Consider the following 57,671-nt stretch of genomic DNA (forward strand, 5'->3'; position numbering starts at 1 on the left):
GTCAAGCTTTAAATTAAGAAGGCCCTGATAGCTAACGCTGTCAGGGCTTTTTTTCGTCTGGAGAAAACTCGAATACGAAGAGATTGAACCACCTGATCCCATCCCGCTTTTTACTCGCCACAGGCGTTCAGAAGTGACGCTTTATTCGCCGAGGGTGCTCGCCATCGCCGATGGTCGTCCCACAAGGGGATAAGTATCATCAAGCTTTATATTAAAAGGCCCTGATAGCTAACGCTGTCAGGGCTTTTTTTCGTCTGGATAAGGCGACTCAAGAAAAGTTATCTTAACTCTAATAAGCTTAAGCAATAGCATCATTCCAGCTCACCAATTTTTTATTCAGTTCAATTAGTCTGTACCAATATCGCAGGTTACAAGGCTTACTAATGTCCAAATAAAGTTCAAACAATTTTAAACCTTTCCTTGTCAGCTTTAATTTTTAAGATTCGTGTCTACAATCAATGTACTGTTTAATTAAACAAGGAGTTTGAGATGACAAAAGTGTTAGTTCTTTATTACTCAAGTTATGGTCATATCGAAGCGATGGCGAATGAAATAGCGGAAGGTGCTCGCAGTGCTGGAGCTCAGGTAGATATTAAACGAGTTCCTGAATTGATGCCTGAAGACGTAGCCAAAAACTCAGGCGTTAAGCTTGATCAAGATGCACCAGTAGCTAAGCCAGATGACTTGGTGAATTATGATGCAGTGATTTTTGGTTCGCCAACACGCTTTGGTAATATGGCATCTCAAATGAGAAACTTCTTGGACATGACTGGCGGTTTATGGGCTGAAGGTAAGCTTGTTGGTAAAGTTGGTAGTGTATTTACTTCTACCGGTACCGGCGGTGGCAACGAAACCACTGTGCAATCTTTCCATACGACGTTATTCCACCATGGCTTTGTGGTTGTTGGTCTACCTTATTCTTGTCCAGAGTTAGCCGATGTCAGTGAAGTGAAAGGTGGTTCTCCTCTAGGGGCAGGAACCATTGCAGGTGCTGATGGTAGCCGTCAGCCTTCACAAAAAGAAATAGCGATGGCACGATTCCAAGGCAAGCATGTGGCTGAAATTGCGGCTAAGCTTAGCGCATAGAACTCTACACAAGATCTCGAAGGGCAATCGGAAACGCTTGCCCCTTTTTATGCCTGTATTTTGTTCTTGTGTTGGATGGCGGGCTAGGTGATTGAAGAACGACGATGTAAATAAAAAAAGACGCCAAAAGGCGTCTTTTTTTATAGCAACGAACCTATCCACATAGAGAGGGAAGCCAGCTATTATTATTTGTTAATAAGTTAGACACTTATCCACTTCGTTTGCAGCACCTAGAATCACAGCGACACGTTGGTGAATAGCTTCTGGCTGAATATCCAGAATGCGTTGGGTGTGGGTATGAGCTTTGCCACCAGCTTGTTCTAGTAGCATAGCCATTGGGTTCGCTTCATACATTAGGCGAAGTTTGCCTGCCTTAGAGGGATCTTTATTATCCCATGGATAGATGAAAATACCACCGCGACAAAGAATACGATGCACGTCACCTACCATGGCAGCGACCCAGCGCATATTGAAGTTCTTATCACGAGTACCTTCTTTACCTTTTACTAAGTCACTCACATAGTTCTGCATATTGGCTGACCAAAAACGCTGGTTCGACATGTTGATAGCGAATTCTTGAGTATCTTTTGCTACTTGAACTTTTTCACGAGTTAGTGTGAAAACATGGTTAACTGGATCATAAGTAAACATGTTGACGCCATTACCTGTTGTAAGAACCAACATGGTTGATGGGCCATATAAAACATAACCTGCAGCCACTTGTTCTTTACCAGGAATCAAAAAATCAGCTTCGGTTGCGGGCTTGTCACCTTTTTGGCGGTAGATAGAGAAAATAGTACCAACCATTGCATTGATATCAATGTTAGAAGAGCCGTCTAATGGATCAAAGGCGATGAAGTATTCACCATCTGTATTAGCAGGAACTATGTAGTCTTCTTCTTCTGAAGCAATGGCTCTCACTGCTGGGCAAGCAAGCAGGGCATCTTTCAGCATGTCGTTAGAAATAACATCCAGTTTCTTTTGTTCTTCACCCTGAACATTTTCATTACCAGCCATACCTAAAATACCTGCAAGCGAGCCTTGTTTTAGTGCATCTGATATCGCGATGCAGGTATCAGTTGTTACTGTTAACACTGCTTGTAATGACGTTGGTGTTGCACTAGATGCTAAAACATCAGGTAAGTTTTGCATGATCAGGCATTTCCTTGTTATTTGAAGTTACTCAAATTATGCCACTCTAGACATTGAGTGTCAGCCAAGGTAGGAATATGTAGGTAAAATAAATAGGGAAAACCGACGTTTTCGGATAATCTACGCAAAATACTGAAAAGGAATATTTATGGCTGATTTTATCGTCCATCACTTAGAGTTAAATGGTCAAGGCGGCGCAACGTCCCTAACAGCTTCGGATTTACCTAAGGTCTTACCCAAGCAGGGCTGTCGCTGGGTGCATTTGGATGCACTCCAAGAAGATGGTTATGATTGGCTATCAAGCTTAGAGGGGATTCCGGAAACAGCGGTAGAAGCTTTGTTTGCTGAAGAAACCCGCCCACGTGCGGTAAAGATGGGAGATGGTTTATTACTGACGTTACGAGGCGTTAATTTAAACCCAGAATCTAACCCGTCTGACATGGTGTCTCTGCGACTTTGGGTAACGCCACATTTTATCGTGTCTAGCCGTCGTCGTAAGCTTTTGTCTGTACAAGATACAGTGAAGAATCTTGTTAACAATGAAGGCCCAACGAATACTGGTGATATCGTAGCTACTTTAACCGAGACATTGACTGGCCGCATGGCGAAAATCATCCATGGCTTAGAGGATGAATTAGCGGACTTAGAAGAAAGCATTGGAGAGGGGATTGAAGCTGATCAGCGTGATTCTCTTGTACAGCGTCGCCTTGAAACGATTCGCTTAAGACGCTTTCTTGTACCTCAGAAAGAAGCGATCAATAAATTAGCTCAAGAGTCGCTTGCTTGGATGACACCTGATCAAACATCACAAGTGCATGAAGCCGCCAACGATATCACTCGTTATGTCGAAGGGTTAGAGTCGTTGCGTGAACGCTGTTTATTGATGCAGGAAGAGTTTGCCAATTTACAGGCTGAAAAGATGAATGCTCGAATGTACGTGCTATCGATTCTGTCTGGCATTTTTATGCCTCTAGGCTTTTTAACCGGTTTGTTTGGTATCAACATTGGCGGTATGCCGGGTACAGATAATGGTTCAGCGTTTTGGCTATTCTGTATCGTTTTAGTGATACTAGGCGGTGGCCAATTTGTGTTAATGAGAAAAAGCCGCTGGTTTTGAGACACTGCTTGATTCTATGAATCGTAGGTCTGTTAAGCGAATTTCACAGGGTTAGGGTTGGTCGACGCATCTCCAATTTTATTTATTGTTTCTATTAGCTCATTCGGTAATTGGCGATACGCTAGTGCTATAGAGCGTTTAATAGGCGTTTTTAAAATAATAGAAAGGTATCTTAAGTCATTATCTTGTTGGATGTATGATTCAGGTATCAGTGCTACCCCTAAACCCAATTTTACTAATCCTTGAATTTGTAGATCATGTATCGCTTTACCTTTGTAGGTGATAGAAACTTTTATTTCATGCGTAAGGCGTTCAAAAGCAGCCTGATTGGTGCAATAGGGGCGGGCAATAAATGTGAGCCTCTCAAAGTCGTTTAAGGTGACTGCTTTTTTCTTTGTTAAAGGGTGGTCTTGCCTGACGACCAATTTATAGCCCTCTTTAGCGAGTGATTTGAATTGGAATTGCGCTGGTATCCTTTCTTCATCAATAATTGCTAGCTGCGCTTGCTCAATTTCATTAACAATGATTAGGTCAATGATTGATGACGTGTTTCTTAAAGATTTTATAATGTCTTGATACCGTTCAATATTAATGTCCGGTTGAATGTAAATTGATACTTCAATTCTATTGCTTGGTGTGAAGGCTGCTTCTATTTGTTGGTTTTGTAAGAGAAAATCAATTGCTAGCTTATAGAGTTTTTTGCCATCCGGTGTAGGTTTTATTCCTTGTTTGCTTCGTTCAAATAGTTGTGTGCCTAGGCTAGTTTCTAGTGATTTAATCGCATGAGTAATTGATGGCTGGGAGATGAAGCAGCGTGAGGCAGCCGCAGTGACAGATCCTTCTTCATAAGCCGCAACAAAGTAATAAAGAGGTTTTGTTTCTATCATATAAACTGTCTATAGATGAATAATAAAAGCTATATTATATCTATGGGTTTAAAGTCGATACCCTAGTTGCATGTAAACGACAAATTATCGTATTAAAGTCAGCACTAGGGGAAACAATATGTTCGAGCGCTACAGTGATATTGCTATTCATCGAGTTCTAAATTTATTTGAAGCGGGAGATATGACGTTATTAAAATTTCTTGCTAATGATATTGATCTACGTATTGATCATTATAAAGATAATGCAGACACTAGTTGGCAGAGTTGTGGGAACAAAGATGAGTTTATAACAGTTCTCATTCGTCTGGGTAAGGAAGTTTTTCCAAAAGGTACTCATGTTACTAGTCTTACATCAGAAGCATTGGGTGATGGCTGGTTTATTACAACATTTGATCAATCATTTTGGTATGGGATAGAAGGACGAGATGTAGACAGCAGAACTTATATTGTGTCTCATGAGTTGAATGGTCAGGTAGACTATTTTAGAGAAAATGTAACAACTATGGTTTATCGATAGCCAATCAAAAGCGGATGCTTGCCTTTATCTATCACGGCAATGACGACTAAGTAGAATCAAAATGATTCAAAGCCTCGACAGTTTTCGAGGCTTTGAATGCAGCAACACTATTTCTTCAGTGTTTTAACGCCATCTTTTGTGGCTAACAGCAAAATATCCGCAGAACGTTTTGCAAACAAGCCATTTGTTACCACACCAACAATGCCGTCGATGCTTTTTTCTAGCGCGATAGGATCAAGAATTTCTAGATTATAGACATCTAAAATATGGTTGCCATTGTCGGTAACAACGCCTTCACGATAAACCGGATCACCGCCTAATTTTACTAATTCACGGGCTACATGGCCGCGTGCCATTGGAATGATTTCTACAGGAAGAGGGAAATCACCAAGCACTTTTACTAGTTTAGATTCGTCTGCGATACAGACAAATTCATCACTGCATGCCGCCACGATTTTTTCGCGGGTTAATGCCGCACCGCCGCCTTTGATCAAATGCAGGTGGTCATTCGACTCATCCGCACCATCGACATACACACGAATGCTGTCAACACTGTTTAAATTATAAACAGGGATGCCATGCTTTTTCAGACGTTCAGCAGATGCTTCAGAGCTTGCTACAGTGCCGTCAAATAAGCCTTTGTGTTTAGCTAATTCATCAATAAAAAGGTTTGCTGTCGAGCCTGTGCCAACACCGACGATAGTGTCGGTTTCTAACATAGGAAGAATGTAAGCTACCGCAGCTTCTGCAACGGCTTGTTTTAATTCGTCTTGCGTCATGGTGATGTTCACCTTCTATTATAGTTTTACAAGGGGGCGGTATTATTCGGCTTACCTATAATGATAAGCCACCTCTGATGGTGGTCGTATTATAGGCGCTTCATGTCTCTATTGTTACCCTAACTTATTAGGCTATTGATGGGTTTTATGTCTTTTTGATGTGAATTTAGAAAGCATCGGTCTTTGCGCCAAGAGAGGTGAAAGAGTATATTTCCTACTCGGTTTTTTTTGACTAGCAGTCAGCGTAGATGTCGTTTAGAACATCATGTTGTCGATTTATATTCGTTTAGGAAGCACTATGCCTCATACCATGATTAAAAAGATTCTACAGGCGCGCGTTTATGACGTTGCCGTAGAAACACCACTGTCTCGTGCCAATCAATTGTCGAATCGATTGGGTAACGAGATTATTTTGAAGCGAGAAGATTTACAGCCTGTTTTCTCTTTCAAAATTCGTGGGGCATACAACAAGATTTGTCAGTTAACACCAGAAGAGCGTGCTCGAGGTGTTATTGCTGCGTCGGCAGGTAACCACGCACAAGGTTTGGCCTTGGCGGCGAAAAAACTGGGTATTCAAGCGACTATTGTAATGCCTGCAACGACGCCAGAAGTGAAAGTTAGCGCGGTGCGAAATCATGGCGCGGAAGTGGTTTTGTTCGGTGATGCTTTTGATGAAGCGTCGGCAAAATCTCGTGAAATTATGGAAAAAACCGGCCAAGTTTACGTTCATCCATTCGATGACCTAGACACGATCGCAGGTCAAGGCACGATCGGCATGGAAATCCTTCATCAACACGAAGGTAATATCGACGCGATTTTTATTCCTGTCGGCGGCGGTGGTCTAATCGCTGGAGTATCGGCTTATATCAAATACCTTCGTCCAGACATTAAAATTATTGGTGTCGAGCCACAAGATGCCGCTTGTCTAAAAATTGCCTTGGAAAAAGGCAAACCCACTCGCTTGCCGACAGTGGGGATTTTTGCCGAAGGTGTAGCGGTGGCAGAAATTGGTCAAAATACTTTTGCTATTGCCAAAGATACCGTCGACGAAGTCATCACAGTGACTACAGATGAAATGTGTGCGGCGATCAAAGACATCTATGATGATACCCGCGCGATTACTGAACCTGCTGGTGCGTGTGCTTTGGCGGGCTTGAAGAAGTACATCGAGCGCGAAGGTGCAAAAGGCCAAACCCTTATCGCCATCAATAGTGGTGCGAACGTCAATTTTGATCGCTTGCGTCATGTGTCAGAACGCGCAGAATTGGGTGAGAAACGCGAAGCCATTATTGCTGTGAAGATTCCAGAGCACCCAGGTAGCTTCAAAGATTTCTGCCAAGCCTTGGTGGGCCGTAACATCACCGAGTTTAACTACCGTTATGGTGATGACCAAGAAGCCGTGATTTTTGTAGGTGTCGCCTTGGGTGGCAGCCCCCATAGTCGTAAAGAGCTATTGGAGGACCTGAAAGATTACGAGATCACAGATTTAACCGACGATGAAACGACTAAAGTTCATGTCCGTCATATGATTGGTGGGCATTTACGCAGCGATAAAGGCGAGTTGTTGTACAGTTTTGAATTCCCTGAACGTCCAGGTGCTTTGTTAAAATTCTTAAACACGCTTGGTGGCCAATGGAATATTTCCATGTTCCATTATCGTAATCATGGCGATGCCTATGGGCGTGTTTTGGTTGGGTTGCAAGCGGTAGGCGAAGAAACCGATGTGACTAAATTCTTAGATGAGCTGGGCTATCCTTATCAAGACGAAAATAACAACGATGCTTGTAAGCTGTTCTTTCGCTAAAAGCGCGAAAATCGGTTATCATTAGCGCAACTATTTTTTTGAATTCAGCCCTCTCATTGGTGACAGTGAGAGGGCTGTGTGATTCTAATATGTCGCTATTCTTAGTGACATATTTACTGTTTAAAGGTCTCCCTTGTGAATATTCAAACTCTTCTAAATCAACGCATTCAAGCGGCTATGGTTGCGGCTGGCGCATCTGATACTGCGCAAGCGTTAGTGCGTCAATCGGCAAAAGTTCAATTTGGTGATTACCAGGCAAATGGCATTATGGGCGCGGCGAAAGCGCTCAAAATGAATCCTCGTGATTTTGCCCAAGCCACACTTGAGAAATTGGATATTTCAGATCTTGCCGACAAAGTCGAAATCGCCGGGCCTGGTTTTATCAATATCTTCTTGAAAAATATTTGGTTAAGTAAAGAGTTGGTGCAATTGCGTACCAGTGAACGTCTTGATGTAAATCCAGTTGAAGCGCCTGAAACGGTTGTGGTGGATTACTCTGCGCCAAACCTTGCCAAAGAAATGCACGTGGGCCATTTACGTTCGACGGTGATTGGTGATGCGGTTGTTCGTACGCTGGAGTTTTTTGGCCATCACGTGGTTCGTCAAAATCACGTAGGTGATTGGGGAACGCAATTCGGTATGTTGTTGGCGTACATGGAACGCCTACGCGCCGAAAATGCCAAGATCAGTATGGCCCTTGCTGATCTTGAAACTTTCTACCGTGCCGCTAAAACTTGCTTTGACGAGGACGAAGCTTTCGCTGCTCGTGCCCGTGAATTAGTTGTTTCCTTGCAGTCTGGTGATGAAGAATGCTTGGCGCTTTGGGATGAGTTTATCGAAATCTCTATGGCGCACTGTGAAGAAACCTACAAGATGCTTGGTGTGTCTTTAGAGCGCCAGCACGTAATGCCTGAAAGTGCCTATAACGATGATTTGGCGAACGTGGTTAGTGAGCTGAAAGAACAGGGTATGTTGCAAGAATCTAATGGCGCACAGTGTGTGTTCATGGAGGAGTTTGCTAATAAAGAGGGCGAGATTACGCCGGTTATCGTACAGAAAACCGGTGGCGGTTTCTTGTATGCGACAACAGATTTAGCAGCGGTACGTTTCCGTCAGCATACTTTGAATGCCAACCGAGTGTTGTATTTTGTGGATGCACGTCAGTCTTTGCATTTCCAACAAATTTTTACCTTGTCTCGTAAAGCAGGCTTTGTGAAACCAGAAACTCAACTGGAACACATGCCGTTTGGTACTGTGATGGGTAGCGATGGCAAACCATTCAAAACTCGTTCTGGCGGCGTGGCAAAATTGTCTTCTTTATTGGAAGAAGCGCAGGAGCGAGCTTATCAATTGGTGGCGTCGAAGAACCCAGAGATGAGCGAAGAAGAGCTACGAAACATCGGTCGTGTAGTTGGTATTGCGTCGGTCAAATACGCTGATCTATCGAAAAACCGTACCAGTGATTACGTGTTCAACTGGGACACCATGCTGAGCTTTGAAGGCAACACAGCGCCTTATTTGTTGTACGCTTATTCTCGCGTAGCAAGTATCGTTAAACGCTCTGAAATCGATCTAGCGAGCCTGACAGGTGATATTTCGGTGGAAGAACCACAAGAACGCGCCTTAGCGATGAAATTGTGTCAGTTTGAAGAGGCCATTCAACAGGTTGCTAATGATGGTATGCCACACTTCTTGTGTTCTTACCTGTACGATTTAGCGGGTACCTTTATGACTTTCTATGAAGCCTGTCCTATCTTGAACGCCGAAGATGACGTGAAACATAGCCGTCTGCAATTGGCGTTGAATACGGCTTCAACTCTGAAGCTTGGCTTGTCTTTGTTAGGTATTGAAACGCTAGAGCGTATGTAAACTCTCTACTGCTTTAACGAATAAATTAAAAGGCGCTTTTCTAATCGATTAGCGCCTTTTATGTTTTAAATCTTAGGTGACATAATCCGCACGTAAAATAGGATTAATAAAGAGGAAGAATCAGCATATGAAGATTTATATTGCCTATACTGGCGGCACGATTGGTATGGTGCCTTCAGAGCAAGGCTTAATCCCCGATGCGGCGTTTGCAGATCATCTAACTCAACATTTAAACGAAGCTGATGAACTTGCCCACGATTTTGTGATCGCTAGTTACCCAAGCTTGATTGATTCATCCAATGCTACGCCGAAAGACTGGCAAACCATCGCTCGTGATATAGAAAGCAAATGGCATGACTTCGATGCCTTTATTGTTCTGCATGGCACAGATACTATGGCTTATACCTCAGCGGCGTTGTCTTTCATGTTTGCCCATAGTGATAAACCTATTATTGTGACTGGTTCGCAAGTGCCTATGTATAAGGTGCGAACTGATGCCATGATTAATGTGATGGGTGCTATCTCTGCTTGTGAAGAGCTTACTTGTGAAAACTATAAAAAAGGTGTGTTTCTATTCTTCGCTGGTCGTTTGATCGAAGGCGACCGAGCTCATAAAGCGCACACCAGTGATTGGCAAGCCTTCAGTTCTCCAAACTGCCCAGAGAGAGGCGTGTTAGGCATCGATTGGCGCTGGCGCTCTGTCGATGTTGCTAAGCAACCAATGCAAATTCAGATTCCAGAAATGCAAGAAGGTTCTGTAACTATTTTGCCTGTCTTCCCTGGTGTTCAAGCTGCTCATTGGCAAGGGTTGTTGAGTGAAAACGTAAAAGGCGCGGTGTTATTAAGTTATGGCGCTGGTAATGCCCCTGATAAAAATCCTGATCTTTTAGCGCTATTACAAGCCGCTTCAGAGCGCGGCGTGGTGATTGTCAATGTGAGTCAATGTGGCGCGGGAAGCGTGGCGGCAGGCGCTTATGCTGCAGGTTCTGCATTGGTTAAAGCGGGTGTGGTTTCAGGAGAGGATATGACTTATGAAGCCGCATTTGTGAAATTGAGTTTTTTGATAGGTTTAGGTTCTTCTAGCGAAGACATTAAAAACTGCTTCTCATAACGAGAAGTTAAAAGGGATTTTGTATGGCATTTTTATATGTGCTCTTAGTATTGATTTGGTCAACAGGCTTTATCACTGGCAAACTTATTGTCGGTCTGATTGATCCTAATGTTTTTTTGAGTATTCGTTTTGTTTTAGCAGGATTGCTGTTTCTTGGCATCGCCTTGTGGCAGCGTCGACGCTTTCCTGCGTGGAATGACTTACCAAAGCATATTATTGCCGGTATGTTGATGAATGGTTTTTACTTGGGCTTTGCCTATGTTGCCATTGCAAAAGGCCTACCGGCTGGCGTTATGGCCTTAATTGGTGCATTACAGCCAGCCTTAGTGGCGCTACTTGCCTTCTTGTTGATCAAAGAAAAAACGTCTCTGAAAGGCGTCATCGGCATGCTTGTTGGCATCATTGGGTTAGTGTTGGTTATCAGTCCAGCACTAGAGTTAGATATGAGCCATGGTGGCGTCACTTTGCTGACATTTACCTTGGCTTGTGCGGCGATATTCACTCTTTCTCTTGGTGTGACCTATCAGAAAATGTCGATATCATCGTCTGATATTTTCAGCTCAATGGCGATTCAAAACCTCGCGGCGAGTGTTGTCTCGATTGGCTTTATGTTGCTACTCGGTGAGACCTTATTTGCAGTGCAGTTGGAATCGTTCTTACTCGTTATCTGGGGCGTACTGGTTTTATCTGGCGGCGGCGTTTTCTTGATGGTGTGGTTATTGAGAAAAGTCCGCGCATCACAGGTGTCTACAATGCTGTTATTGGCCCCGCCATTAGCCGCGGTCGAAAGTTACTTTTTGTTCAGCGAATCTATGACCATGGTTCAAATTATTGGTTTTGTGATTACGATTGTCGGTGTGTATTTCAGTCGGGCAAAACCCAGTGATAATTGAGAAGAAAAGCGAGCTTAGCCTTTCTTTTCTCAAGGACTCTTAGGCTTTCTTTTCTCAAGGACTCTTAGCTTTTCTTCTCTAGGATTCTTAACTTGGCTTCAGTACGATCAATCAAGGTGCCGAAGCGTTCCATCTCATCGACGAAGTGGTCGAATTCAATTTTGCTTGGCAGCAGTTGGCTGTCGGTTTGTAGATGATGAACCATCTGCATTCTGGCGTTGGTGGCGAATTCTTTGCTCCAAGACCATTGGGCGCGAAGTAGGCGAGCTAGAGCTGCTGCCGATAAATCGCCAATGTGATCAGCAAGCAATCCTTCCCAATCGAACTCGAAGTTTTCCATTACTTTATGCAATGTCATTAAGGCTTGAGCATTGCCTTGGATACGTAAATCGCCATCAAAGAAGCCGTCGCCTTCAAGCAATTTTCGGTACGCGGCGCTCGGTCCTTGTACAAGGGTATCCAGTCGCGGATCTAGTTCAATCTCGTCTAGGATTTCTGGGCGGTTTAGCATCACACCTTGCTCTAGGATATGAATCTGCAAAATGAAGGAAAAGTCTTCTACATAAAGAAAGACTTGTTGTCCTGCCAATTTGCTTAGGCGATCTTGGGAAGGTGTGTCTTGTTTAAGGGCGAGGTTGATCGCATTTTCAATGGCGCTGAGTGCCGATAAACTGAGTGATCCCATAAGAAATTTTCCAATGATTGCTAAAATGCGGTTAAAACTAAACTTGGTGAATTTGAATCATTGAAGTTTCACGTGTCTGGCCTTCTTTTTCAAGGCGATCTAGATACATTTTCCAGAGTTCATCATGGTTTTTGCCGATATTGTAAAGATATTCCCAAGTATAGAGACCAGTATCGTGGCCATCATCGAAGGAAATCTTCAGTGCATAATTGCCTGCGCCTTCGACGTTATTAATCGCAACGTCTTTTTTGCCGTATTGCAAAATGGGAATCTGCAAGCCATGACCGCGAACTTCGGCAGAAGGGGAGTGAATACGTAAGAACTCAGCGCTAAGGCGAAAGCTTTGACCATCGGCAAAAGTAATGGCCAACTCGCGAGATTGCTTGTGGTAGTTGATATTAGTTGGCGCAGGCGTTGTCATGATCTCAGTGTCCTATGGAAGCCCCTTCAATGAAGGGGCTGTTTCTAAAGAAACGCTTTTCTTGTAAAAGTATGAGTCAATTACAGAATGTATTGGCTCAAGTCTTCGTTTTCGGCGATTTCGCCAAGTTGTTCATCTACGTACGCAGCAGTAATGTCGACTGTCTGATCGTCAGGCATATCGCTTGCTGAATAAGACACCTCTTCAAGTAAGCGTTCAAGTACCGTGTGCAATCGACGAGCACCAATATTTTCAGTGCGTTCGTTCACTTGGAACGCGATCTCGGCAATGCGATGAATACCTTCTTCGGTAAAATTCAGATTAATGTGCTCTGTTTTCGCCAGCGCCACGTATTGCTTCGTTAAAGAGGCGCTTGGTTCAACCAATATACGTTTGAAGTCGTTTACTGTTAGTGCATCTAATTCAACACGAATTGGTAAACGGCCTTGTAGCTCAGGAATAAGGTCTGAAGGCTTAGATAAGTGGAAGGCACCAGACGCAATAAATAAGATATGATCGGTTTTGACCATGCCGTATTTTGTACTAACGGTACAGCCTTCAACTAATGGTAATAAGTCTCGTTGTACGCCTTCACGGGAAACTTCACCGCCAGAGCGTTCAGAGCTTTTTGCCACTTTATCGATTTCATCTAAGAACACGATACCGTTTTGCTCAACCGCTTCAACCGCACGGGCTTTTAGCTCTTCTTCGTTAACCAGTTTCGCCGCTTCTTCATCACGAACTTGGCGTAATGCTTCTTTGACTTTCATCTTACGCTTTTTGGTTTTCTGTGAACCAAAGCTAGAAAACATGTTTTGAAGCTGGCTGGTCATTTCTTCCATACCAGGAGGTGTCATGATTTCTACGCCCATTGGAGAATCTGCAAGGTCGATGTCGATTTCTTTGTCGTCCAATTGACCTTCGCGTAATTTCTTGCGGAAAGTCTGGCGCGTGCTGTTGTCTTCTAGTTCAGGATCGCCACCACGAGCGGGTGGTAATAGCACATCAAGAATACGGTCTTCTGCTGCGTCTTCAGCTTTATGGCGCAATTTTGCGGTTTCTTGCTCGCGCAGCATTTTGATCGCCATTTCAACTAGATCTCGGATGATGGATTCAACATCGCGACCAACATAGCCTACTTCGGTGAATTTAGTGGCTTCGATCTTGATGAATGGTGCGTTAGATAGCTTGGCTAAACGACGAGCTATTTCGGTTTTACCAACACCTGTTGGCCCAATCATCAAAATGTTTTTAGGCGTAACTTCCGCACGCATGTCTTCTGGAAGTTGCATACGACGCCAGCGGTTACGCAATGCGATGGCGACTGCGCGCTTTGCTTTTTGCTGACCAATAATGTGGTTGTCTAAGGCGTTAACCGTCTCTCTTGGGGTCATGCTGCTCATTATCAATTCTCTTCTATGTTCTTGAATGATGTGTTCTTGAATGATGGTCGCGTCGTTTTAAAGTCTGTCTATATACGTTGAAAGCATGTTACTTAGACTTGTCTTCAAGTTGCGCATCAATAGTAATTTCTTCGATAGTTAAGCTGTGATTGGTAAAGACACAGATGTCTGCTGCAATATTAAGGCTTTTTTCGACAATGTCTTTTGCTGTTAGATCTGTGTTGTCGATTAAAGCACGAGCTGCTGCTTCTGCGTAGTTACCACCAGAGCCAATGGCCAATGCGCCGTGTTGCGGCTCAACAACATCGCCCGTTCCTGTAATGATCAGTGTGCTGTCTTTGTTGGCGACTATCAGCATGGCTTCTAGCTTGCGTAATGCGCGGTCGGATCGCCAGTCTTTGGCAAGATCGACGGCGGCGCGAACAAGTTGGCCTTGGTGTTTTTCTAGCTGGCCTTCGAAGCGTTCGAACAGGGTGAAAGCATCCGCTGTACCGCCAGCGAAGCCAGCAATCACTTCGCCATGGTATAGGCGACGTACTTTACGAGCATTGCCTTTCATAACAGTGTTGCCTAAAGATACTTGTCCATCGCCGCCGACGACGACTTGGTTGCCTTTGCGTACAGTAAGAATTGTTGTCATGGTCTACTCCAGTTTCGATTCTAACGAAATGGGGGCAAGCCAGAAGATTTCAAGCAAGGATTGCATACAGAGTCCGCTTTCACTTTCTGTATGCAATCTATACGAGATGGTAAGGGAAGGTTATTGCTCTTTTTTGACTTTATAAGAGTAGGACGCAATATCCATAGAAACGAGCTTATCTTCTGCTCGGTTCATTTTAGAGCGTGATTCATAAGGACCGAGAACAACACGGTACCAAGGTTGCTCACCTTTGCCGATTGTTTTGCGAACGCTGGTTTCTACCATGCCAGATAAAATTAGTTTAGCGCGCATACGGTCAGCGTCTTCTGGACTGCGGAAAGACGCAGCCTGCAGCATGTAATAAAAATCTTGTTCGCCACGAGGCGTAGACTGATAGGCATCAACGTGACTGGTATCTACTTCGCTATCCTGCAGAATTTGATAAAACTCAAAAGTGTCTTTTTTCGGAGCCACAGGCACTGGCGCTTTTTCTTTTACTGGGGCCGGCTTGGGTTTAGGCGCTGCGGGCTTAGGCTTTTCAATCGTTATCTGTTTAGGTTTGGGCTTGGGCGATACTTGATTTAGTTGCGTCAATCCATAAATAAAAGCCACGAGGATTGCGGGAACAAGAAGCCATAACCACCATGCGGTTTTGCGTTTTGGCGGTGGTGGCGATCTACGTGTCGCCCCTTTCTTTGGGCGACTTCCTTTTGCTGCAATTTGAACAGGATTAAACATAATTTGGGCTTTTTGCTTTTAGCTTTAGCGTCAATAAAATAAACGGAGTGAAAGTTGCGCACATTATGCGTGCAAGATCAGTAAGTTTCCAGTGGATCGACATCAATTGCAAAACGAATTTTATGTTGTTTGGTGGATTTCTCTAACCAGTCAGTCATCATTTGCGTCGCTTGATGCAAAGGCGCACGCTGCGCGGCTTTGATCGAAATCAGAGCGCGGTGCTGTCCGGCTTTGCGAACAATGATGGCGGCATACGGGCCAACCAGATAAACGTCCTTGGCAAAGTAGGGCTCAAGGTCGTTTCTCATGGCGGATAATAACTGCATGGCTTCTTGTTCGTTGCCCGACTCAGCGCGGATGATGACTTGATGATAAAAGGGCGGCAGAGAGAGTGATTTACGTTCAGCCAAACCATCAATCGCAAAATGTTCGTAGCCGAGATTGCATAAACATTCGATAGCAGCATGATCTGGGTGGTAGGTTTGCAGTAATACATGTCCCGGTTTTTTGGCGCGGCCTGCACGACCAGCGACTTGGGTGATGAGCTGAGCGGTTCGTTCCATACCGCGAAAATCGGAAGAAAATAATCCCGCGTCAGCGTCCATGATGATAACGAGTGTGACATTCGGGAAGTGATGACCTTTTGCCAGCATTTGCGTGCCGATAAGAATGGCTTGGTCATGTTCATGGATTTTTTGGGTGAGCTTCGCCATAGCGGATTTTCGCTGAGTACTGTCGCGATCAATACGTAAAATCGGTACATCTTTAAAAAGCGTACTAAGCTGGGTTTCCACTTGCTCTGTCCCTTCACCGACGGTAAATAACTCTTCAGACCCACATTCTGGGCAAGTATGGATCAGTGCTTTTTGCGTATCGCAATGATGACAATGCAGCTTGTTGGCGCGTTTGTGCACTGTTAGGTTAACGTCGCAATGATCGCAGGCGGCAATCCAGCCACACTGGTGACACATTAAGGTTGGTGCATAACCACGACGGTTTAAAAATACCAAGACTTGTTCTTTGCGTTCCAAACACAGCTTCATGCTCGCAAGGGCATGTTCACTAAAACCATGAACGAGAGTCTTTCCTCGCAGGTCCACTCTTTCCATTTCTGGAATATGGGCATTGCCTGCTCGTTGACGAAGTTTGAGCCAAGCAAAGCGCTTTTGTAGGGCGTTGGTTAGGCTCTCATAAGACGGTGTAGCCGAGGCGAGTAGAACGGGAATGTTTAGTGCTTGGGCGCGTTTAACAGCAAGATCGCGAGCATGATAGCGAAAGCCTTCATGTTGTTTGTAAGAGGTGTCGTGTTCTTCGTCAATCACTATCATGCCAAGGTTTGGCGCAGGGATGAAAGCCGCGGATCTTGTGCCGATAATGATTTTAGCGTGGCCGCTGGCTGCCAATAACCAAGCGTCTAGGCGTTCTCTGTCACTCATATTGGAGTGCATTAAGACGATGTCGGTGTTGAAGCGGATTTCAAAGCGCTTTAGGGTTTGCGGTGTTAGGCCGATTTCCGGCACCATCACTAGAACCTGCTTGCCTTCTTCGATCAGGCGTTCCATAACTCGCAAAAAAACTTCGGTTTTACCACTGCCTGTCACCCCGTCTAATAACGCCACATTGAACTGATGGCGATAATCTAACAAATGCTCTGTAGCGTGCATTTGTTCTGGGTTTAACGTCGGAGGTACTTGAGTTTGGTGTGCGTGTTTTTCGCCGCCTTTGTTGAAGGAGCGAGGCTCTCGGCGCAATAAGCCTTTTTCTTCTAAGCTTTTTCCGGCCGCTGGAGCAAGGTCTAAAACAGAAGCGGAATGTTGACTTAAACCATTGGGATGTTGTTGTACCGCTTTTAGAAAGTCTTGTTGGCGCGGCGCTCTGCTAAGTTGTTCAAGCGGTAATGATTGCCCTTCAGGGGTAGTAAGCCACCAGTTTTCTGTGCGGAACTCTGCACTTTCACCTTTGCGAAGGAGAACAGGCAACGCGTGGAAAATAACGTCGCCGATCGGATGATGATAGTAACGAGCGGCCCATTCACATAATGCCATCAGCTCTTTGGTAATGACTGGGCTTTGATCGTGCATCGAAGTCAGTGGTTTAACGTGATCCGGATCCCAGTCACTGGTTTCGCTTAGTGAGACAATAACGCCAAGTCGGCTGCTTTTACCAAAAGGAACTTTGACCCGCATACCAGGCTTCAGTTCGTGCCTTAATGCAATCGCTTTGGGGACTTTGTAGTCAAACAGTGTGCGCATCGGCACAGGCAAAGCGACTTTGATAAAAGGATAAGGAGTAAGAAGCGCCTCTGACATGCGTTAGGTTAGACCTTGTTTAGTAAAGCAAAAATAGGAAGTCTTGATCATTTCGTAAGTGTACGTCAGAGTAGTGGGTCGGTGCGAGCCACAATTTTATGAGAAAAGCATGAAAAAAGGTTGCTGATTAGGCAATAGATCCTTAAAATACGCGACTCTTGGCTCCACTGTACAATGTCTGTACAACGAAACGTGCGGTGCTTGACGTGGCGAAAGCCCATTTATATCGATCAAGTGGCGGCACACCAAACTATAAGGTAAATACCATGCAAAAAGATATCCACCCAAATTACTCTGCAGTTACTGCTACTTGTACTTGTGGTAACACTCTAAACCTAAATTCTACTTTAGGTAGCGACCTTCACGTTGACGTATGCAGCAACTGTCACCCGTTCTACACAGGTCAACAGAAAATGGTTGATACTGGTGGTCGTGTTGATCGCTTCAACAAACGTTTCGGAGCGCGTCGTACTACTAAGTAATTGGTGGCATGATAGTGATCGCATTAAAAAAGCGCCAAGTTCTCTTGGCGCTTTTTTTGTTTTTGTCCTTAGCCGTTCAAGCGCAGGTTGCTACAACAGCCGCAACCTGTACGGCAATCGGCGAACTCGAAAAAGCGAAGATCAAGAGAGTGGTTGATGGCGACACCATACACCTTGTTGATGGCCGAAAAATTCGGCTGGTGGGCCTTGATACGCCAGAACTTGATCACAAAAAAGGCAACCATGAACCTTACGCGGTAGCCGCGACAGACTTCCTTCGCTCTCGTCTTGATCAATTTGTTTACATCCAAACAGCAAAGAACGAGCGCGATAGATACGGTCGGTATCTGTATTACCTGTTCGATAAAGATCGTATTTCATTGACGAGTCAGTTACTATCCGAAGGACTTGGTTATCGTATTGCTGTTCCTCCAAACTTAGCCTATCAAGACTGTTTTGAGGCGGCTGAAACCGCAGCTCGTAATGCGCATAAGGGATTATGGCAGCAAAATTTGCAATGGCAGCCAAAAGCTGGATTTGCAATCTCCCGTGTCAATATTACTTCAATTACTCGGAACCGAGGAGGTTGGTGGCTAGAAACCGATCAGGATCTAGTGATCAATTTACCACCATACGTGACTGATTATTGGGCTGCCCAAAAAGTGTTTTATCTTGAGGGTAAGGAAATTGAAGTACGTGGTTGGCAACATCAAAGGAAAAGTCGCTATTCTGACTTTAAATCTTGGGTGCTTTCTGTAAGACATCCTAATGATTTGCTTGAAATCAAGGCTTCTGTCAAACATTGAATGATAGAATATTCCTATGGTTTTGCGCTTTAAAGTATTGAGTAGATCGATTATTCTGACGAAACAAAATTATAAGGTGCCACTTTCGAAGCTTTTGTAGGCTTGGGAACAAGGCCCAGTTTGGCTATGATAAAACTAATTAATTACACCAAATAGACGGAAACATCATAATGGCAGAAGATATAAAGCAAGCTGCACTGGATTACCATGAGTATCCAGTTCCAGGAAAACTGAGCGTCACTATTACTAAACCAACAGCGACCGCTCGTGACCTTTCTCTAGCTTACAGCCCAGGTGTGGCTGAACCTTGTCGTGAAATTGCGAAAGATCCAGAAGCGGCTTACCGCTACACAGGTAAAGGCAACCTAGTCGCTGTTATTTCTGATGGTTCGGCAATTCTTGGATTGGGTAACCTAGGTCCATTGGCAAGCAAGCCAGTAATGGAAGGTAAAGGTTTATTGTTTAAGCGTTTTGCTGGCATTAACTCTGTTGATGTGGAAGTTGAATCTGAAAGCCCACAAGCTTTTATTGATACCGTTGCTCGTATTGCGAACACATACGGCGGTATTAATTTAGAAGACATCAAAGCACCTGAGTGTTTTGAAATCGAACGTCAGTTGATTGAGCGTTGCTCTATCCCTGTTTTCCATGACGATCAACACGGTACCGCGATTGTTACTGCCGCTGGTCTTTTGAATGCGTTAGAGCTTCAAGGTAAAGACATTGCAGACGCTAAAATCGTTTGTCTTGGTGCTGGTGCCGCTGCGACAGCGTGTATGAAGCTAATTATTGCTTGTGGTGCACAGCGCGAAAATATCTTCGTTCTTGACCGTAATGGCGTAATCCACTCTGGCCGTACTGATTTGAACCAGTTCAAAGCCATGTTTGCGACGGCGACTGATAAGCGTACTCTTGATGACGCAATTGATGGTGCTGACGTATTTATCGGCGTATCAGGTCCAGACCTATTGTCTGCTGACCAGCTTGCTAAAATGGCAGCTAACCCAATCGTTTTTGCTTGTTCCAACCCTGATCCAGAAATCAATCCAGAGCTTGCTCGCGCAACTCGTGATGATTTGATCATGGCAACAGGCCGCTCTGATTACCCTAACCAAGTAAACAATGTTCTTGGTTTCCCATTCATTTTCCGTGGTGCTTTAGACGTTCGTGCGACTAAGATCAACGAAGAAATGAAAGTGGCAGCGGTTCATGCACTTAAAGACCTTGCTAAAGAAGAAGCCCCAGCAGACGTTGTGGCGGCTTACGGTGGCGCGCCATTGAGCTTCGGCAAAGAGTACATCTTGCCAAAACCAATGGATTCTCGTTTGCTTAACGTAGTGTCTGCAGCGGTTGCTCGCGCAGCGGTTGATTCAGGTGTGGCAATGCTTCCATACCCAGATTTTTACCCGCTTGAGAGCCTAGATCATTTCGGTGCTTAATCGAATCTCGATCTGCTAAAAAGGCGACTCCCTAATAAGGAGTCGCCTTTTTTATTTGTATTGTTTGAGTATTTATTTTCTTAATGAATCAATGGGTGTTATCTGATTATAAGCAAGGAGCGTTAGTATGAAAGTAGCAATATATTGTGGTTCTGCTGAGGGAAACTCTCCTGAATATACTGATGGAGTGAAAGCCTTGGGTGTATATCTTGCGGAACAAGGAGTGGACATTGTCTATGGCGGAGGCAATGTAGGCTTAATGGGAGTCATTGCTAATTCAGCTTTACAAGCTGGTGGTAAGGTTATCGGTGTGATTCCGGCGCACCTTGAGTCCAAGGAAATTGCTCATACAGGTTTAACGGCACTACATGTGGTCGCTAATATGCATGAGCGAAAAGCTAAGATGAGTGAGTTGGCCGATGCTTTTGTCGCGCTTCCTGGAGGGGTAGGGACACTAGAGGAAATGTTTGAAGTTTGGACTTGGGGGCAACTCGGTCTACATGGCAAACCTTGTGCTTTTTATAATATAAATGGCTTTTACGATCCAATGTTTACTATGGTGGAAAGTATGCAACAGGCTGGTTTTGTGAAGCAGTCCTATATTGACATGATTATTAAAGCCAACACACCAGAGATGCTTTTATCGGCTTTTCAAGCTTTTCAAGCTTATCAAGCACCTCAGCCTAAGTGGAGTTAATGGGCTGTTAAATAAAAAATGCCAGCACTTAGGCTGGCATTTTTGGTGTAAATAACAAACTGCGATCAGAATAAATTCTCTAAGACGTTATTTTCTTGTTTCTCTTCCTGTGCTTCATCACCAACATTGTTGTTAAAGGTTGGTAGGTTTACGTCACGTTGTGGCGGCACATGATCCTTTCTGAATATCTCAAAAATCGCATTAGATTGCCCCGGTAATGCACGTTCTCCAGTATTTGGATCGATTCTTACGGTGACCAAAGAGGACGGTTTGGCTACGAAATCAGTAGGCGTACCTTTTAGTGCTTCACGCATGTAGTCAATCCAAGGTGGTAATGAAACTGAGCCACCCCATTCGCCGCGACCTAGAGGGGATGAGTTATCAAAACCACTCCAAACCGAAGTGACTAAATTACCGTTGAAGCCCGAAAACCATGCATCACGACCATCGTTTGTGGTACCTGTCTTGCCAGCGAGGTCATCACGCTGAAGTACTCTTGCGCGTCGTCCTGTGCCGTATTTAATAACATCTCGCATCATATCGTAGGTGATATAGTTTACTTCTGGGTCGAGTACTTGTGGTGCTATTGGCAAGCTACGAATGCCTTCAGGGGTGTTAAATAATCCCATTTGTTGCTCGCCATCGTTGCTTTTTTCCAGCGGAGTGCAAGTTGAGCAAACCGTCACAGGGTTGGCTTGGAATAGTGTTTCGTTGTTTCTGTCTATGACTTTATCTATTAAGTAAGGTTGTACTTGATAACCGCCATTAGAGAAAACCGCATACCCAGTGGCGATTTGCAGTGGGGATAAGTTGGCACTACCTAAAGATAAAGATAGGTTGTGCGGTAACTCATTTGGATCAAACCCAAAGCGACGTAAGAACTCGAGAGTTGGTCTTACTCCCATTTCGTCAAGCAAACGAACAGAGACGATGTTTTGCGAGCGATAGAGTCCTTGGCGTAAACGAGTTGGGCCATAGAACTTGCCACCGTCGTTGGTTGGTCGCCATGCTGACGCTAGGTTAGAGTCGTTAAAGACCACTGGCGCATCGTTGATAATACTGGCGGCGGTGTAGCCTCGGTTTAACGCGCTCGCATAAATAAAGGGTTTAAAATTCGATCCAGGTTGGCGTTTGGACTGAGTGACACGGTTGAATTTGTTTTCGTAGAAGTTAAAGCCGCCAACTAAAGCTTGAATAGCACCGTCTTTACTGTTCAACGAGATCAGCGCACTTTGTACTTCAGGTTTTTGTGCGAGTAACCATTCGAGTTTATTGCCTGGGCGCAAACGAACAATATCACCAGGCACTAAAACATCCGATACAACGGAAGGCGATTTACCCTGTGCATCTTCGTTAATATATGGTTTTGCCCATTTCATAGCATCCCACGGCAGGGTCGCGCGTTGGCCGTTCGCCAAACGAACGTCAGCAGTGGTTTCTGTTGTTGAAATAACCAATGCTGTTTGCCAGTTGTTAAATCGCTCTACGTCTTGTAGGGCTTTTTCTTGTTCTTCTAATGGTGCATCAATCAGGTCAATACGGGTCTCAATAGAGCCACGGTAACCGTGACGCATGTCATAATCTAGCACACCATTGAAAACAGCTTCATTGGCGGCTTTTTGACGGTTAGAATCAATTGTCGTATAGACTGTCATGCCAGTGCTATAAAGGTCATCCCCAAAAGTGCTGTAAAGTTCAGAGCGAACCATTTCAGCAATGTAGCCCGCTTCTATATCAGGCATAACGCCGTGGTTCTTTGCAGTAATTGGCGCTTCAACGGCGTTTTGGTAGGCGTCTTTATCAATCATACCGAGCGACAACATACGCTGCAAAATCCAGTTACGACGAATCAAGGCTCGAGAAGGATTTACCACTGGGTTAAAGCGAGAGGGCGCTTTTGGCAGGCCAGCGATCATTGCCAATTGTGCAAGATCCAGTTCGCTTAGGTTTTTACCATAGTAAACTTGCGCGGCGGCTTCGAAGCCATAAGCACGATTACCTAGGTAGATTTTGTTGACGTAAAGCTCAAGGATTTCATGTTTGCTAAGTTCCCGTTCCATCTTTAAGGCGATAAAGATTTCGGTAAACTTACGGGTATAGGTTTGCTCAAAAGACAGGAAGTAATTTCGTGCTACCTGCATAGTAATGGTACTGCCGCCGCCTTGTTTTTGCCCAGTGGTGATGAGCTGAAAAACCGCTCGGCCTAGGCCAAGAATATCAACGCCTGGGTGGTGATAAAAGTTGGTGTCTTCGGCTGCCAAAATGGCATGTTCTAAGTTTTGAGGAATTTCTGCATAATTGATCGGGCTACGACGTTGCTCACCAAATTCACCAATAAGTTGGTTGTCGGCGGTGTAAATACGCAGTGGTATCCTTAACTCGATGTCTTTTAATTCAGCAACGGTAGGGATACGGTCTTTTACGTTGTAATAAACCGCGTAGGTGATTCCTGCTGCACACAGTGCTCCAAAAAGACCTAGAAAGAATAGTATTTTGAGTGTCTTAGCCATATAAATTCAAGTAATACAGAATGAGAAAGTGGCATTATACCTAAGATGATCACAGAATAGGCGGTTAACTTTGCAGCAAATCGTGTTATCTTGATAAAAATTTTGGCATAGAAGCCTAACTAAAAACTTTACACGGTTGCTTATTATTTCAAGGACGAATGATGAAGCTTATGTCTGACTATTCTGTGGCTGTTTATTCAGCTCAGGAATGCAAATTTTATAGTTCTAGCAAAACGGCCAATTTAGCGGACCTTTCCGCTCCAAGAAATGCCCCACTGCCCGATTCGCAGCAATTAGATGCCATCCATAACAGCCTAAAAAACGATCAAGAGTTTGCTTGTTCTCGAGTCATTATTTTAGTGCCTGATGCTTGGTTATCTGTGTCACAGCATAGAGTTGATCACCTTATACCTTCTTCGTTACGTCCTTTGGCCGCATTGAGTTATGCCGTGGAGACGACATTTTCGCCACCTGATAGTTTACTGTTTAGTTATCAATATGAGGCGTTATCAGCGCAACAGTCCCAGTTGGCCGTTTATGCTTGTTCAAGCGGGTGGGCGGAGCAACTGAGTTTGCCCTTTCTATCGATTTCTAAGACGTGTTTGCTTATGCCAATAGGGCAATGGGAAGCAATATCACCGCGTAAGCGCTCTTGGTTATCTTGCTCTTTGCGCGCTTTGTCATTGTATCAGCCGGAAAAACAGAAGCGCTTAAAAACTCGACGGCTTTGTTGGTGTTTGGTGGTATTGAGTTTGCTGCTGCATAGTTCGGCCTCTGCTTATTTTTTCTTTTTAGATCAAGAATCGAAATACGCACAGGCCGAGCGTCAAGCGATACAAGCCACTCAATCTGCGTGGTCGTCTAGTCATGACAGCAATGAATTTTCTGCCTCAGTATTGGGCTTAATTCAAGCTTTACCTATGTCGGCTCGTCTCGGGTATTTTGAAAGTGAAGGTCAACGAGCTTTCCTAAAAATGACATTGCCTGCAAAAGATTTAGCGCTCTTGTTAGTCGTATGGCGTAAACATAATTCAGATTGGCGCTGGGAAGTTGAACAAAAGCCACATCACCTTGCTTCTCCATTGGCTCAAAAGGAGGTGGTGGATGTCTCTATCAAAGTATTTAAAAGCAAGTAAATCTTCTTTAAGCAATATCAATGGCTCCGCGGTATCGCTGCTGATTCTCTTGCAAGCTGCTATTTGGTATCCATTCTTGTCTCAAGCCCAAGATGAGCAAAATAGACAAGCTAAATTGAAAGCGCGAGCTGAGGCCAACTGGACAAAAACGCAGCAACAAGCGAATCAACTACGCAGCATGAGTTTGCTTGATGAACCATGGGTGCAACATAGAGTGGAAGACACTGAAGAAGGGATTCCAACACAATGGTCTATTAGTGGAGTGGCTTCCCTTACCGAATGGCAAGCGGTGCTTGAAAAAGTGGAAGAACGATATGCACTAGGGTTGCTTGCGGCATCTTGGCAGAGAGACAAAAACGGGGATTGGCGAGGCCACTTATTGTTTTCTCTTGAGACCCCTAAGGCGAACAGGGAATACCATAATTGGTTACCGACCAAATTACGTATGAGCCGCTTTGAGCTGAATGATTGGCAGTTACTGTCAACCATGCGAATGGGCGATAAAACGTCCGCTTTAGTCGCCTACAAAGATACTCGCCATTGGGTGAGCGAGGGGAGTTGGTTACCTGATGCAGGTGTAACTGTTAATGGTGTCTCTTTTGATCGCGTCACCTTGATTTCCAAAGATGGTTCGGAAAAAGCATTGGTTGTACGTGAAAAGGAAGAGAGCGATGAATAGACTGATAATCCAATACTTGCTTGTGTCTTCCCTCATGGTATCTCGAAGTGTATTGGCGATGGACGTATATTTTGAGTCGCGACCAATACAAGAAATGTTACCTTGGTTGGCATCGCAGATGAATGAAAGTGTGGTGATTAGCCCTGAAATCGATGACGTATTAACCCTTTCGATAAAGGATGCCAACTGGAAAGATGTGCTGGAGGCCGTTGCCCAACAACCCCATATTCAGCTTGAGTGGCAAGGGCCGGTGGCTGTTCTTATGCCAGCGAAAACCTTATTGGTGGAAGATGCTGGAAATGTGGCAGCTGAGTGCCAGAGGTCCTATTGGTTGTTGAAACATGCCAAAGCAAAAGACGTCGGTTTGCATTTAAAAACGTTATACCCTGATATTTCTTTAGTTGTCGATGAGCGAACCAATTCCATTATTACTTATTCTTGTGCTGCCTTCGAAGGCGTTCAGGAAACGCTTGCTTGGTTAGATTCACCGTTAAGACAAATTGAAATCAGCGCACAAATCGCTCAAGTGAGTCGAACTGCTCAATCGCAATTTGGAGTAAACTGGCAAGCTAAGTTGTCTGATGGGGTTCGATCATCGATAGGTGGCGCTATTGATTTAGGTGCCTTGACGCCAACGACGAGTTTAGACTTTTCCAGTCTTGGCGGTTCTAGCTTATTGGCGCTCACTTTGGACATGATGGAAAGCGAAGGTTTAGCTGATGTGGTGTCAAAACCTAAAATTGTAACATCGGAAGGTCAACCGGCTCGAATTGAGTCTGGAACGGAAGTACCTTATCAAACGGTTAGTGACGATAAAGTGAGTATTGAATTTCGCCAAGCAGCGCTCATGTTAGAAGTGACGCCGTTTGTAAAAGACGGCGAACATATTTTGTTATCGTTAAATATTCATCAAGATTCTGTTGGCGAATTAGTTAATGGTGTTCCTAGCTTAAAAACCAATCGTTTAAAAACACAGGTGGTGGTGAAAAACCAAGAAACACTTGTTTTAGGTGGGATTTTTCGCGAAGAACGCTTTGAATCAGAGAGTCGAGTACCTTTCTTTAGTGACATTCCTTGGTTGGGTGAGCTGTTTAAAAGACGTTCAGAGCAGCAAGAAAAGGTTGAATTACTTGTATTTATTACACCAAAGCTGCTACAAATGTCAGTTAACTAGGCCGCAGTCTAAATCTGCTTAACCCCGACGTAATTGAATACAATGATAAAAGCCCCCAATATTATTTTAGTAGGCCCGATGGGCGCAGGAAAAACGACGATAGGCCGTTTGATTTCTCAATCGCTGGATAAAGAATTTTATGACCTTGATAAAGTCATAGAAGATAATGCCGGCGCAGACATCCCTTGGATTTTTGAACGAGAAGGAGAAGATGGCTTTCGCAAACGCGAGACTCAAGCACTGGCCTCGATCGCAGAATCTGACAAAGGTGACTGCGTGTTAGCAACCGGTGGTGGAATCGTGATGCGCGAAGAAAACAGAGACATTCTTCGAGAGAATGCGCTGGTGGTGTATTTGTACGCTTCCGTGGCGCAGCAACTGTATCGCACCTCAAAAAGTACTCATCGACCACTTTTACAAACTGGTGATCCGAGAGCTACATTAAAAAAACTATTTGAAGTACGTGACCCTCTTTATAGAGAGGTGGCGACTTTAGTGATTGAAACAGACTCTCGTCATCCCCGTTCTGTTGCTAATAAGGTGCTTGATGCGATCAAGCGCCATCTTAAAATGGAGATAACTGTATCCTAATGCGCACGTTAACCGTTGATCTTGGCGATCGTAGCTACCCTATTTTTATTGGTAGTGGTATCCGTCAGCAGAAAGCACTTTTTGATGATGCCATTCATGGTAAACAAGTCATGATAGTCACCAATGACACTATTGCTCCTTTGTATCTAGAGTCTATGGTGTCCATGTTATCTTCGGACTACAAAGTCGACACCTGTATTTTGCCCGATGGTGAAGAGTATAAGACGTTAGAAACCTATGGCATGATTATGTCTGCTTTATTGGAAGCAAAGCACAATCGAACTACTACGGTCATTGCTTTAGGTGGGGGCGTAGTGGGTGATATGGCTGGATTCGCTGCGGCGACGTATCAGCGCGGTGTGCCTTTTATTCAAGTGCCAACAACTTTGTTATCTCAAGTAGATTCTTCTGTCGGTGGAAAAACAGGCGTGAATCATCCGCTTGGAAAAAACATGATAGGTGCGTTTTATCAGCCTCAAGCCGTTATTATCGATACAGAAACATTGTTGAGTTTGCCCCAGCGTGAATTATCTGCAGGGATGGCTGAGGTCATTAAATACGGTTTGATCTGCGATGTGCCGTTTTTTGATTGGTTAGAGCAAGAAATGCCCCAGCTAATGGCATTAGACAATGATAAAATTAGTGAAGCTATCTACCGATCTTGTTTAGCAAAGGCGAATGTCGTTGCTCAAGACGAGAGAGAGGGTGGCATTCGTGCTATTTTAAACCTAGGCCATACGTTTGGTCATGCGATTGAAACTGAAATGGGCTATGGCAAATGGTTGCACGGTGAAGCCGTTGCTGCTGGTAGTATGTTAGCGGTCGATCTTTCTTGGCGTATGGGTAATCTATCAGAACAAGATGTCAGCCGTTCTGTGGCACTTTTTCAAGCCGCAAACTTGCCAGTCTTACCACCTGTCGAAATGACGGTTGAGAGTTTTGTTGAACGTATGGCGCTGGATAAAAAAGTATTGGATGGTAGCTTGCGTTTGGTATTGCTTGGTGCATTGGGCGACGCGGTTGTTACGTCGGATTTTCCGATGGAAGACTTTAACTCTAGTCTTCTAGATGCACTTGAAGCGAGTAAGCAAGCTAGCCTTGTTTAATCTTGCTGACTTTTGTTAGTTATTTAACGTTAAAGGACGATTATGCCTAAGCCAGACTTTCAGTTTGATCTAGAGGATGCGCTTAATCAGCCGCCAAAAGCCACGCTGAGGGATCCTTTTGGCTCGAAAGACGCATCACTTTATTTTGCGTCCGAGGAAGGTAATCAACAGCTGGCGTTGCTTGAGCACTTGAGTCGCTACAGTAGCTTATTGTCTGTCGTCCAAGGCCCGCAAGGCAGCGGTAAAAGTCGTTTTTTAATGGAATTCGCTCGCCACCAAGATGACACGACGGTCGTTAGCCATGTTAAAGGCACTATGCTGATGACGGCTGGGCAGTTACTGCAGGCTATTTATGCTGGTTTTGCGAGTCATTTTACACAGCCGCCAAATGAAACCACCTTCGGCCCCTTGCTTAAGTTTTCTCATGATTTAGATGAGAAAGGTCAAGCGGCCTTAGTCTTAATTGATAATGCCCAAGAGCTAAATACCGATGCGGTGAGCATGTTGCTCGATATGATGTCGTTGGCAACAGAAAATCAAACGGTGCCTCATATTGTCCTGTTTAGTGAATATCCTCTTTCGCGCAACCTAGATGCGTACCAACGATCTCGTTATGAACAATTGAGCCATTCCTTTACCTTAGCGCCTTATTCACTAGAGCAAACTCGTGCTTATCTGTTGCATCGTGTTCGTGCGGTCGGTGGCGGGATTAATTTGCCATTTAATGACAAGCAAGTGAAACAGATTTATCAAGAATCTGGTGGTTACCCAGGTCGAATCAACCAACTTGCCCAAGCCATGATGGGCAATGGTGATAAGCCCGTAAAATCAGGTATGCGTTTCAACCTCGCTATTGGCTTTCCTTTAGCGCACATGGCGCTGCTTTCCGTGGTTATGTTGGGGATTTTGGTTGCAGTGTTATTTTCTGATAAGCAGTCTGATAAACCTTCGACGTCATCCTCTGCAGCGGATAGAACGAGTAATGTTATTCCTTTGAGTCCAAGGCAAGGACAGTCATCTCCTGACACGATTGCCCGTATAGATGCTATGCAGCGTAAGATAGGTCAGGAAGGTGAGATCATACTTCCACCAATCCCAGCAGGGACATCATTACCACCGATAAGTACTTCAAATGGCCAAATGGCACAGCAGTCGAACGCGCCTTCAATGGTGGCACCTGCTATCTCAACGGCTCCTATTCGTGCTGAAGCTCCTTTAGCGCAAGCAGCACCTACTATTGATGCTCCAGCAGAAGAAGTGTCACCTAAAAACGAGCAAGCTAATCTAAAAGTCTCACAAGATCGTTTTGATAAGACGGAGTGGTGGTTATCGCAGAACCCAAATCGTTATACCTTGCAGTTATTAGGGACACACAATAAAGGTACTGTTCAGGACTTTATTCGTGATCAGGGCGGAGTGGATGCTTTTGGCTACTTTAAATCAAAACACAATGGCAAAGATTGGTTCGTCGTTGTGTATGGCACTTATCGTAACCGTAGTGAAGCTATCGCAGCCGCAGAAACCCTACCTAAAGATATTCGAGATCTTAACCCTTGGGCACGAAGTGCTCGTGGCATACAGGACGATATTAAGAAGGCTCAGTGATTTTGCATCACCCGAAATAGTGCCAAGGCAGCTACAGTCTGGGTTGGCCTAGCCATTCGCCATGTATTTGAGTCGAAAATGTGTCGTTAAAAGACACTTTTGTGAGCTTTTTGTATGGCAAATTTATAAATTTAGTAAAATTAACTGTAATCCACTGAAAAACATGAATGAACAGTGGAATTTTCTGTTTGCAAAAACTCCAGCCATAGATAATTCTCTAAGTCCGCGTTATTTGCCGCTAAAACCCCTATAAAAAACGCCAAAATAACATAAAGCATGCCTATGCTCGTTTGAGTAGTGCTCTGCGTCAGGGTAGTATGATCGTCCATTTCGGTGGTATTTTGGGTAGATGATAGTCATTCTCGAAGCGAGTTCTTTCACGCTTTCGCTTTTTAGCCCAGCCGCCTGATAATCGAATTTATATCTAATCTTTATTTATTTTACGTTTCAACTGTGGGAGTTGGTGTATGAATGCAGGCCTTTATCGTCCTGGCGAGTTCAAAGACAACTGTGGCTTTGGCTTAATTGCTCATATGGAAGGCAATACTAGCCATGAATTACTTAAGACAGCCATTGAGTCTTTGACATGTATGACACACCGTGGCGGCATCGCTGCTGATGGCAAAACGGGTGACGGCTGTGGTCTTCTTATCCAAAAGCCGGATCTGTTTTTACGTGGTGAAGCACACGCTTTATTTAATCACACCTTGTCTGACCTTTACGGTATCGGCATGGTGTTCCTTGATCAAGATGACGCGCTGGCAAGTGAACAGCGTGAAACCTTAACAAAAAAGCTGACCGACGAAGGGTTGAATGTTGTTGGTTGGCGTGAAGTGCCAATCGATGCGTCTTGCCTTGGTGTTATCGCGATGGATTGCCTCCCTCGTATTGAGCAAGTATTTGTCGACAGCAATCGTATGGATGCTCGTACTTTTGCAACACGTTTGTTTGTCGCTCGTCGCCAAGCTGAAATCGCGTTGGCGCAATACGAAAACTTCTACATCTGTTCTTTGTCCGACAAAGTGTTGGCGTATAAAGGCCTTATGATGCCAGTGGATTTGCCTTTCTTTTATAAAGATTTGGGCAACGAAAAAATGCAAACTGCGATTTGTGTTTTCCACCAACGCTTTTCTACTAATACGCTTCCTAAGTGGCCGTTGGCGCAACCGTTCCGCATGTTGGCGCACAACGGTGAGATCAATACTATCGAAGGTAACCGTAACTGGGCACTGGCTCGTAGCAGCAAGCTGCGCACGCCGTTGATTCCAGAACTCCAAGACCTTCAGCCGATTGTTAACCTAACAGGTTCTGACTCTTCTTCTATGGATAACATGTTGGAAGTCTTGGTCACGGGTGGTGTGGATATTTTCCGTGCGGCACGTTTGATTATTCCACCAGCATGGCAAAACGTTGAAAACATGGATCCAGAGTTGCGTGCTTTCTATCAGTACAACTCTATGCACATGGATCCTTGGGATGGCCCAGCAGGCTTGGTAATGACCGATGGTCGTCATGCGGTTTGTATGCTTGACCGTAACGGTTTGCGTCCAGCTCGTTGGGTTATTACTAAGAATGGCTTTATTACGCTGGCTTCTGAAGTCGGCACTTATGGCTACAAATCAGAAGATGTTGTATCAAAAGGGCGTGTTGGTCCTGGTCAAATGCTAGTTATTGATACGCAAAACGGCAAGGTGCTGCACACGGATGACATTGATAATCGCCTTAAATCCATGCACCCATACAAAAAATGGTTGAAGCAGGAAGCGATTCGTATTGAATCTTTGTTGGAAGAATCGTCTCTTGAGTTTGAACCTTTCACTAAAGAAGAAATGTCCACTTATCAAAAGATGTTCCAAGTGTCTTTTGAAGAACGAGAGCAAATTTTCCGCCCTTTAGCTGAAAGCGGTCATGAAGCCGTTGGTTCTATGGGTGATGACACGCCGATGGCCGTTATGTCTAGCCAAACTCGCCCAGTGACAGATTATTTCCGTCAGAAGTTTGCACAGGTGACCAACCCACCAATTGATCCACTACGTGAATCTGTGGTGATGTCGTTGGAAACGTGCATCGGTGTAGAGCGAAATTTATTTGAAGAAACGCCAAAACACGCCAATCGAATTATCTTGTCTTCACCTGTATTGTCACCACGCAAATACAGCCGTTTGTTGGCATTAGATGATCACCGTTTCCGTTTGGTTCGTGTGAATACAAATTACAATCCTGAAAAAGTTTCCCTTGAGCAAGCGATTAAAGACTTGCAAGTAAAAGCGGAAGAGGTGGTACGTAATGGCGCAGTTATCTTGGTCTTGACGGATCGTGATATCGAAAAAGGCCACTTGCCTATCCCTGCACCAATGGCAGTGGGTGCTGTGCACCATCATTTGTCTAAGCAAGGTTTGCGTTGCGATTCAAATATCATTGCAGACACAGGTTTTGCTCGTGATCCTCATCAGTTTGCTGTGTTGTTAGGTTTTGGTGCGACAGCGGTTTATCCATACCTTTCTTATCGTTTGATTAACGACATGGTCGATAAAGGCGAAGTTTTGGGTGATCCAATTGCTTGCCACGTTAAATACCGCAAAGGTATTAACAAGGGCTTGATGAAGATCATCTCTAAAATGGGTATTTCAACGATCGCTTCCTATCGTGGTGCGCAGTTATTTGAAGCCGTAGGTTTGGATACGAAAGTGGTCGAGCTATGCTTTAAAGGCGTTCCAAGTCGAATTAAAGGTGCGCGTTTTGAAGATTTCCAAAAGGATCAAGAATCCATCGCGAATAATGCATGGAAATTGCGCAAACCAATTCAGCAAGGCGGTTATCTAAAATACGTACACGAAGCGGAATACCATGCCTTTAACCCAGATGTCGTGCGTAACTTGCAAGTCGCCGTAGGCAGCGGTCGCTTTGAAGATTTTACCAAATACACCGATCTAGTGAACAATCGTCCTGCGTCTATGTTGCGTGACTTGTTTACTTTATCTGATAAAGCGAAAGCCATTGCGTTGGACGACGTTGAATCTATTGAGGCTATTCTTCCTCGTTTCGATTCTGCCGGTATGTCCTTGGGGGCCTTGTCACCAGAAGCTCATGAAGCCTTGGCGCAAGCGATGAACGAATTAGGCTGTCGTTCAAACTCTGGTGAGGGTGGTGAAGATCCTGCTCGTCACGGAACTGAACGTCGTTCTAAGATCAAACAAATCGCTTCTGGCCGTTTTGGTGTCACACCAGAGTATTTGGTTAACGCAGAAGTGTTGCAGATTAAAGTAGCGCAAGGCGCCAAACCAGGTGAAGGTGGTCAGTTGCCTGGCGGTAAAGTAAACGGCTTAATCGCTCGTCTACGTTACGCAGTTCCGGGTGTTACCTTGATTTCACCTCCACCGCATCATGATATTTATTCTATTGAGGATTTGGCTCAGCTGATTTTCGATTTGAAACAAGTTAACCCAGATGCCTTGGTATCAGTAAAACTGGTTTCTGAACCAGGTGTTGGTACGATTGCGGCAGGTGTTGCAAAAGCCTACGCGGATTTGATTACCATCTCTGGTTATGATGGTGGTACAGCGGCGTCGCCAATGACCTCGATCCGCCATGCGGGTTCGCCATGGGAGTTGGGTCTAGCAGAAGCGCAACAAGCCCTTCGTTCTAACGATCTTCGCGGCAACATTCGTCTACAAACAGACGGTGGTCTAAAAACCGGTTTGGATGTTGTGAAAGCGGCGATTCTGGGTGCGGAAAGCTTTGGCTTTGGTACGACGCCAATGGTTGCCATGGGTTGTAAATTCTTGCGTATTTGTCACTTGAATAACTGTGCGACAGGTGTGGCGACTCAAGATCAAATGCTGCGCGATGAGCATTTCATCGGCACCGTTGAAATGATTAAAAATTTCTTCCGCTTTATGGCTGAAGATACTCGTCAATGGTTAGCGAAGTTGGGTGTTGCCAGCTTACAAGATTTGATTGGTCGTACAGATCTATTATCTATCTTGCCGGGTGAAACGGACAAACAACGCAACTTGGATCTATCACCAATATTGCAAAACGATCTGATTTCAGCAGACAAAGCACAGTACTGTCAGACGCCATTTAACCCACCACACGATAAAGGCTTATTAGCTTTGAAAATGTGGGATACGGTAAAAGAAGTGGTTGAAGAGAAAGAAGGCGGTGAGTTTGCTTTTGACGTGACCAACTGTGACCGTTCTATCGGTGCGCGTTTGTCGGGTGAGATTGCGAAACGCTACGGTAACCAAGGTATGTCTGATGTGCCACTAACATTGAAACTGACCGGTACAGCGGGTCAGAGTTTCGGTGTATGGAATGCTGGCGGCTTACATATGTACCTAGAAGGTGATGCGAACGATTACGTTGGTAAAGGCATGACCGGTGGCAAGTTGATTATTCGTCCTCCAAAAGGATCTGTCTTCAAATCACAAGATTCTGCCATTATCGGTAACACCTGTTTGTACGGTGCGACGGGCGGTAAATTGTTTGCAGCGGGTACGGCTGGTGAGCGCTTTGCGGTACGTAACTCAGGTACTCATACCGTTATTGAAGGTGCAGGCGACCACTGCTGTGAATACATGACCGGCGGTATGGTGACAGTACTTGGTAACACCGGTTACAACTTTGGTGCGGGTATGACAGGCGGTTTCGCTTACGTACTCGATTTAGACCGTACCTTCGTGGATAAGTACAACCATGAATTGGTGGAAATTCACCGTATCGGTACGGAATTAACGGAAGAGTATCGTTCACACCTTCGCTCTGTGATCGAAGAATACGTCCGAGAAACTGACAGCGAATGGGGCCAAGAGATCTTAGAAAACTTCTATGACTACATTGGCAAGTTCTGGCTAGTGAAGCCAAAAGCCGCCAGTTTAGGCGCGCTATTGGCAAGTACTCGTCAACGTCCGGAATAAAACACGCTGTTATAGCGCTTGGTTTGTAATGAAACGAACCAAGCGTTGTGAACGAATCAGTCTGACCCATTTGAGAGAAGCGCCGCTTGTTTACAGGCGGCCGAGGAGATAGCAGCTTATGTCTGAGCGCTTGAACAACGCATTTCAATTCGTCGAAGTGGATCGTAAGGATCCGAAAAAGAAGCCCTTAATTACGCGTAAAGGGCAATTCGTCGAAATTTATAAACCATTCGAAGAAGCGGGAGCGAAAGATCAAGCGCACCGCTGTCTAGAGTGTGGTAACCCATATTGTGAGTGGAAATGCCCAGTGCATAACTACATTCCTAACTGGTTAAGGCTAGTAAGCGAAGGTAGCATTTTAGAAGCCGCGGAGCTGAGTCATCAAACTAACTCTTTGCCAGAAGTGTGTGGTCGAGTTTGTCCACAAGATCGTCTTTGTGAAGGCGCTTGTACACTTGGCGAAGGTGGTTTTGGTGCCGTGACAATCGGTTCTGTTGAGAAATACATTACAGACACCGCGTTTGCTTTGGGCTGGCGTCCTGATATGTCCAACGTTGTACCGGTTAACAAAACCGTTGCGATCGTTGGTGCAGGCCCTGCTGGTCTTGCCTGTGCGGACATCTTGGTGCGTAACGGCATCAAGCCTGTGGTTTTTGACAAGTACCCAGAAATCGGTGGTTTGCTGACCTTTGGTATTCCAGAATTCAAACTGGAAAAAAGCGTCATGACACGTCGTCGTGAAATTTTTGAAGAAATGGGTGTGGAGTTCGTTCTTGGAACGTCTGTTGGTGACGATGTGCCGTTTGAACATGTATTGGAAGAGTACGATGCCGTGTTCCTTGGCATGGGTACTTACAAATACATGAAAGGCGGTTTCCCAGGTGAAGACTTACCAGGTGTTCATGACGCCTTGGATTACCTGATTTCCAACGTTAATCATTGCCTAGACTTCGAAGAAGACGAAGCTGATTACGTGAACTTAAAAGGCAAGCAAGTCGTTGTCTTGGGTGGTGGTGATACGGCGATGGACTGTAACCGTACTGCGATTCGTCAAGGCGCGAAAAGCGTGACGTGTGCGTATCGTCGTGACCAAGAAAACATGCCCGGTTCCCGTAAAGAAGTACAAAACGCAAAAGAAGAAGGTGTTCAGTTCCTTTTCAACCGCCAACCAGTAGAAATCATTGGTGATGGTAAAGTGGAAGGTATCAAGGTTGTCGAAACACAAATGGGTGCGCCTGACGAAAACGGTCGCCGTACGGCTGAGATTGTAGAAGGCAGTGAGCAGATCATTCCTGCAGACACCGTATTGATCGCTTTTGGTTTCCAAGCGAGTCCAGCGCCTTGGTTCGAAAAATTCGGTATCGAGACTGATGCTCGTGGCCGTGTTGTCGCACCTAAGAAAGGCAAATTCATGTTCCAGACTACCAACGAAAAAATCTTTGCTGGTGGCGACATGGTACGTGGTTCTGACTTAGTGGTAACCGCTATCGATGAAGGCCGCAAGGCTGCTGAAGGGATTATGGATTTCCTAGACGTCTAAGTGCGATAGCTTCGCTCGTGACCTTGTCGAGTTTTGAGTCAAAGCGCCAATCAGAGCAATCTGATTGGCGCTTTTGTTTTGGTGATTTGTTATAGCAAGTAATCTAAATCACAATCCACTTCGTATGAACTTTATTAACTCATAACCATAGGCTAATTATGTTTTCTTTTCTTAAATCCGACCCGATTAAAAAGCTCGATAAAGAATATGGAGAGCTATTGGAAAAAGCCATGCAAGCACAGCGCGGTGGTGACATCAGACTCTATTCAGAATTGACGCAAAAAGCCGAAGTAGTGAAAGCCAAAATAGACGAAGCTAAGTCTGCATAGGTCGAGTGATAAAAAACGCGGTGCCATGCTAATGGCACCGCGTTTGTAGTTTTAGTGCATAAATTGTGAGCGCTTGGCTCTTTTTAATGACTAAGACGGTGTGGCGTTGTCCATTGGCCGAATCAGTGCCAAGCTTTCTTCTGCGAAACCTGTACCGGCTTCGGTGTAGAAGTTGAAGACGTTGTCTATGCCGCTGTTGATGAGGATTTCTCTTTCATCTTGGTAACGGGCAATCGCGGCGATTTGTCCCGTGTAATTGGCTTTACGCAACTGGATGGCGACATTGGTTGTATCTTCTGCGGCAGGCAGAGCCAGCAAGACCAAATCAATTCGAGAGGTGTCTAAACGCTCCCATAAGTCAGCGTCTTCACCGTCGCCATAAAAGACGTTTTCTTGGTCGGCTTGCATTTGGTTTATACGGTTACGATCGGCATCCATACCGGCAACAGTATCGCCCACAAAACCTTTCAACGACTCGAATGCCCCGCGTCCAACTCGACCTAAACCTACCACCAAAATATCGCTGTTTACCGGTTGCACGAAGCGGTCTTCAGGTAAGCAGTCTGCACTTTCAAACCGGCGAATGACGTCTTTGTTTTTACGGTACATACGGTGAACGTTGCGATAAAGCACGCTGGTGATGACGAAAGAGAACGAAACGGCGAGAGCCAAAACAACTAGCCATTCCTTTTCTAACCAGCCGTTCGCCACACTCAGAGCAACGACAATGAGGCCAAATTCGCTGTAGTTTGACAGAATCATTGACGACAGGAAGGATGTTCGACCGCGTAGTTTCATCTTGGTTAGTAGCAAGAAGAAGAGTGCGAACTTTGCCAAAATGACTAAGGTAATGATCAGGCTGATGCCGATCATGCTTAATGTTGGTAGGGCGGTAAAACCAATGGATAAAAAGAAGCCTATCAAGAATAGGTCCTTGAAGTTCATTAGGGACTTATTCATTTCAGCGGCTTTAGAATGAGAGGCCAACAGAATACCGAAAATCAGCGCCCCTAAATCGCCCTTAACGCCCACCAAGTAGAATAGCTCGTAGCCACCTAGTGCAAGAAAAAGCCCAGTTAACGGAAGCATTTCTCCGTGACCAGCTTTGTCGACGATCTTGTTAATAACAGGGCGAATCAGCAGTAGGCCAAATAATCCAAGCGCCCAGATAGACGGAACCTTACCTGTGGCTGCGACAAGGAAAATAACCGCCACTATGTCCTGCATAACCAAAATGCCAAGAGACAATTGTCCGTGACGGGTTTTTAATTCGCTACTTTCCTCTAATAGTTTCATAACGCAAACGGTACTGGAGAAGCTGAGCGCAAAACCAATAAGCGCCGCGGTTTTGAAATCCAGCACGCCAAAGTAAGGCAGACTTAATGTGCCAAGTAGTAAGGCAATACCTGCAAACACTATGGTGCTTATGCCCATATGACTAAGTGTTGATGCCCAGACTTCCCGTTTTAAAAGGTCCTTAACATGCAATTTTAAGCCGATGCTAAACAGCATCAGCGTAATGCCAATGTTGGCAAGAGAATCCAGAGTATTGCTTGGCTCTAATCCTGCGTAATTAAGTAGAAAGCCAGCCAACAAAAAACCTATTAGTGGCGGTAAATTGATCAACTTGACGGCCAGTCCGCAGGCGAATGCGAATAAGATCCAAATGAATTCCATAGATTCCTTCTAATGTTAGAGAGTCGGTAAATAGAGCTTTTATCATACGAAATTTGACTGAGGCGTGCAGCACGTAATATGGCTATTTGGAGGCGTCCTTACAATTCGATACACATAACAAAAATGATATGAAGACAAACATTTATTCTATTTGATTGGTATGTACATTTTGCCTACTCTGGATGATAGGTTTTTCAAGACCTGATTGGCTCGAAAAAATAATCATAAAAAATCTACGGTCACTGAAGCTTGTTCCTTCATGGTACTTGCCTTGGCTGTAACAGGAGAAGCTAATGAACTATCTAAAAAACGCCATTGCTGGTTTAGTACTAGGTGCCACTGCGCTGAGTTCCGCTAGTGTCTTGGCTGCAGAGGGTTATGTGGGTATTGCTATGCCAACTAAGTCTTCCGCTCGTTGGATCACCGATGGTGATTCCATGGTGCAACTCTTCAAAGATGCGGGTTACAAAGTCGATCTGCAATATGCAGAAGATGAAATCCCTAACCAACTTTCCCAAATTGAAAATATGATCGTAAAAGGCGTTGACGTTCTTGTCATTGCTGCGATTGATGGCACGACTTTATCTAACGCATTGGAAAATGCTGATGCGGCTGGGATTAAAGTTATCTCCTATGACCGTTTAATTAAGAACAGCCCATATGTTAGCTACTACGCGACATTTGATAACTTCAAAGTGGGTGTGTTGCAGGCTAAGTCTTTGGTGAGCGGCATGGAAAAACGCGGTAAAGGCCCTTACAACGTTGAATTGTTCGGGGGCTCTCCTGATGATAACAATGCTTACTTCTTCTATAACGGTGCCATGTCTGTACTTCAGCCAATGATTGACTCTGGCAAAGTAAATGTTGTTTCTGGTCAAATGGGCATGGACACAGTTGGTACCCTACGTTGGGACGGTGCAACCGCTCAAGCGCGTATGGATAACTTACTGTCTGCCCATTACACAACCAAACGTGTAGATGGCGTATTGTCACCATATGACGGTATTTCTATTGGTATTTTGTCATCCCTTAAAGGTGTCGGTTACGGTTCTGGCAATCTAAAAATGCCAATTGTTACTGGTCAGGATGCGGAAGTACAATCAGTGAAATCTATCATTTCCGGTGAGCAGTATTCTACTGTTTTCAAAGACACTCGTGAGTTAGCCAATGTGACTGTTGGTATGGTGCAAGCGGTGTTGAATGATGCGAAGCCTCAAATCAATGACACGACAACTTACGACAATGGTATCAAGGTAATTCCTAGCTATTTGCTTGAGCCAGTAACAGTAGACAAATCCAATTGGCAAGATGTGCTATTGGGTAGTGGCTACTATACGAAGTCTCAGGTCGAATAAGCGCACGATTAGTATCCTAATTCAACAATAATAAATCAGCGAGTGCGTTATTGATCGTGAATCAATACGGTCAGGACGCGCTCGCTAATGGGATGTTTTATGGAAAATATTATTTTGGAAATGCGCAGCATTACCAAGACGTTTCCTGGAGTAAAAGCCCTCGACGCTGTGAACCTGAAAGTTCGTGCTGGCGAGATCCACGCCTTAGTGGGTGAAAATGGCGCGGGTAAATCGACTCTCATGAAAGTGCTGAGTGGCGTTTATCCACATGGAAGTTATGAAGGCGATATTCTGTTTAATGATGAAACCGTTGCATTTACTGGCATAACGGACAGCGAAGAGAAAGGCATCATCATTATTCACCAAGAGCTAGCGCTCGTGCCGCTTTTATCGATCGCTGAGAATCTATTTTTAGGTAATGAGAATGTTGAAGGTGGCGTCATCAATTGGCCAAAAACCTATTCTCGTACACAAGAGTTATTAGCAAAAGTTGGTTTAAGAGAGTCTCCCTCCACTTTAGTTGGGCAATTAGGTGTAGGCAAGCAGCAACTTGTTGAGATTGCCAAGGCCCTTGCTAAAGATGTGAAGTTGTTGATTCTGGATGAGCCAACGGCTGCGCTGCAAGAGAACGACAGCGCTAAGCTGCTTGATCTATTGCTGGAATTTAAAGCTCAGGGTATTTCCTCCATCCTGATTACCCACAAATTAAATGAAATCAGCCGTGTAGCAGACAGTATCACAGTCATCCGTGACGGTGCCTCAGTCTCCACGTTAGATTGTCGTGCGCAAAGCATCAGTGAAGAAGACATTATTCGCGACATGGTTGGCCGCGATATGGCACACCGCTACCCAGCAAGAAAGAACCCGACCGAAGAAGGTCACTTAGGGAAAACCTTGTTGGAGGTCAGCAATTGGAATGTTTGGCATCCTGAAGCAGTAGACCGTCAAATAATTCATGACATCGCCTTCAATGTGCATGCCGGTGAAATTGTTGGTATTGCGGGCTTGATGGGATCGGGTCGAACAGAATTAGCAATGAGCCTATTTGGACAAAGTTACGGTAAAAATGTCCAAGGTGAAGTGCGCTTACGTGGCGATGTCGCCGATTTATCCACGGTACCTAAAGCGATAAAAAGTGGTTTGGCATACGTAACGGAAGACCGTAAAGAATTGGGTTTGATTCTTGAAGAAACCATTCAAACCAACACCACCTTAGCAAACCTAGATCGTGTTTCCTCAAATGGCGTGATTGATGAAAACATCGAGCGCCAAGTGTCTGAAGATTACCGCAAAGCACTCAATATTCGTACACCAAGTGTGTTTCAGAAAGTGATGAACTTGTCTGGGGGGAATCAACAAAAAGTAGTGTTGAGTAAGTGGCTTTATTCCCAGCCAGATGTGCTGATTCTGGACGAACCAACTCGCGGTATTGACGTGGGTGCCAAATTTGAAATTTACAGCATCATCAATGAACTTGCCGATGATGGCAAAGGTGTGGTGATGATTTCTTCAGAGATGCCAGAGTTGCTTGGCATGTGTGATCGTATTTACGTGATGAACGAAGGCCGTTTTGTTGGTGAGTTAGACAAAACGAATGCGAGCCAAGAAAAAATCATGTCAATGATAGTGAAAGCGTAACGGAGTAATAATAATGACAACAAAAGAAACCTCTACAGTGGTCCAATCGGCACCTTCTGTTACCAGCTACTTGAAGTCGCATATGCGTGATTACGGTATGTTGATCGCACTGGTTGTGATCATGGGCATGTTTCAATTTTTGACCGATGGCACTCTGATGCGTCCGGTTAACTTAACTAACTTATTCCTACAAAACAGCTACATCATCATCATGGCGATTGGCATGTTGCTGGTTATCGTCGCTGGTCATATCGATTTGTCGGTTGGCTCTGTGGCAGGCTTCATTGGGGCATTGGCTGCGGTGATGTCGGTTAACTATGACTTGCCAACGATTCTGGTTGTGCCTGTGTGTCTTGTTGTTGGCTTGATCATTGGTGGCCTACAAGGCTATTGGATTGCCTATTGGAAAATTCCGGCTTTTATCGTGACCTTAGCGGGCATGCTTGTATTCCGTGGTTTGACATTGGCGTTACTAGAAGGTCAATCTGTTGGTCCTTTTCCGAAAAGTTTTCAGCTATTAAGTACAGGATTTATCCCTGATGTATTTGGTGTGGGTCGTCCAAATGTCACTGCGCTTGTATTAGGCGTATTAGCAGCGAGCTCTATTGTCTTTTTGGCGGCACGTAGCCGATCTAGAGCATTAAAATACGGTATTCAAGATGAGCCTTTCTCTTTCTTTATCGTAAAAAATGCCTTGGTTGCCATCGCTATTATTTATTTGTCTTACCTATTAAGTACTTACCGTGGTTTGCCAAACGTTTTAATGACAATGGCTGTATTGATCGCGGTTTATACATTCTTAACCAACAGCACCACAATTGGTCGTCGCATCTATGCTTTGGGTGGCAACGTAAAAGCCGCGAAGCTTTCAGGTATTAATACAGAACGCTTAACCTTTTTGACTTTTGCCAATATGGGCATGTTGGCCGCATTGGCTGGTTTGATCTTTGCCGCGCGCTTAAATACAGCGACGCCAAAAGCCGGTTTCGCTATGGAGCTAGATGTTATTGCCGCTGTCTTTATCGGTGGTGCGTCCATGACAGGTGGTGTCGGTAAAATCATCGGTGCGGTGATTGGTGCCTTCATCATGGGTGTAATGAACAACGGGATGTCGATTTTAGGTATTGGGATTGATTGGCAGCAAGTTATCAAAGGTTTGGTCTTGCTTGCAGCGGTTATCTTCGACGTCTACAACAAACAAAAAGCGCGCTAAGAACGCGGGTTAAGGAGTGATTTATGTTGTTTTTATCTCAAATTAAACAAGGTGGTGTGGTCTGTCGTGAAGGCAATGAAGCACACCTTGTTCTTCATGCATCGAGTGTTTATGAGCTCGCAAAAGAAGCCGTTAAAAATGGCGTGCCGCTGAAGTCTATTATCGAGAAACATGGTCTAGGTGAGGCGGTCAATTTGGCCGAACTTGCTAACAAAAACCAATTAGATTGTCCTGTACGCCATCCAGATCCTGCACATATGTATTTAACTGGAACGGGTTTGACTCATTTAGGCTCTGCTGCAACGCGAAACGCCATGCATGCAAAAAGTGAAGAGCTAACGGATTCGATGAAGATCTTCCAAATGGGCGTTGAAGGCGGCAAGCCAAAAGACGGTGAAGAGGGTGTACAGCCAGAATGGTTTTATAAAGGCAATGGCGCTGGCGTGGTTGCGCCGGGTGATGCTTTGCCTTCACCATCCTTTGCATTAGATGGCGGTGAAGAGCCTGAAATCGCTGGTTTTTACTTGGTGGGTGATGACGGCAAAGTGCATCGTCTTGGGTATACCTTGGCGAATGAATTCTCCGATCACGTGACAGAGCGCCAGAACTATTTGTATTTGGCTCATTCAAAATTGCGTCCAGCGTCGTTTGGTCCAGAATTGCTCGTGGGCGAATTGCCAATGCACATTGATGGTCATTCACGTATAGAACGTGGCGAGAAAACGCTTTGGGAGAAAGGCTTTTTATCTGGTGAGGACAATATGTCACACACCTTTAAGAACCTAGAACACCATCATTTTAAATACTCTATTTTCCGCCAACCAGGCGATCTGCATGTGCATATGTTTGGCACAGCGACCTTGTCGTTTGCAGATGGTGTTCAGGCTAAAGAAGGCGATGTATTTGAAATTTCCTCTCCTACTTTTGGTTTGCCATTACGTAACGCCTTGGCGAAAGAAGCAGAGTTATCCACTGAGGTAGACGTGCTATGAAAAAGCCAATGGCCGTTTACCCCGACTTAAAAGATCGTTCTGTGTTTATCTCTGGTGGTGCGACAGGTATCGGTGCCGCCATTGTTGAAGCCTATGCCAAACAAGGTGCAAAAACGGCCTTTGTGGATTTGGATGAAAAAGCCGGCTCTGCGCTTGCTAAACGTCTTACCAAAGAAGGCTACGAAGTGCGCTTTGACGTGTGTGACATCACCGATATCCAAGATTATCAAAGCAAAATCCGTGCGGCTGCAGAGGTTTTTGGCCCAATTTCAGTATTGATGAATAACGCGGCCAACGATGTGCGTCATTCTTTGGAATCGCTGACCGAAGAGCGTTTCGATGAATTAGTTGGTGTGAACATCAAGCACGCTATGTTCGCAGCGCAAGCTGTCGCGCCAATGATGCGCAAACTGGGTGGTGGCTCGATTATCAATTTTGGTTCTGTGGGCTGGATGATGCCGACAGCAGGCTACCCAACTTATGGTACGAGCAAAGCCGCGACCCATGGTTTAACTCGCTCTCTTGCCCGTGATTTAGGTGGTGCAGGTATTCGAGTGAATACTTTGGTGCCGGGTTGGGTGATGACAGAAAAACAGCTGCGCATGTGGGTTGATGATGCTGCAGAAGAAAAGATTAAACAAAGCCAATGCCTAGCAGGCAAAGTGCTTCCCGAACACATCGCCAACATGGCGTTGTTCTTAGGGTCCGATGCGGCGGCAATGTGCTCGGCGCAGAACTTTATTGTTGATGGAGGTTGGGTATGAGTGATTCTAAGAAAAGCACGTTCGTACCAAAAACATGGCCGCGTAAATTACGTTCCACTGAATGGTTTGGTGGGACATCACGTGATCACATTTACCATCGCAGCTGGATGAAAAACCAAGGCTTACCGGCGGACTTGTTTGATGGCCGTCCAGTAATTGGTATTTGTAATACTTGGTCGCAGCTAACACCTTGTAACGCCCATCTTCGCGATCTTGCTGATCGAGTGAAGCATGGTATTTATGAGGCGGGTGGTTTGCCACTGGAATTTCCTGTGTTTTCTGTGGGTGAAAGCTCACTTCGTCCGACGGCTATGATGTATCGCAACATGGCGGCCATGGACGTGGAAGAAGCCTTGCGTGCGAATCCGCTCGACGGTGTTGTCTTGTTGGCAGGATGTGACAAAACTACTCCAGCGCTGCTTATGGGCGCGTGTAGTGTCGATATTCCATCGATTGTCGTATCTGGTGGCCCAATGTTGAATGGCTATTTCAGAGGCGAGCGTGTGGGCTCCGGCACAGCCTTGTGGCAAATGTCGGAAGACATTAAAGCTGGCAAGATGACGCAAGAAGATTTCCTTGAAGCTGAGCAATCTATGTCTCGCTCTGCTGGTGGTTGTAACACCATGGGAACCGCTAGCACCATGGCATCGATGGCCGAAGCCTTGGGCATGGCGTTATCTGGTAACGCAGCAATTCCGGCGGTAGATAGCCGACGTCGAGTGATGGCGCACCTTACTGGTCGTCGTATTGTTGATATGGTGAAAGACGATTTGAAACCGTCTGACATTTTAACTCGACAAGCGTTTGAAAATGCGATTCGTGTTAATGGCGCAATTGGTGGCTCCACTAATGCCGTGATTCACTTATTGGCTATTGCTGGTCGTGTTGGTGTGGATTTAAGCCTAGACGATTGGGATAAATTGGGCCAAGAAATTGCCACAATTGTGAACTTGATGCCATCGGGCAAATACTTGATGGAAGAGTTCTTCTACGCAGGCGGCTTGCCTGTGGTAATCAAGCATTTGGCAGAAGCGGGCAAACTGCATAAAAACGCCATTACCGTGTCTGGTGAATCCATTTGGGAAGAAGTAAAAGAGGTTCGTAACTGGAATCCAGATGTTATTTTGCCCGTTGAAAAAGCACTGACACAAAAGGGCGGTATTGTTGTATTGAAAGGCAACCTTGCGCCACAAGGAGCGGTATTGAAACCTTCCGCAGCGTCGGCGCATTTATTGCAGCACCGTGGCCGTGCTGTGGTGTTTGAAGACATTGATGACTACAAAGCTAAGATCAATGATGAAGCCTTGGACATCGATGAAAACTGCGTCATGGTACTAAAAAACTGTGGGCCAAAAGGTTACCCAGGCATGGCGGAAGTAGGCAATATGGGCTTGCCACCAAAAGTGCTGCGTAAGGGCATCAAAGACATGGTGCGCATTTCTGATGCTCGTATGTCAGGAACCGCCTATGGCACTGTGGTGTTGCATACTACGCCAGAAGCCGCTGCGGGTGGGCCATTGGCTGTGATTCAAAATGGCGACATGATTGAACTAGACGTAGAAAATCGTCGTCTTCATGTAGACATTTCGGATGAAGAAATGGCAACACGTTTAGCGAACTGGAAAAGTCACTTGGAACCACCAAAAAGTGGTTACATCAAATTATTCCATGACCACGTACAGGGTGCCGATACGGGTGCCGATTTTGACTTCCTAAAAGGTTGTCGAGGCGCTGCGGTACCAAAAGATAGCCATTAAATTAAGTTTTTAAGTCTGACCCTGCCTTGTGATGGCAGCACCGCCCCAACGGACATCCCTGTCCGCGAGGGGCGTAACGCCCATCCTTGGGCTTGATGCTCGCCATCGCTAGGCAACTTCAGCGTTTAACTTAATGCATTGAATTTCATTTATTAAAGAGAGGAGTGAGTATGTTAACGGGACAGCATTTTATTGCCGGTAAATGGGTAAAGGGCGACGCAACATTTTCTTCAACGCCTGCTACAGGATCTTCTCATGAATTTGCCGTTGGTCGCGTGTCTGATGTAGACGCAGCGGTAGAAGCCGCCGAAGCGGCGTTTGAAGAATTTGGTTATTCCACTCGTGAAGATCGCGCGGCTTTTCTAAATGCGATTGCTGATGAAATTGATGTGCTAGGCGATCAAATTACAGAGATCGGTGTACAGGAAACAGGTTTGCCAGCAGCACGTTTGCAAGGCGAACGCGGTCGTACAACAGGTCAGCTGCGTTTATTTGCTGAGCGTATTTTATCGGGCGAATACTTGGATCGTCGTTTTGATGAAGCCTTGCCTGATCGCGCACCGTTGCCACGTCCTGATATGTACATGGTGCAGCGTCCGATTGGTCCTGTTGCAGTGTTTGGTGCGTCTAACTTTCCGTTGGCGTTTTCAACGGCAGGTGGCGATACGGCGGCGGCTCTCGCGGCGGGTTGTCCAGTTGTGGTGAAAGGGCATTCTGCTCATCCGGGAACAGGCGAGCTTGTTGCTCAAGCAGTTGAAGTGGCGATGAAACGTTGCAAGATGCCAGCGGGTGTTTTCTCCTTGATTCAAGGCGGTAATCGCCAAGTTGGTCAAGCGTTAGTACAACACCCGCTTATTAAAGCGGTTGGCTTTACTGGCAGTTTAGCTGGTGGTCGTGCCTTGTTTGATTTGTGTGCAGCACGTCCAGAACCAATTCCTTTCTTTGGTGAGCTGGGTTCTGTGAACCCAATGTTTGTGATGCCAGAAGCGGTTAAAAATCGAGCGGCAGAGTTAGGTAAAGGCTGGGCGGGTTCATTGACTATGGGCGCAGGGCAGTTCTGTACTAACCCTGGTATTGCGGTGATGTTGGATAACGCAGATTCAAAAACCATGATTGCAGCGGCGAGTGCAGCTCTATCTGAGATCTCTGCGCAAACCATGCTGACAGATGGCATTGCTGATGCGTATCGTTCTGGCGTGGCGGCAATCGAAAAAACGGGTATTGAGTCTGTTGTTCGCAGCGCAGACACAACAGATAGAACGGCATTACCAAACTTGTTCACGGTAACGGGTCAAACATGGCTAGATCATCCAACACTTCATCAAGAAGTATTTGGGCCTCTTGGTTTGGTGGTTCTGGCGGAAAGCGTCGAGCAGATGGTCGAGTTGGCTCGTCATTTGGAAGGTCAGTTGACGTGTACTATTCATCTTGATGAAGGCGATCATGCCGCGTGTCAGAAACTTCTACCAGTGTTGGAGCGCAAAGCGGGTCGTTTGCTAGCGAATGGTTTCCCAACAGGTGTTGAAGTGAACGATACCATGGTACATGGCGGGCCGTATCCGGCGTCGACAAACTTCGGTGCAACCTCAGTTGGCACCTTGTCGATTCGTCGCTTCTTGCGCCCAGTGTGTTATCAAAATATTCCAAAAGCTCTGTTGCCAAAAGATTTAGCAGGCTAGTGGTGATGAATTAAATATCCCAAGGCGGGTTATTAAGCGAGTTCGGTTGTTAAATCAACCGACTCGCTTTTTTTTGCTTCTTGGTCAAGTTAATCACTAAGGGTTACGTGTTCGCTGGCTTTTGTTCCAGCTCGGCAAGCACTAAACGCTTGAGCTGATTGGCAAGAGGCGATAATTGGCGACCACGCATTTGCAATAAATAATAAGGACTCATGATTATTTTTCGGTCTAGTTTAAGCGTTTTTAAATCGGCTTTTACTTTATGACCAACCAACAAGTCGCTCACTTCTCTTGCCATAGGTGCAATGGCGTTAGAAGAAACTAGAATCGCGATCAATGCCAATAATGACGTGCTGTTGGTGATACTTAATGGCAATTCGGCGCGTTCTTCCATAAAAGCGGCTTCAACCGCTTCGCGTATGGGGGCGCGGTGCGATTGCATGACCCATTCAAAATGAGCTAAATCTTTTACTTTGACGACATCTAAGTGAGCTAATGGATGGTCTTTACGAACTAATAAATTGACCGATTCTGTGCGCGCTGGGTAAATCTCAAATTCGTTGGCGTCGTATTGCTTGGGAATACGGGCAAGCACGAAGTCATTGTGTCCAGCGACTAAATCGCGCACCAAAACATCACTGGTATCGACGTTAATATCAATTTCTGCTTTGGGTGCGATAGCACGCAGTTGCTGAATAGCGGGAATGACAAAACCGACGGCCGCACCTGTTACCGCGCCAATGGCGGTGGTTCCACCGCCGCCTTCTTTTAGCTCATCCACTTCACGGGCAAGATCGCGTAACTCAACCAAGAGGTTATGCGCTCGACGTGCCACAGCTTGACCAACTAAGGTTGGTTCCATGCCTTTGGCGTGACGAATAAATAAACGTGTACCGATTGTTTGTTCAATTTCACTCAACATGCGTGACGCAGCAGGTTGTGTCATTGCCATTTCATCGGCGGCAATGCCCAATTGACCATGCTCGGAAATAACCGAAATTAAACGCAGTTGATTGAGTTTTAAATGCTTGGCCAGACCTATGTCCATATCGACCTCTGTTATTGTTTTTAATGAAGATATCTTACTCTAAATAGAAGCTATTTGCGTCTAATAGCAATAAAAAAGCCCAAATAAATGGGCTTTTTTAGCATTTCTCTTTTACAAGCTCATGATGGTTATTTAAGGCTGAAACTGACGATTAACGGCGCTTTCAGGGTCAAAACTGTCGACGGCAATGTCTTGTGCTTCGGCAGTCCATTTCCATGTGGTAGCGAGTCTTTCTTGGGTGAATGCACCGTAGCCGTCTTGATCACTGACGGCGTTATATACCAAGGATTTTATGGAGTTAATCGTATCTGTTGCAGTGCTAGCATCAACTTCTGGCACTATGTCATGAACGATTTGTCCGCTTTCTTCTGGGTGCTCCCAAGTGTATGCAATGGCTTTTTTGTAAGCTTCAATGAAGCGTTTGACTGTATCTGGGTGTTGATTAATAAAGCGGTCAGAGGCAATGACTGAGGTCGAGTAGAACTCTAAGCCTGCATCGTACCATGGCAATACTCGCAAAGTTTGACCGGCGCTTTTGGCTTGTTGCTGATAAATTACCGTATCGGTTATCCATGAAATAACCACGTCAGTGTTACCAGAAAGTAACATTGGGTTTAGCGCACCAGCGTCTGCTTTGACCAATTTGATACTGTCTGGATCAACGTTATTCACTTCTAACAATAAGGGTAAAAAAACATTTGAAGACGTATAAGGCGAGGTGGCTATGCGTTTTCCTGCGACGTCTTTGACGCTTTTAATGTCTGAATCAGCAGGTACAAAGAAAGCATGAGGCGCTTTGCTAAAAACAGAATACACCGCTGATACCGGCACATCATTTTGTGCTTTTGCCATTAATAAAGCGACCAAGTCAGATAAGCCCATGTCGGCATTACCGGTGGCGAGTTTGCTGATCGCGTCGGTTGAACCTCGGCCGCTGGCAACGTTCACGTCTATATCAACTTCTTTAAAAAAGCCTTTTTTAAGACCTACATAAACAGGCGCTTTGTCGCCTCCAGGTAACCAATCGAGCTGAAACTTTACTTCATCCATTGCGAATGTGGCCCTGCCGTTTAAAGCGGTAAATGCCACAGTCCCAGCTAGGCATAAATTACGCAATAGGGATGTAGTGGTTAATGTCTTATTCATTGTTGTGCGGTGACATTATAGTTTGATGTTTTTTTTGGGCCTTCTCTATGCTCAAGTAGTAAGCAGGAGGCCTAAAAATCAAGAAAGCCGTAGCCTTTTTTAGATTGTTTTTTTCTATCTCGAAGTCTTGAGTACGCTTTTTAAGCTCTCGTATCTTTAACTTTTAGGGCGTCATCGGAGTCGCCTTAGGGCTTTCCCCGTCTCGTTCTTGCCGCACCCATTTATCCGTCATTGAATGATCCACATTCATCGCTTTAGCGGCTTCTCGAACGATGTAATGTTGGTTAAGGACTAGCTATGCTGCTTCTAGTCGAAATTCAGGGTTAAAATTATGTTTTGGTTTTTTACTCAAGTTATTACCTAATTGTTTATTGATGCATTCTAGCACCTCTAATTAGATGGCCAAATTAACTATACCACTACAATATTTATGCGGAAAAATTTCCTGAAAAGCTTCCAGCTGTATCCGTAGCATCGCGCTTTGTGGACGTGTTCTGTGTCCAATTTATCCATTTTAGATAGGAAGATCTCTTTCGCATCTTGCTGCACATTTGATTGAACGTGATATCAGCTAACATGAGCAGGTGACTCCTCTAAAACTCGACCGGGTGAAAGTTACTGGTTCTCCTAGGTGAAGGGGCTAAATCGCAATATCCATGGATATGACCACAGTCTAATAACTTAACGTTTTGCCAATAGCTTGCTTATCCCAAAAAAAAGAAATAATATATTTTGACATATTGTATGACAATGTGTCATTTTTAAAGAAAAAGAGGTGCACAATGAATAGAATAAAAACAGTATCTTTTATCGGGCTTGGGCAGATGGGCCGTCCTATGGCTAAAAACTTGCAGGCAGCTGGCTTCAAGGTAATTGGATACGATGCTTCAAAAGAAGCACGTTTAGAGGCTAGTAAATCAGGTCTGATAGTTTCTGAGTCTTTAGATGACGCTATTCGCGATTCCGATTGTATCGTAACGATGTTGCCTAACGGAGACATCGTGCAAGACGTATTGGTTTCTAATGATCGCTTTTTATCCGCAAATAAGGGCGCTTTGCTTCTAGAAATGAGTTCCTCTGCACCGATGCAGACTCGCCAGCTATCAGAAATTGTTGGAGCTCATTTACACGTAGTAGATGCCCCGGTATCAGGGGGAGTAAAACGAGCAATCGAAGGTACTCTCACTGTTATGGCAGGTGGGAGCAACGAAGATATCGAATCATCGAAGCCTGTCCTTGAAGCCATTTCATCAAAAGTCTTTTCCTGTGGTGCCGTAGGTGCTGGTCACGCTATGAAATCAATCAATAACTATGTTTCTGGCGCTGGTGTTGTAGCGGCCAGTGAGGCTGTTCGATTAGGAACAGGGTTTGGTCTGGAGGCCGAGACAATAGTTGACGTGCTAAATGCATCATCAGGAAAAAACAATGCCACTGAAGTGAAAATGAAGCAATTCATCCTCAACGAAGCTTTTTCGTCGGGATTTGCTTTAGGTTTGATGTCAAAAGATATCGGCATAGCGGCAGATTTAGCGAAAAGTCTGAACTTGAATCTAAAAAACCTGGAAGAAACAGATTTAATGTGGAAGCAAGCATCCAAAGAAGTTGGTGGTGCAGCTGATCACACTCGTATGTTCGAATTTGTAACCACAAGCTCAAATTCGAAGAACTAAAAAAAATAGAGGGTTATAACGATGAGTATCAAAAGTGAACTTTTAGAAGAAAATAATAGTGAATCATTCGCTAGAGGACTTAAGACTCGAAAGGAAGTTCTAGGTGATAAATATGTAGATGCATCACTGGGCAACGCAACTGACTTTAGCGCGCCGATGCAAAAACTTGTAACCGAATATTGCTGGGATACTATTTGGAATCGCCCTGGTTTGAGTCGTAGAGAAAGATCTATTCTTAATCTCGGTATGATTTCTGCCCTAAACCGCCAACATGAGCTAAAAACGCATGTAAGAGGCGCATTGAACAATGGTTTGACGCAAGACGAGATAACAGAAGTATTTTTGCAGGTTGCAATCTACTGCGGAGTGCCAGCTGCCATAGATAGTTTCCGTAGCGCCCAACCAGTTATTGACGAGCTTGCAGAGTAAAAATCACTCCTAGTAAGCACAAAATAAAAATAAAAAGAGGTTTGTTATGAAAGTAAACAAAGAAACTTTTTTCGATCTTGCAAAAAATGATTTTGAGTTTAAGAGAGAAACTCGATATCTGACAGGAATGATTAAAATCGATTTTGATTCACATGCATGGGCATTGATCTTCGATGATGGGGAGCTCGTTGAAGTCGTGGACGGGGGGAATGTTGCAGATGAAGAGGCAAAAGTTATCGTTGGCGGCACTAAGGATCAATGGTTGGCGCTTCTGGAAGTTAAACCGAAGCCGTTTTACCAGTGTATTCAGTCAGCAGCGGTTAAACATGGTATGCGTATCAACGTAGCCAACGAAACATTTGCATATTTACCCGCCTTAAATCGTATGACATCACTACTTCGTCATCTTAACAGTCAGGAGGTCTAAGTCATGGCTAAGCATGATCCAATTACTGGACGTTACGTTTACTTAACTGTGGAAGGTATTGAGTACCGAGTCTACTACGAAGAAGCAGGGCAAGGTATCCCTCTGATTGTAGGCCATACAGCAGGCTCAGATGGTCGACAGTATCGCCACATGTTGTGCGATGAAGAAGTGACAAAGCACTTTCGTGTTATCGCTTTTGACCTACCTTATCATGGTAAATCTCTTCCACCATATGGTGTTCGCTGGTGGGAGCAAGAATATAACATGACAAAAGACAGAATGATGGCTTATCCCAACGCCTTGTCTGAAGCTTTAGGGCTAGAAAGACCCGTGTACATGGGTAGTTCCATGGGCGGTCACCTTGCATGTGATTTGGCTTCAAATTTCCCTGATTCATACAGAGCAACAATTGCTGTAGAAGGCGCTTTGAGATCGGCAGAGGAATACGTGAATGTTGGTATGGCAGGCATCAGGAAAGAGTTCGATAACCCGAACGTAAACCGCACATCTGTAGGTGCTGCGATGATGTTGAATATTTCTCCGTACACTCCTGAAGAGAATGTTCGCGAAATCCAGTGGGAATACAGCTGTGGAGGTCCAGGCGTCTTCGCAGGCGATCTTTACTACTACTACTACGATCATAATATGTCGGAAGAGGAAGCTAGAGCCATAGATACCGACAAATGTATGCTCTATATGCTTACAGGTGAGTATGACCCTAATACATCGCCTCAGGATACTCAGGAGCTTGCAGATCAAGTACCAGGTGCTAAATATTGGGCGATGGAAAAGCTAGGTCACTTTCCTGTGACCGAAGATTACTCTAAGTTCAGAGAATACCTATTTCCAATACTTACTGAAATAAAAGAAAAGTCATAAACCTAATATTAAAAATAAAAGAAAAGTCATAAACCTAATATTAAAAATAAAAGAAAAGTCATAAACCTAATATTAAAAATAAAAGAGGGAAATATGATGAAACACTCTAAACTAAGTCTAGTTGCTGCTGCAATTAGCGCGACTTATCTAAGCCTAAGTGCAGGAACTGCTTTAGCTAACGGGGTGGAGTTGTTACCAGATAGCGAAAAAGCTATTTATGAACTGGTCGACTCACAAATCCCGCTTGAAGAATCGGTTCTAGCCGATTTTAAGGCTAAGAATCCACCACCTTGGAAAATCGGTTACGCTTCCTCATATGCTGGTAATACTTGGAGAGCGTCTATTATGAACGAAGTAATGGACGAATTGTTTCCAAAGGCAAAAGAAGCTGGTCTGGTTTCCGAAGTAGTCGTAACTCAATCTGATCTTAGGGATTCTGTACAAATTCAACAGATGCGTCAGATGGTTGATGATGGAGTGGATGCGATAATCATTTGTTGCTCCAACGTAACGGCTTTGAATTCGACAATAAAATATGCTTATTCGAAGGGAGTTCCAGTATTTTCCTTTTCCGGATATGTAACTTCTCCATATGCAATAAATGTTGCAGCAAATCACATGTCCGGTGGTTATAAAATGGGCAAGTGGCTAGCTGAAGAAATTGGCGGAAAAGGGAATGTTGTTATGGTATCCGGTATTCCAGGTTTTGCCTCTTCTGATAGCTTTGATCGTGGTGCCAAAAAAGCGCTTCTGGAGTATTCCGATATCGAAATTATCGGGGAGCTAGCTGGCGGGTGGACGGATCAAGTTGCTCAAACTGAAGTCCAGAAGTTCCTAGCGACGAATCCTCGAAAAGTAGATGGAATTCTTACTCAATCTGCTCAGGAAAATGGCGTCTTAAATGCAATGCTGCAGTCTGGACGCCCTATGGTACCCATTACCTTAGGAGGGCAGGCATCAGCAGCTTGCTATTGGCGTAAGCACCCAGATTGGATCTCATCTTCGTTCCATATTTGGCCACCAGCTCGCGAAATGTCGCAAGCTTGGGATGTGATGTTACGTACAATGCAAGGCCAAGGGCCGAAAGTTCAGTCCATGCTGAGACCCGTTCTTCCTTACTCTGTAGCAGATGTTAAAGAAGTACTTCCAGAGAATTGCGATCTAAATTCTACTGACTGGATACAACCTTCTGATTCAGAGTGGTGGCCTGACGATATTGCACAGCAATATTTTCACAATCCAAGTTAAGTAAATCTAGGTGCTGGCCGGATACCGGTCAGCGCCGCACCTACTTATCTCTCTGGCCACAGGATCATTGTCTATGTCAAAAATAAGAACAATTAATGTAAAAAGCATTTCGAAAAACTTCGGAGAAACACGGGCCTTATCGAATTGCAGTTTTGAAGCTTATGCTGGTGAAGTTCACGCCATAGTTGGTGAGAATGGCTGCGGCAAGAGCACACTTGCGAAAATCATATCAGGTGTACTTCTCCCAGACAGCGGAGAGGTCAAAATCTTAGATACCACCATCACAACACCAATAGAAGCGCGTAACCTAGGTGTATCTACAATCTTTCAAGAAGTGTTAGTAGCCGATCAGGCGTCTGTGCTTGATAACTTGTTTGTTGGATCAGAAGGCTTTTTGTCTGTTGGCAAAGACGAGTCGGAGAAGGTTCGAGAAGCAAGTGAACTTCTAACTCGCTGTATTGGGCAAGAAATAGATTTGTTCGCTGATGTCGGTAGCTACCCACTTAATATAAAGCAGTGGATAGTGATCGCACGAGCAATTCTAAGAAAGCCAAAGGTAGTCATTCTAGACGAGTCATCTGCTGCCTTAGATCTTGATGCCACAAATCGTCTTCATGTTGAAATCAATCGACTTCGAAATGAAGGCTGTACAGTTTTAATTGTTACACACCGTATTGCTGAGCTTGTAAAGATCGCAGATCGTGCAACGATTCTTAGAGACGGTGCCCCAGTTGGTGTATTAGAAAAGTCTGAAATAACTGAGACGAAGTTATTAGAATTGATGACTCCTGCAGAACGCACCGTAATGGCTCAGCCAAATTCAAATATCAAGGAAGATAACAGTAAGGATATCGACTCTATTCTAGAAGGTAAGTCGATCCAGTTGACTGAAGGAAGCCATCCTTTTGACTTCGAGTTAAAGCCTGGAACCATAGTTGGATTGGCTGGACTTGATGGTCATGGACAAGATTTGTTCGCTCGTTCACTTGCTGGGCTTTACCAACAAAATAGTGGAACCATAAGTTTTCGGAAGGAAAATGGAGAGGCAATAGAAGTTAATGGATTGGAGACCGCCTCTGATTTACATATTTCTTGGGTTTCCGGAGATAGAAAAAAAGAGGGGATTTTCCCACAACGCAGCATATTCGATAATTTTGCATTTGGAATTTACCGCCGAAATTTAGGTTGGTTTGGTAAGGTAAACAAGCAATATGCAAAAAATGCTTTCAGCCATGAAGTCCAAAGACTAAAAATTAAAACTGGAAATACAGCGAACAAAATAACGTCGCTTTCTGGTGGAAATCAACAAAAGGTACTTATATCTAGAGCTTTTGCCGATCAGCCTAAAATCATTGTTCTCAATGATCCAGCTAGGGGCGTTGATCTGAATACCAAAAGGGATCTTTATAAAGAACTTAGAAGCTTTACAGAAACTGGAGGAGCGGTAGTTTATCTGTCTTCAGAGATCGAGGAGTTTTTAGGTTTTGCAGATAGAGTAGATGTCTTCTATCAGAATGCCATTTTCCGGTCACTTGATTACCAGTCAGTAAGTGAAGAATCCATGTTGGCAGCTATGTTTGGGCAGCCGCTAGGAAAACATATTAAAATCGAATAGGTATTAAATCCATGTTAATTATGAAAACTTTTCGATCTCTAGGTTCTATAAAAATACCACTTGTACTATTTAGTGTTTTGCTTTTAGCGATTGCGATTCAGGCTCCAAGATTATTTTCTGTTTCGGGCTTCTCAAATGCAATATTAGTTTCTGCACCTCTTATTTTAGCTACATTAAGCTTGACCCCCATCGTTTTGGCGGGACGTGGTGCAGTTGATTTATCAATTGGGCCACTAATCAGTTTTTTGAATGTCACCCTTATTGCGTGGCTATCAGGAAATAGTATCACAAACCCAATTGTATTTTGCTTTTGGGCAGTCATTGCGGGAGCTGGGTACCAAATAATTCAGGCTTTAATCGTAACATACATACGTATAGCACCAATCATTGTTGCCCTTTCTGGCTTTTTGATTTTGACAGGGGTCAATTTAATGGTGATGAAAAGGCCTGGAGGACTTGCGCCTGAATGGATGTCTACTTGGTCTGGAGGAGGAGAGCCGCAGATAATATCTCCTATTCTAGTTCTGGTGCTATTGGCATTTTGTCTTTGGGGTTTAGTTACACGCACTGGATTCTATAAGCAATTAATGCTTGTCGGCTCAGATGAGCGAATGGCCTATACATCTGGTGTAAGGGTAGATTTGGTACGTATCTTAGCCTATGCGCTAGGTGGCGTTTTCGCGGGCTTTGCTGCACTTAGCTATACAGCGCTCATCTCTTCAGGTGATCCAACGCAAGGATCAACCTACACACTTCAAGCTGTTACTGCTCTTGTATTAGGGGGAGCTAGCTTGTCTGGTGGTAGAGGTACCGCGACTGGTGCTCTTCTAGGTGCTTTGAATATGTTCCTAATCACTTACTTACTGGGTGCATTCAACTTTGGGTCTTTGTCTGGTTACATTACTTCGCTGGCATATGGCGGCATTTTAGCTGCGTCGCTGCTTGTAAACGTAATATCGAATAAGTCCAATGTTTGGAGAGGGTAATAATAATGTCTACAAGTAATTTTTATGATAGATACTTGGAAAAAGTATCTATGGATAAATCAATAGCGCTAGGAGCCGCACTATTAATATTCCTTACGCTAATGGGTGGGTTTTTATTAGAAGGATTTTTCTCCTTTCAGAACTTGAAGTCAGTACTCCTGCTTGCAGCATTTTTGGGAATTGCATCGTTGGGGCAAACGCTTTGTGCGTTAATTGGCGGACTAGATTTATCCATTCCATTTGTTATTGGTTCAGCAAATATTCTATTTCCTAGCTTACTGTCATCTGGGGTTCCACCCGTTTTGGCGATAGTGATTGTGTTAATGCTCGGTGGATTAGTTGGTCTAGTGAACGGAGCCTTAAGTTTTCGTCTGCAGGGACAGTCTTTAATAATGTCATTGGCTGTCGGTTTTATGGTAGTCGGAGCAACACAGATTTACACATCAATTGGTTCAGAGTTTGGAAGTAATGTTTTTACTCCCATACCTGAATGGCTTAGAAATTTAGCTGCTTTTAATGGCGTCACTTTTGGGGTCCAGATACCACCAGTAGTATTTATATGGGCTGCAATCTCTATTCTGCTCATTTGGGTGATGCGAAGCACTTGGTTCGGTATCGGGATATACGCAGTAGGGGGAAGCCGAGTTGCTGCACATAGATTAAGAATCTCAGAATCTCGCACATGGATTCAGGTACATGGCATTTCTGGTTTTATGTCTGCTAC

The 57,671-nt window shown here is 44.7% G+C and carries 48 protein-coding genes and 1 pseudogene (1 of these 49 running past the window's edge); 35 read left to right on the top strand and 14 right to left on the bottom strand.

Going from position 1 to position 57,671, the window contains the following annotated elements; genetic code table 11:
* Positions 1-489: 489 nt before the first annotated feature.
* Entirely contained in the window at positions 490-1,086 is a 597-nt protein-coding gene (gene wrbA / locus AC2A4J_RS13945) for an NAD(P)H:quinone oxidoreductase (RefSeq protein ID WP_484176460.1), read from the top strand.
* A 192-nt stretch (positions 1,087-1,278) separates the two neighbouring features.
* Here wrbA and AC2A4J_RS13950 read toward each other — a convergent pair whose 3' ends face one another.
* On the bottom strand, positions 1,279-2,238 hold the full coding sequence (locus tag AC2A4J_RS13950; protein ID WP_484176461.1) for a class 1 fructose-bisphosphatase: 960 nt from the start codon (positions 2,236-2,238) through the stop codon (positions 1,279-1,281).
* A 148-nt stretch (positions 2,239-2,386) separates the two neighbouring features.
* Here AC2A4J_RS13950 and AC2A4J_RS13955 point away from each other — a divergent pair, with 148 nt between their 5' ends.
* On the top strand, positions 2,387-3,355 hold the full coding sequence (locus tag AC2A4J_RS13955) for a zinc transporter ZntB (RefSeq protein ID WP_255827057.1): 969 nt from the start codon (positions 2,387-2,389) through the stop codon (positions 3,353-3,355).
* Positions 3,356-3,387: 32 nt separating this feature from the next.
* Here the strand turns inward: AC2A4J_RS13955 and AC2A4J_RS13960 are convergent, their stop codons facing one another.
* A complete protein-coding gene (locus AC2A4J_RS13960) occupies positions 3,388-4,242 on the bottom strand; it encodes a LysR family transcriptional regulator (RefSeq protein WP_484176462.1) in 855 nt (284 codons plus the stop codon).
* Positions 4,243-4,360: 118 nt separating this feature from the next.
* Here AC2A4J_RS13960 and AC2A4J_RS13965 point away from each other — a divergent pair, with 118 nt between their 5' ends.
* Positions 4,361-4,759, top strand: coding sequence for a hypothetical protein (locus AC2A4J_RS13965; protein ID WP_484176463.1), 399 nt, complete (start codon positions 4,361-4,363; stop codon positions 4,757-4,759).
* 107 nt (positions 4,760-4,866) lie between these two features.
* Here the strand turns inward: AC2A4J_RS13965 and rpiA are convergent, their stop codons facing one another.
* The gene (rpiA, locus tag AC2A4J_RS13970; protein WP_255827041.1) at positions 4,867-5,538 is read right to left on the bottom strand and encodes a ribose-5-phosphate isomerase RpiA; all 672 of its coding nucleotides are present in this window, start codon (positions 5,536-5,538) and stop codon (positions 4,867-4,869) included.
* A gap of 298 nt (positions 5,539-5,836) precedes the next feature.
* On the opposite strand from rpiA, the gene ilvA reads away from it, so the two are divergent.
* From ilvA to AC2A4J_RS13990, 4 genes are all read left to right on the top strand, one after another.
* Positions 5,837-7,342 carry a threonine ammonia-lyase, biosynthetic gene (ilvA, locus tag AC2A4J_RS13975; protein WP_205116371.1) on the top strand — a complete coding sequence of 502 codons (1,506 nt, stop codon included), beginning with the start codon at positions 5,837-5,839 and terminating at the stop codon, positions 7,340-7,342.
* A 135-nt stretch (positions 7,343-7,477) separates the two neighbouring features.
* A complete protein-coding gene (gene argS / locus AC2A4J_RS13980) occupies positions 7,478-9,211 on the top strand; it encodes an arginine--tRNA ligase (protein WP_255827022.1) in 1,734 nt (577 codons plus the stop codon).
* 127 nt (positions 9,212-9,338) lie between these two features.
* Positions 9,339-10,322, top strand: coding sequence for a type I asparaginase (locus tag AC2A4J_RS13985; RefSeq protein WP_484176464.1), 984 nt, complete (start codon positions 9,339-9,341; stop codon positions 10,320-10,322).
* Positions 10,323-10,345: 23 nt separating this feature from the next.
* Positions 10,346-11,215, top strand: a complete 870-nt coding sequence (locus AC2A4J_RS13990; RefSeq protein ID WP_484176465.1) for a DMT family transporter — start codon at positions 10,346-10,348, stop codon at positions 11,213-11,215.
* A gap of 64 nt (positions 11,216-11,279) precedes the next feature.
* Here the strand turns inward: AC2A4J_RS13990 and AC2A4J_RS13995 are convergent, their stop codons facing one another.
* From AC2A4J_RS13995 to AC2A4J_RS14020, 6 genes are all read right to left on the bottom strand, one after another.
* On the bottom strand, positions 11,280-11,900 hold the full coding sequence (locus tag AC2A4J_RS13995) for a ubiquinone biosynthesis accessory factor UbiJ (protein WP_484176466.1): 621 nt from the start codon (positions 11,898-11,900) through the stop codon (positions 11,280-11,282).
* 37 nt (positions 11,901-11,937) lie between these two features.
* Entirely contained in the window at positions 11,938-12,321 is a 384-nt protein-coding gene (locus AC2A4J_RS14000; protein ID WP_255827016.1) for a gamma-butyrobetaine hydroxylase family protein, read from the bottom strand.
* A gap of 80 nt (positions 12,322-12,401) precedes the next feature.
* On the bottom strand, positions 12,402-13,724 hold the full coding sequence (gene hslU, locus AC2A4J_RS14005; protein ID WP_255827013.1) for an ATP-dependent protease ATPase subunit HslU: 1,323 nt from the start codon (positions 13,722-13,724) through the stop codon (positions 12,402-12,404).
* Positions 13,725-13,812: 88 nt separating this feature from the next.
* Positions 13,813-14,364 carry an ATP-dependent protease subunit HslV gene (gene hslV, locus AC2A4J_RS14010; protein WP_484176467.1) on the bottom strand — a complete coding sequence of 184 codons (552 nt, stop codon included), beginning with the start codon at positions 14,362-14,364 and terminating at the stop codon, positions 13,813-13,815.
* Between the two features lie 120 nt (positions 14,365-14,484).
* The gene (locus AC2A4J_RS14015; RefSeq protein WP_255826985.1) at positions 14,485-15,102 is read right to left on the bottom strand and encodes an SPOR domain-containing protein; all 618 of its coding nucleotides are present in this window, start codon (positions 15,100-15,102) and stop codon (positions 14,485-14,487) included.
* Between the two features lie 77 nt (positions 15,103-15,179).
* Complete coding sequence (locus AC2A4J_RS14020; RefSeq protein ID WP_484176468.1) at positions 15,180-17,411, bottom strand: primosomal protein N'; 2,232 nt, start codon at positions 17,409-17,411, stop codon at positions 15,180-15,182.
* 266 nt (positions 17,412-17,677) lie between these two features.
* Here AC2A4J_RS14020 and rpmE point away from each other — a divergent pair, with 266 nt between their 5' ends.
* The 4 genes from rpmE to AC2A4J_RS14040 all read left to right on the top strand — a co-directional run bounded on the left by rpmE (position 17,678) and on the right by AC2A4J_RS14040 (position 20,835).
* Positions 17,678-17,893 carry a 50S ribosomal protein L31 gene (gene rpmE, locus AC2A4J_RS14025; protein ID WP_255829315.1) on the top strand — a complete coding sequence of 72 codons (216 nt, stop codon included), beginning with the start codon at positions 17,678-17,680 and terminating at the stop codon, positions 17,891-17,893.
* A gap of 8 nt (positions 17,894-17,901) precedes the next feature.
* Positions 17,902-18,699: a thermonuclease family protein gene (locus AC2A4J_RS14030; RefSeq protein ID WP_484176469.1), complete on the top strand. Its 798-nt coding sequence runs from the start codon at positions 17,902-17,904 to the stop codon at positions 18,697-18,699.
* A 170-nt stretch (positions 18,700-18,869) separates the two neighbouring features.
* Positions 18,870-20,138 (top strand): malic enzyme-like NAD(P)-binding protein, encoded by a 1,269-nt coding sequence (locus AC2A4J_RS14035; protein ID WP_255826980.1) that lies wholly within the window; start codon positions 18,870-18,872, stop codon positions 20,136-20,138.
* A 127-nt stretch (positions 20,139-20,265) separates the two neighbouring features.
* Positions 20,266-20,835, top strand: coding sequence for an LOG family protein (locus AC2A4J_RS14040; RefSeq protein WP_484176470.1), 570 nt, complete (start codon positions 20,266-20,268; stop codon positions 20,833-20,835).
* Between the two features lie 65 nt (positions 20,836-20,900).
* Here AC2A4J_RS14040 and AC2A4J_RS14045 read toward each other — a convergent pair whose 3' ends face one another.
* Positions 20,901-23,345 (bottom strand): penicillin-binding protein 1A, encoded by a 2,445-nt coding sequence (locus AC2A4J_RS14045; protein ID WP_255826977.1) that lies wholly within the window; start codon positions 23,343-23,345, stop codon positions 20,901-20,903.
* Positions 23,346-23,515: 170 nt separating this feature from the next.
* On the opposite strand from AC2A4J_RS14045, the gene AC2A4J_RS14050 reads away from it, so the two are divergent.
* From AC2A4J_RS14050 to AC2A4J_RS14090, 9 genes are all read left to right on the top strand, one after another.
* Entirely contained in the window at positions 23,516-24,481 is a 966-nt protein-coding gene (locus tag AC2A4J_RS14050; protein ID WP_484176471.1) for a hypothetical protein, read from the top strand.
* Positions 24,450-25,160: a hypothetical protein gene (locus AC2A4J_RS14055; RefSeq protein WP_484176472.1), complete on the top strand. Its 711-nt coding sequence runs from the start codon at positions 24,450-24,452 to the stop codon at positions 25,158-25,160. The genes AC2A4J_RS14050 and AC2A4J_RS14055 overlap by 32 nt, the downstream gene beginning before the upstream one ends.
* Positions 25,153-26,334 carry a type IV pilus secretin PilQ gene (locus AC2A4J_RS14060; protein ID WP_484176473.1) on the top strand — a complete coding sequence of 394 codons (1,182 nt, stop codon included), beginning with the start codon at positions 25,153-25,155 and terminating at the stop codon, positions 26,332-26,334. The genes AC2A4J_RS14055 and AC2A4J_RS14060 overlap by 8 nt, the downstream gene beginning before the upstream one ends.
* A gap of 42 nt (positions 26,335-26,376) precedes the next feature.
* On the top strand, positions 26,377-26,925 hold the full coding sequence (locus tag AC2A4J_RS14065) for a shikimate kinase (RefSeq protein WP_255826970.1): 549 nt from the start codon (positions 26,377-26,379) through the stop codon (positions 26,923-26,925).
* Positions 26,925-28,031, top strand: a complete 1,107-nt coding sequence (gene aroB / locus AC2A4J_RS14070) for a 3-dehydroquinate synthase (protein WP_484176474.1) — start codon at positions 26,925-26,927, stop codon at positions 28,029-28,031. Before AC2A4J_RS14065 ends, aroB begins: the two co-directional genes overlap by 1 nt.
* 42 nt (positions 28,032-28,073) lie before the next feature.
* A complete protein-coding gene (locus tag AC2A4J_RS14075; RefSeq protein ID WP_484176475.1) occupies positions 28,074-29,636 on the top strand; it encodes an AAA family ATPase in 1,563 nt (520 codons plus the stop codon).
* 467 nt (positions 29,637-30,103) lie between these two features.
* Complete coding sequence (gene gltB / locus AC2A4J_RS14080; protein WP_255826963.1) at positions 30,104-34,555, top strand: glutamate synthase large subunit; 4,452 nt, start codon at positions 30,104-30,106, stop codon at positions 34,553-34,555.
* Positions 34,556-34,673: 118 nt separating this feature from the next.
* On the top strand, positions 34,674-36,095 hold the full coding sequence (locus AC2A4J_RS14085) for an FAD-dependent oxidoreductase (RefSeq protein WP_484176476.1): 1,422 nt from the start codon (positions 34,674-34,676) through the stop codon (positions 36,093-36,095).
* Positions 36,096-36,253: 158 nt separating this feature from the next.
* Entirely contained in the window at positions 36,254-36,424 is a 171-nt protein-coding gene (locus tag AC2A4J_RS14090) for a DUF6435 family protein (protein WP_255826943.1), read from the top strand.
* 90 nt (positions 36,425-36,514) lie between these two features.
* Here the strand turns inward: AC2A4J_RS14090 and AC2A4J_RS14095 are convergent, their stop codons facing one another.
* A complete protein-coding gene (locus AC2A4J_RS14095; protein ID WP_484176477.1) occupies positions 36,515-38,101 on the bottom strand; it encodes a cation:proton antiporter domain-containing protein in 1,587 nt (528 codons plus the stop codon).
* Positions 38,102-38,394: 293 nt separating this feature from the next.
* On the opposite strand from AC2A4J_RS14095, the gene chvE reads away from it, so the two are divergent.
* The 7 genes from chvE to AC2A4J_RS14130 all read left to right on the top strand — a co-directional run bounded on the left by chvE (position 38,395) and on the right by AC2A4J_RS14130 (position 47,499).
* Positions 38,395-39,456: a multiple monosaccharide ABC transporter substrate-binding protein gene (chvE, locus tag AC2A4J_RS14100; protein WP_484176478.1), complete on the top strand. Its 1,062-nt coding sequence runs from the start codon at positions 38,395-38,397 to the stop codon at positions 39,454-39,456.
* A 99-nt stretch (positions 39,457-39,555) separates the two neighbouring features.
* Complete coding sequence (gene mmsA, locus AC2A4J_RS14105) at positions 39,556-41,094, top strand: multiple monosaccharide ABC transporter ATP-binding protein (protein ID WP_484176479.1); 1,539 nt, start codon at positions 39,556-39,558, stop codon at positions 41,092-41,094.
* A 13-nt stretch (positions 41,095-41,107) separates the two neighbouring features.
* Positions 41,108-42,307, top strand: coding sequence for a multiple monosaccharide ABC transporter permease (gene mmsB, locus AC2A4J_RS14110; protein ID WP_114411500.1), 1,200 nt, complete (start codon positions 41,108-41,110; stop codon positions 42,305-42,307).
* Between the two features lie 23 nt (positions 42,308-42,330).
* Positions 42,331-43,299 (top strand): AraD1 family protein, encoded by a 969-nt coding sequence (gene araD1 / locus AC2A4J_RS14115; protein ID WP_114411501.1) that lies wholly within the window; start codon positions 42,331-42,333, stop codon positions 43,297-43,299.
* Positions 43,296-44,063: an SDR family NAD(P)-dependent oxidoreductase gene (locus AC2A4J_RS14120; RefSeq protein ID WP_114411502.1), complete on the top strand. Its 768-nt coding sequence runs from the start codon at positions 43,296-43,298 to the stop codon at positions 44,061-44,063. Before araD1 ends, AC2A4J_RS14120 begins: the two co-directional genes overlap by 4 nt.
* Complete coding sequence (gene araD / locus AC2A4J_RS14125; protein WP_484176480.1) at positions 44,060-45,820, top strand: L-arabinonate dehydratase; 1,761 nt, start codon at positions 44,060-44,062, stop codon at positions 45,818-45,820. The genes AC2A4J_RS14120 and araD overlap by 4 nt, the downstream gene beginning before the upstream one ends.
* A 170-nt stretch (positions 45,821-45,990) precedes the next feature.
* A complete protein-coding gene (locus AC2A4J_RS14130) occupies positions 45,991-47,499 on the top strand; it encodes an aldehyde dehydrogenase (NADP(+)) (protein ID WP_484176481.1) in 1,509 nt (502 codons plus the stop codon).
* Positions 47,500-47,602: 103 nt separating this feature from the next.
* Here the strand turns inward: AC2A4J_RS14130 and AC2A4J_RS14135 are convergent, their stop codons facing one another.
* The 3 genes and pseudogenes from AC2A4J_RS14135 to AC2A4J_RS14145 all read right to left on the bottom strand — a co-directional run.
* Positions 47,603-48,547: a LysR family transcriptional regulator gene (locus AC2A4J_RS14135; RefSeq protein WP_255826903.1), complete on the bottom strand. Its 945-nt coding sequence runs from the start codon at positions 48,545-48,547 to the stop codon at positions 47,603-47,605.
* A 132-nt stretch (positions 48,548-48,679) separates the two neighbouring features.
* Positions 48,680-49,597 (bottom strand): ABC transporter substrate-binding protein, encoded by a 918-nt coding sequence (locus AC2A4J_RS14140; RefSeq protein ID WP_484176482.1) that lies wholly within the window; start codon positions 49,595-49,597, stop codon positions 48,680-48,682.
* Between the two features lie 262 nt (positions 49,598-49,859).
* A pseudogene (locus tag AC2A4J_RS14145) lies at positions 49,860-50,081 on the bottom strand (transposase); the annotation flags it as partial.
* 394 nt (positions 50,082-50,475) lie between these two features.
* Between AC2A4J_RS14145 and AC2A4J_RS14150 the strand changes: the two are divergent.
* The 8 genes from AC2A4J_RS14150 to AC2A4J_RS14185 all read left to right on the top strand — a co-directional run.
* Positions 50,476-51,363, top strand: a complete 888-nt coding sequence (locus AC2A4J_RS14150; RefSeq protein WP_484176483.1) for an NAD(P)-dependent oxidoreductase — start codon at positions 50,476-50,478, stop codon at positions 51,361-51,363.
* 21 nt (positions 51,364-51,384) lie between these two features.
* The gene (locus AC2A4J_RS14155; RefSeq protein WP_484176484.1) at positions 51,385-51,792 is read left to right on the top strand and encodes a carboxymuconolactone decarboxylase family protein; all 408 of its coding nucleotides are present in this window, start codon (positions 51,385-51,387) and stop codon (positions 51,790-51,792) included.
* A gap of 46 nt (positions 51,793-51,838) precedes the next feature.
* Positions 51,839-52,219 (top strand): hypothetical protein, encoded by a 381-nt coding sequence (locus AC2A4J_RS14160; RefSeq protein ID WP_484176485.1) that lies wholly within the window; start codon positions 51,839-51,841, stop codon positions 52,217-52,219.
* A 3-nt stretch (positions 52,220-52,222) separates the two neighbouring features.
* Positions 52,223-53,098, top strand: coding sequence for an alpha/beta fold hydrolase (locus tag AC2A4J_RS14165; protein WP_484176486.1), 876 nt, complete (start codon positions 52,223-52,225; stop codon positions 53,096-53,098).
* A gap of 93 nt (positions 53,099-53,191) precedes the next feature.
* The gene (locus tag AC2A4J_RS14170; protein ID WP_484176487.1) at positions 53,192-54,346 is read left to right on the top strand and encodes an ABC transporter substrate-binding protein; all 1,155 of its coding nucleotides are present in this window, start codon (positions 53,192-53,194) and stop codon (positions 54,344-54,346) included.
* A gap of 73 nt (positions 54,347-54,419) precedes the next feature.
* A complete protein-coding gene (locus AC2A4J_RS14175; protein WP_484176488.1) occupies positions 54,420-55,961 on the top strand; it encodes a sugar ABC transporter ATP-binding protein in 1,542 nt (513 codons plus the stop codon).
* Between the two features lie 11 nt (positions 55,962-55,972).
* A complete protein-coding gene (locus AC2A4J_RS14180; protein WP_484176489.1) occupies positions 55,973-56,947 on the top strand; it encodes an ABC transporter permease in 975 nt (324 codons plus the stop codon).
* Positions 56,948-56,952: 5 nt separating this feature from the next.
* Positions 56,953-57,671: the 5' portion of an ABC transporter permease gene (locus AC2A4J_RS14185; protein WP_484176490.1), read on the top strand. 286 nt of this gene lie beyond the right edge of the window; the window shows 719 of its 1,005 coding nt (coding positions 1-719); the start codon lies at positions 56,953-56,955; its stop codon lies off the right edge, out of view.

It is taken from the genome of Marinomonas sp. ATLA20, from assembly GCF_057180105.1.

Coding starts and splice junctions, on each gene's coding strand:
- wrbA (WP_484176460.1), top strand. CDS start 490: ATGACAAAAGTGTTAGTTCTTTATTACTCAAGTTATGGTCATATCGAA.
- AC2A4J_RS13950 (WP_484176461.1), bottom strand. CDS start 2,238: ATGCAAAACTTACCTGATGTTTTAGCATCTAGTGCAACACCAACGTCA.
- AC2A4J_RS13955 (WP_255827057.1), top strand. CDS start 2,387: ATGGCTGATTTTATCGTCCATCACTTAGAGTTAAATGGTCAAGGCGGC.
- AC2A4J_RS13960 (WP_484176462.1), bottom strand. CDS start 4,242: ATGATAGAAACAAAACCTCTTTATTACTTTGTTGCGGCTTATGAAGAA.
- AC2A4J_RS13965 (WP_484176463.1), top strand. CDS start 4,361: ATGTTCGAGCGCTACAGTGATATTGCTATTCATCGAGTTCTAAATTTA.
- rpiA (WP_255827041.1), bottom strand. CDS start 5,538: ATGACGCAAGACGAATTAAAACAAGCCGTTGCAGAAGCTGCGGTAGCT.
- ilvA (WP_205116371.1), top strand. CDS start 5,837: ATGCCTCATACCATGATTAAAAAGATTCTACAGGCGCGCGTTTATGAC.
- AC2A4J_RS13985 (WP_484176464.1), top strand. CDS start 9,339: ATGAAGATTTATATTGCCTATACTGGCGGCACGATTGGTATGGTGCCT.
- AC2A4J_RS13990 (WP_484176465.1), top strand. CDS start 10,346: ATGGCATTTTTATATGTGCTCTTAGTATTGATTTGGTCAACAGGCTTT.
- AC2A4J_RS13995 (WP_484176466.1), bottom strand. CDS start 11,900: ATGGGATCACTCAGTTTATCGGCACTCAGCGCCATTGAAAATGCGATC.
- AC2A4J_RS14000 (WP_255827016.1), bottom strand. CDS start 12,321: ATGACAACGCCTGCGCCAACTAATATCAACTACCACAAGCAATCTCGC.
- hslU (WP_255827013.1), bottom strand. CDS start 13,724: ATGAGCAGCATGACCCCAAGAGAGACGGTTAACGCCTTAGACAACCAC.
- hslV (WP_484176467.1), bottom strand. CDS start 14,364: ATGACAACAATTCTTACTGTACGCAAAGGCAACCAAGTCGTCGTCGGC.
- AC2A4J_RS14015 (WP_255826985.1), bottom strand. CDS start 15,102: ATGTTTAATCCTGTTCAAATTGCAGCAAAAGGAAGTCGCCCAAAGAAA.
- AC2A4J_RS14020 (WP_484176468.1), bottom strand. CDS start 17,411: ATGTCAGAGGCGCTTCTTACTCCTTATCCTTTTATCAAAGTCGCTTTG.
- rpmE (WP_255829315.1), top strand. CDS start 17,678: ATGCAAAAAGATATCCACCCAAATTACTCTGCAGTTACTGCTACTTGT.
- AC2A4J_RS14030 (WP_484176469.1), top strand. CDS start 17,902: ATGATAGTGATCGCATTAAAAAAGCGCCAAGTTCTCTTGGCGCTTTTT.
- AC2A4J_RS14035 (WP_255826980.1), top strand. CDS start 18,870: ATGGCAGAAGATATAAAGCAAGCTGCACTGGATTACCATGAGTATCCA.
- AC2A4J_RS14040 (WP_484176470.1), top strand. CDS start 20,266: ATGAAAGTAGCAATATATTGTGGTTCTGCTGAGGGAAACTCTCCTGAA.
- AC2A4J_RS14045 (WP_255826977.1), bottom strand. CDS start 23,345: ATGGCTAAGACACTCAAAATACTATTCTTTCTAGGTCTTTTTGGAGCA.
- AC2A4J_RS14050 (WP_484176471.1), top strand. CDS start 23,516: ATGTCTGACTATTCTGTGGCTGTTTATTCAGCTCAGGAATGCAAATTT.
- AC2A4J_RS14055 (WP_484176472.1), top strand. CDS start 24,450: ATGTCTCTATCAAAGTATTTAAAAGCAAGTAAATCTTCTTTAAGCAAT.
- AC2A4J_RS14060 (WP_484176473.1), top strand. CDS start 25,153: ATGAATAGACTGATAATCCAATACTTGCTTGTGTCTTCCCTCATGGTA.
- AC2A4J_RS14065 (WP_255826970.1), top strand. CDS start 26,377: ATGATAAAAGCCCCCAATATTATTTTAGTAGGCCCGATGGGCGCAGGA.
- aroB (WP_484176474.1), top strand. CDS start 26,925: ATGCGCACGTTAACCGTTGATCTTGGCGATCGTAGCTACCCTATTTTT.
- AC2A4J_RS14075 (WP_484176475.1), top strand. CDS start 28,074: ATGCCTAAGCCAGACTTTCAGTTTGATCTAGAGGATGCGCTTAATCAG.
- gltB (WP_255826963.1), top strand. CDS start 30,104: ATGAATGCAGGCCTTTATCGTCCTGGCGAGTTCAAAGACAACTGTGGC.
- AC2A4J_RS14085 (WP_484176476.1), top strand. CDS start 34,674: ATGTCTGAGCGCTTGAACAACGCATTTCAATTCGTCGAAGTGGATCGT.
- AC2A4J_RS14090 (WP_255826943.1), top strand. CDS start 36,254: ATGTTTTCTTTTCTTAAATCCGACCCGATTAAAAAGCTCGATAAAGAA.
- AC2A4J_RS14095 (WP_484176477.1), bottom strand. CDS start 38,101: ATGGAATTCATTTGGATCTTATTCGCATTCGCCTGCGGACTGGCCGTC.
- chvE (WP_484176478.1), top strand. CDS start 38,395: ATGAACTATCTAAAAAACGCCATTGCTGGTTTAGTACTAGGTGCCACT.
- mmsA (WP_484176479.1), top strand. CDS start 39,556: ATGGAAAATATTATTTTGGAAATGCGCAGCATTACCAAGACGTTTCCT.
- mmsB (WP_114411500.1), top strand. CDS start 41,108: ATGACAACAAAAGAAACCTCTACAGTGGTCCAATCGGCACCTTCTGTT.
- araD1 (WP_114411501.1), top strand. CDS start 42,331: ATGTTGTTTTTATCTCAAATTAAACAAGGTGGTGTGGTCTGTCGTGAA.
- AC2A4J_RS14120 (WP_114411502.1), top strand. CDS start 43,296: ATGAAAAAGCCAATGGCCGTTTACCCCGACTTAAAAGATCGTTCTGTG.
- araD (WP_484176480.1), top strand. CDS start 44,060: ATGAGTGATTCTAAGAAAAGCACGTTCGTACCAAAAACATGGCCGCGT.
- AC2A4J_RS14130 (WP_484176481.1), top strand. CDS start 45,991: ATGTTAACGGGACAGCATTTTATTGCCGGTAAATGGGTAAAGGGCGAC.
- AC2A4J_RS14135 (WP_255826903.1), bottom strand. CDS start 48,547: ATGGACATAGGTCTGGCCAAGCATTTAAAACTCAATCAACTGCGTTTA.
- AC2A4J_RS14140 (WP_484176482.1), bottom strand. CDS start 49,597: ATGGATGAAGTAAAGTTTCAGCTCGATTGGTTACCTGGAGGCGACAAA.
- AC2A4J_RS14150 (WP_484176483.1), top strand. CDS start 50,476: ATGAATAGAATAAAAACAGTATCTTTTATCGGGCTTGGGCAGATGGGC.
- AC2A4J_RS14155 (WP_484176484.1), top strand. CDS start 51,385: ATGAGTATCAAAAGTGAACTTTTAGAAGAAAATAATAGTGAATCATTC.
- AC2A4J_RS14160 (WP_484176485.1), top strand. CDS start 51,839: ATGAAAGTAAACAAAGAAACTTTTTTCGATCTTGCAAAAAATGATTTT.
- AC2A4J_RS14165 (WP_484176486.1), top strand. CDS start 52,223: ATGGCTAAGCATGATCCAATTACTGGACGTTACGTTTACTTAACTGTG.
- AC2A4J_RS14170 (WP_484176487.1), top strand. CDS start 53,192: ATGATGAAACACTCTAAACTAAGTCTAGTTGCTGCTGCAATTAGCGCG.
- AC2A4J_RS14175 (WP_484176488.1), top strand. CDS start 54,420: ATGTCAAAAATAAGAACAATTAATGTAAAAAGCATTTCGAAAAACTTC.
- AC2A4J_RS14180 (WP_484176489.1), top strand. CDS start 55,973: ATGTTAATTATGAAAACTTTTCGATCTCTAGGTTCTATAAAAATACCA.